General features: G+C 35.5%; 37 protein-coding genes, 2 tRNA genes and 3 pseudogenes. 20 read left to right on the plus strand and 22 right to left on the minus strand.

Translation table 11 applies throughout. The features are described 5' to 3' along the window. Positions 1-223: 223 nt before the first annotated feature. Positions 224-1,573: a DNA repair protein RadA gene (gene radA, locus BOQ62_RS06120; protein ID WP_129037971.1), complete on the minus strand. Its 1,350-nt coding sequence runs from the start codon at positions 1,571-1,573 to the stop codon at positions 224-226. A gap of 139 nt (positions 1,574-1,712) precedes the next feature. On the opposite strand from radA, the gene BOQ62_RS06125 reads away from it, so the two are divergent. Next, a complete protein-coding gene (locus BOQ62_RS06125) occupies positions 1,713-2,282 on the plus strand; it encodes a YceI family protein (protein ID WP_129037973.1) in 570 nt (189 codons plus the stop codon). 98 nt (positions 2,283-2,380) lie between these two features. Here BOQ62_RS06125 and BOQ62_RS06130 read toward each other — a convergent pair whose 3' ends face one another. The 7 genes from BOQ62_RS06130 to BOQ62_RS06165 all read right to left on the minus strand — a co-directional run bounded on the left by BOQ62_RS06130 (position 2,381) and on the right by BOQ62_RS06165 (position 8,825). Next, the gene (locus BOQ62_RS06130) at positions 2,381-4,081 is read right to left on the minus strand and encodes a bifunctional alpha/beta hydrolase/class I SAM-dependent methyltransferase (RefSeq protein ID WP_129037975.1); all 1,701 of its coding nucleotides are present in this window, start codon (positions 4,079-4,081) and stop codon (positions 2,381-2,383) included. Positions 4,082-4,084: 3 nt separating this feature from the next. Further along, the gene (locus BOQ62_RS06135) at positions 4,085-4,876 is read right to left on the minus strand and encodes a dual specificity protein phosphatase family protein (RefSeq protein ID WP_129037977.1); all 792 of its coding nucleotides are present in this window, start codon (positions 4,874-4,876) and stop codon (positions 4,085-4,087) included. 268 nt (positions 4,877-5,144) lie between these two features. Next, positions 5,145-5,384 (minus strand): hypothetical protein, encoded by a 240-nt coding sequence (locus BOQ62_RS06145; protein ID WP_129037981.1) that lies wholly within the window; start codon positions 5,382-5,384, stop codon positions 5,145-5,147. Then, positions 5,366-6,121, minus strand: a complete 756-nt coding sequence (locus tag BOQ62_RS06150; RefSeq protein WP_129037983.1) for an SDR family NAD(P)-dependent oxidoreductase — start codon at positions 6,119-6,121, stop codon at positions 5,366-5,368. The genes BOQ62_RS06145 and BOQ62_RS06150 overlap by 19 nt, the downstream gene beginning before the upstream one ends. A 527-nt stretch (positions 6,122-6,648) precedes the next feature. Continuing rightward, positions 6,649-7,425 (minus strand): patatin-like phospholipase family protein, encoded by a 777-nt coding sequence (locus BOQ62_RS06155; RefSeq protein ID WP_228413766.1) that lies wholly within the window; start codon positions 7,423-7,425, stop codon positions 6,649-6,651. Between the two features lie 7 nt (positions 7,426-7,432). Next, complete coding sequence (locus BOQ62_RS06160) at positions 7,433-8,233, minus strand: phosphatidate cytidylyltransferase (protein ID WP_129037985.1); 801 nt, start codon at positions 8,231-8,233, stop codon at positions 7,433-7,435. Then, a complete protein-coding gene (locus BOQ62_RS06165) occupies positions 8,223-8,825 on the minus strand; it encodes a CDP-alcohol phosphatidyltransferase family protein (RefSeq protein ID WP_129037987.1) in 603 nt (200 codons plus the stop codon). Before BOQ62_RS06165 ends, BOQ62_RS06160 begins: the two co-directional genes overlap by 11 nt. 153 nt (positions 8,826-8,978) lie before the next feature. On the opposite strand from BOQ62_RS06165, the gene BOQ62_RS06170 reads away from it, so the two are divergent. Both BOQ62_RS06170 and yidC read left to right on the plus strand, forming a co-directional pair. Beyond that, complete coding sequence (locus BOQ62_RS06170; protein ID WP_129037989.1) at positions 8,979-10,586, plus strand: CTP synthase; 1,608 nt, start codon at positions 8,979-8,981, stop codon at positions 10,584-10,586. 178 nt (positions 10,587-10,764) lie between these two features. Further along, complete coding sequence (gene yidC / locus BOQ62_RS06175; RefSeq protein ID WP_129037991.1) at positions 10,765-12,564, plus strand: membrane protein insertase YidC; 1,800 nt, start codon at positions 10,765-10,767, stop codon at positions 12,562-12,564. Positions 12,565-12,694: 130 nt separating this feature from the next. Here the strand turns inward: yidC and BOQ62_RS06180 are convergent, their stop codons facing one another. Beyond that, positions 12,695-13,279 carry a ribonuclease HII gene (locus tag BOQ62_RS06180; protein WP_129037993.1) on the minus strand — a complete coding sequence of 195 codons (585 nt, stop codon included), beginning with the start codon at positions 13,277-13,279 and terminating at the stop codon, positions 12,695-12,697. 424 nt (positions 13,280-13,703) lie between these two features. On the opposite strand from BOQ62_RS06180, the gene BOQ62_RS06185 reads away from it, so the two are divergent. The 6 genes from BOQ62_RS06185 (at position 13,704) to argS (ending at position 25,484) form a co-directional block, all read left to right on the plus strand. Further along, positions 13,704-16,652: a SusC/RagA family TonB-linked outer membrane protein gene (locus BOQ62_RS06185; RefSeq protein WP_129037995.1), complete on the plus strand. Its 2,949-nt coding sequence runs from the start codon at positions 13,704-13,706 to the stop codon at positions 16,650-16,652. 13 nt (positions 16,653-16,665) lie between these two features. Beyond that, the gene (locus BOQ62_RS06190) at positions 16,666-18,264 is read left to right on the plus strand and encodes a SusD/RagB family nutrient-binding outer membrane lipoprotein (RefSeq protein WP_129037997.1); all 1,599 of its coding nucleotides are present in this window, start codon (positions 16,666-16,668) and stop codon (positions 18,262-18,264) included. Positions 18,265-18,670: 406 nt separating this feature from the next. Next, positions 18,671-21,628 (plus strand): SusC/RagA family TonB-linked outer membrane protein, encoded by a 2,958-nt coding sequence (locus tag BOQ62_RS06195; protein WP_129037999.1) that lies wholly within the window; start codon positions 18,671-18,673, stop codon positions 21,626-21,628. A 3-nt stretch (positions 21,629-21,631) separates the two neighbouring features. Next, positions 21,632-23,092 carry a SusD/RagB family nutrient-binding outer membrane lipoprotein gene (locus BOQ62_RS06200; RefSeq protein WP_129038001.1) on the plus strand — a complete coding sequence of 487 codons (1,461 nt, stop codon included), beginning with the start codon at positions 21,632-21,634 and terminating at the stop codon, positions 23,090-23,092. Between the two features lie 57 nt (positions 23,093-23,149). Then, on the plus strand, positions 23,150-23,596 hold the full coding sequence (locus BOQ62_RS06205) for a lipocalin family protein (RefSeq protein ID WP_129038003.1): 447 nt from the start codon (positions 23,150-23,152) through the stop codon (positions 23,594-23,596). Positions 23,597-23,726: 130 nt separating this feature from the next. Then, entirely contained in the window at positions 23,727-25,484 is a 1,758-nt protein-coding gene (argS, locus tag BOQ62_RS06210) for an arginine--tRNA ligase (protein WP_129038005.1), read from the plus strand. Between the two features lie 109 nt (positions 25,485-25,593). On the opposite strand, the gene BOQ62_RS06215 is transcribed toward argS, so the two are convergent. The 5 genes and pseudogenes from BOQ62_RS06215 to ccoN form a co-directional block, all read right to left on the minus strand. After that, positions 25,594-26,535 carry a YihY/virulence factor BrkB family protein gene (locus tag BOQ62_RS06215; RefSeq protein ID WP_129038006.1) on the minus strand — a complete coding sequence of 314 codons (942 nt, stop codon included), beginning with the start codon at positions 26,533-26,535 and terminating at the stop codon, positions 25,594-25,596. Position 26,536: 1 nt separating this feature from the next. Continuing rightward, positions 26,537-28,864 carry a BamA/TamA family outer membrane protein gene (locus tag BOQ62_RS06220; RefSeq protein WP_129038008.1) on the minus strand — a complete coding sequence of 776 codons (2,328 nt, stop codon included), beginning with the start codon at positions 28,862-28,864 and terminating at the stop codon, positions 26,537-26,539. After that, positions 28,864-33,890 (minus strand): annotated as a pseudogene (locus BOQ62_RS06225) (translocation/assembly module TamB domain-containing protein). The gene BOQ62_RS06220 and the pseudogene BOQ62_RS06225 overlap by 1 nt, the downstream one beginning before the upstream one ends. A gap of 287 nt (positions 33,891-34,177) precedes the next feature. Further along, positions 34,178-35,064 (minus strand): annotated as a pseudogene (locus BOQ62_RS06230) (cbb3-type cytochrome c oxidase N-terminal domain-containing protein). A 19-nt stretch (positions 35,065-35,083) separates the two neighbouring features. After that, entirely contained in the window at positions 35,084-37,363 is a 2,280-nt protein-coding gene (gene ccoN, locus BOQ62_RS06235; protein WP_129038010.1) for a cytochrome-c oxidase, cbb3-type subunit I, read from the minus strand. Between the two features lie 184 nt (positions 37,364-37,547). Between ccoN and BOQ62_RS06240 the strand changes: the two genes are divergently transcribed. The 4 genes from BOQ62_RS06240 (at position 37,548) to BOQ62_RS06255 (ending at position 41,036) form a co-directional block, all read left to right on the plus strand. After that, positions 37,548-37,841, plus strand: a complete 294-nt coding sequence (locus BOQ62_RS06240; RefSeq protein WP_121489057.1) for a helix-turn-helix domain-containing protein — start codon at positions 37,548-37,550, stop codon at positions 37,839-37,841. A 310-nt stretch (positions 37,842-38,151) separates the two neighbouring features. Then, positions 38,152-39,570 (plus strand): amino acid permease, encoded by a 1,419-nt coding sequence (locus tag BOQ62_RS06245; protein WP_129038012.1) that lies wholly within the window; start codon positions 38,152-38,154, stop codon positions 39,568-39,570. Between the two features lie 293 nt (positions 39,571-39,863). Further along, positions 39,864-40,496 (plus strand): HdeD family acid-resistance protein, encoded by a 633-nt coding sequence (locus BOQ62_RS06250; protein WP_129038014.1) that lies wholly within the window; start codon positions 39,864-39,866, stop codon positions 40,494-40,496. Between the two features lie 120 nt (positions 40,497-40,616). Further along, positions 40,617-41,036: a DUF4279 domain-containing protein gene (locus BOQ62_RS06255; protein ID WP_129038016.1), complete on the plus strand. Its 420-nt coding sequence runs from the start codon at positions 40,617-40,619 to the stop codon at positions 41,034-41,036. A gap of 214 nt (positions 41,037-41,250) precedes the next feature. Here the strand turns inward: BOQ62_RS06255 and BOQ62_RS06260 are convergent. After that, positions 41,251-41,321: transfer RNA gene (locus BOQ62_RS06260), tRNA-Gln, on the minus strand. A gap of 167 nt (positions 41,322-41,488) precedes the next feature. Next, positions 41,489-41,559, minus strand: a tRNA-Gln gene (locus BOQ62_RS06265). A gap of 99 nt (positions 41,560-41,658) precedes the next feature. Between BOQ62_RS06265 and BOQ62_RS06270 the strand changes: the two are divergent. The 4 genes and pseudogenes from BOQ62_RS06270 to BOQ62_RS06285 all read left to right on the plus strand — a co-directional run bounded on the left by BOQ62_RS06270 (position 41,659) and on the right by BOQ62_RS06285 (position 45,256). Continuing rightward, positions 41,659-42,679: pseudogene (locus BOQ62_RS06270) on the plus strand (AMP-binding protein). A 7-nt stretch (positions 42,680-42,686) separates the two neighbouring features. Continuing rightward, positions 42,687-43,079, plus strand: coding sequence for an alternative ribosome rescue aminoacyl-tRNA hydrolase ArfB (arfB, locus tag BOQ62_RS06275; RefSeq protein WP_129038018.1), 393 nt, complete (start codon positions 42,687-42,689; stop codon positions 43,077-43,079). A gap of 361 nt (positions 43,080-43,440) precedes the next feature. Next, positions 43,441-43,821 (plus strand): GreA/GreB family elongation factor, encoded by a 381-nt coding sequence (locus BOQ62_RS06280; protein WP_129038020.1) that lies wholly within the window; start codon positions 43,441-43,443, stop codon positions 43,819-43,821. Between the two features lie 463 nt (positions 43,822-44,284). Next, positions 44,285-45,256 (plus strand): deoxyhypusine synthase family protein, encoded by a 972-nt coding sequence (locus BOQ62_RS06285; protein ID WP_034673009.1) that lies wholly within the window; start codon positions 44,285-44,287, stop codon positions 45,254-45,256. Between the two features lie 476 nt (positions 45,257-45,732). Here BOQ62_RS06285 and BOQ62_RS22400 read toward each other — a convergent pair whose 3' ends face one another. Next, positions 45,733-45,879 (minus strand): hypothetical protein, encoded by a 147-nt coding sequence (locus tag BOQ62_RS22400; protein ID WP_164976697.1) that lies wholly within the window; start codon positions 45,877-45,879, stop codon positions 45,733-45,735. Positions 45,880-45,952: 73 nt separating this feature from the next. Here BOQ62_RS22400 and BOQ62_RS06290 point away from each other — a divergent pair, with 73 nt between their 5' ends. Then, complete coding sequence (locus tag BOQ62_RS06290; protein ID WP_110008117.1) at positions 45,953-46,249, plus strand: MGMT family protein; 297 nt, start codon at positions 45,953-45,955, stop codon at positions 46,247-46,249. A 295-nt stretch (positions 46,250-46,544) separates the two neighbouring features. Here BOQ62_RS06290 and BOQ62_RS06295 read toward each other — a convergent pair whose 3' ends face one another. After that, positions 46,545-46,937, minus strand: coding sequence for a helix-turn-helix transcriptional regulator (locus tag BOQ62_RS06295; protein ID WP_129038022.1), 393 nt, complete (start codon positions 46,935-46,937; stop codon positions 46,545-46,547). Between the two features lie 423 nt (positions 46,938-47,360). Then, entirely contained in the window at positions 47,361-49,256 is a 1,896-nt protein-coding gene (htpG, locus tag BOQ62_RS06300) for a molecular chaperone HtpG (RefSeq protein WP_129038024.1), read from the minus strand. A 154-nt stretch (positions 49,257-49,410) separates the two neighbouring features. On the opposite strand from htpG, the gene BOQ62_RS06305 reads away from it, so the two are divergent. Together BOQ62_RS06305 and BOQ62_RS06310 are read left to right on the plus strand one after the other, a co-directional pair. Then, positions 49,411-52,311, plus strand: a complete 2,901-nt coding sequence (locus BOQ62_RS06305; protein WP_129038026.1) for a prolyl oligopeptidase family serine peptidase — start codon at positions 49,411-49,413, stop codon at positions 52,309-52,311. A gap of 137 nt (positions 52,312-52,448) precedes the next feature. Next, positions 52,449-53,882, plus strand: a complete 1,434-nt coding sequence (locus BOQ62_RS06310; RefSeq protein ID WP_129038028.1) for a hypothetical protein — start codon at positions 52,449-52,451, stop codon at positions 53,880-53,882. A gap of 314 nt (positions 53,883-54,196) precedes the next feature. Here the strand turns inward: BOQ62_RS06310 and recA are convergent, their stop codons facing one another. The 3 genes from recA to BOQ62_RS06325 all read right to left on the minus strand — a co-directional run bounded on the left by recA (position 54,197) and on the right by BOQ62_RS06325 (position 57,594). Continuing rightward, the gene (recA, locus tag BOQ62_RS06315; RefSeq protein WP_047419990.1) at positions 54,197-55,198 is read right to left on the minus strand and encodes a recombinase RecA; all 1,002 of its coding nucleotides are present in this window, start codon (positions 55,196-55,198) and stop codon (positions 54,197-54,199) included. 331 nt (positions 55,199-55,529) lie between these two features. Continuing rightward, positions 55,530-56,714, minus strand: a complete 1,185-nt coding sequence (locus BOQ62_RS06320) for an oxygenase MpaB family protein (RefSeq protein WP_129038030.1) — start codon at positions 56,712-56,714, stop codon at positions 55,530-55,532. Positions 56,715-56,793: 79 nt separating this feature from the next. Then, entirely contained in the window at positions 56,794-57,594 is an 801-nt protein-coding gene (locus BOQ62_RS06325; protein ID WP_129038032.1) for a response regulator transcription factor, read from the minus strand. Positions 57,595-57,671 lie beyond the last annotated feature (77 nt).

The following is a 57,671-nucleotide window of genomic DNA, read 5'->3' on the forward strand; positions in this document are numbered from 1 at the left end:
ATCCGACTTTGACGTACAGCTGCAAAAATTGACCATTCACAATCCTACCAATATTGAATTCGCTTTGCTAGTGAATTTTCTGTCTACACATCAATTGACTATTGACTGCGAAGCAAAATTGACCATTCACAATCTTACCAATATTGAATTCTCTTCGCTTGTGAATTTTCTGCCCACAGATCAATTGACTATTGACTTGCGAAGCAAAATTGACCATTCACAATTAAAAAAGCCTCTCGTGAAAATCCTCAATTTTACTCACTTCTTCAATCTTAATTCCAAATTTTCTCTTCGGAATTTTGTTTAGATTGGAAACAAATATTTTTTCATATCCAAGTTTCTCGGCTTCGGTAATTCTTTGTTCAATCTGTGCTACAGGACGAATTTCTCCACTCAGACCAATTTCTCCGGCAAAACAGTAATGTTCTGAGATCGCAATATCCTCATTCGATGAAAGTACAGAAGCTATGACTGCCAGATCAAGTGCAGGATCATCAGTCTTTATTCCTCCGGTAATATTCAGGAAAACGTCTTTAGCACCCAGCTGAAAACCCGCTCTTTTTTCAAGAACAGCCAAAAGCATATTTAACCTTTTGGAATCAAATCCTGTGCAGCTTCTTTGAGGAGTACCATACACAGCCGTACTTACCAATGCCTGAATCTCCAATAGCATAGGCCGGTTTCCTTCCAGAGTTACTGCTACAGAGTTACCGGAAAGTTCTTCAAATTTTTTGGTAATCAGAATTTCAGAAGGATTTTTGATTTCTTTTAATCCTTGAGAAATCATTTCGTAGATACCAATCTCGGAAGTAGATCCGAAACGGTTTTTATTCGCTCTCAATAATCTGAAAAGATGATTTCTGTCTCCGTCGAAATTCAGAACCACATCCACCATATGCTCCAATACTTTTGGTCCGGCAATCTGCCCGTCTTTCGTGATGTGTCCAACCAGGAATACAGGGGTGTTGTTTTCTTTGGCAAATTTGATGATCTCATTGGAGCATTCCCGAATTTGAGATACTGTTCCGGGAGAACTTTCGATCAGTTGAGACTGCAGCGTTTGAATGGAGTCAATGATCATAAAATCCGGTTCCAGTTTCTTTGCTTCATGAAGGATTTTCTCCAATGAAGTTTCTGTAAAAAGGAAGCAGTTTGGATTTAAAATATCCGTCAGTCTGTCTGCTCTCATTTTAATTTGAGATGCACTTTCTTCCCCGGAAACATAGAAGACTTTCTTTTTCATTTTCAAAGCAAGCTGAAGGAGCAGAGTAGATTTTCCTATTCCGGGTTCACCACCAATCAATGTAACGGAACCTAAAACGATTCCGCCTCCTAAAACACGATTCAATTCTTCGGAAGGAGTTTTTATTCTTGGTTCCTCACTTGTTTCCACTTCAACGATATTGATCACATGTTGCTTGGTTTTTGAGAAAGGAGGAGTTTTATGAGAAGGTTTTTCAACCACCTCTTCTACTAAAGTATTCCATTGTCCGCAGTTTTTACATTGTCCCAGCCATTGAGGATATTGAGTTCCGCAGTTTTGACAGAAATATGCTGTTTTCAGTTTTGCCATACTGCGAAGTTATAAAAAAAGCATTTTTCTTTCGAGGTCTCAATGGATTTAATATTAAAAACTAATCCGTCAATGGTAGAGATATCTTTCATATCTTAGCTTCGTTCAATTTAAAATAGTAATGTAAAATATAATTACAATGAAAAAAGTATTTTTATCTTTCGTATTTGTGCTTTTAAGTGTTGTTGCGTTTGCACAGGGTACCTGGGAAGCAGACCACATGCATTCTTCTGTCAATTTTAATATTAAGCACATGGGAATTAGCTTTGTACAGGGAAGATTTGATAAATTTGACGGAAGAGTTGCCACTAGTGGTGCTAGTCTGGATAAGGCTGATTTAAGTTTCTCGGTAAGTGTTGCTACTGTTAATACCGGAGTAAGCGTAAGAGACAGGCATCTTGTAAGTGAAGATTTTTTTGATGTGGAGAAATATCCTACCATTGAATTTAAAAGTTCTTCCGTTACAAAAGATAAGAACAATAATTATATTGTTAAAGGGAAACTGACGATGAGAGGAGTTGAGAAAGAGATTACGGCTCCGGTTACCTTTGGTGGAATTACAAAGAACAAGGATGGAAAAGAAATCATGGGAATTCAGACAAAGTTTACCGTAAATCGTCTGGATTATGGAATCAAGTATGACCCAACAGCAGCTGGTATCGCGAAAGATGTTGAAGTAACAGCTTACTTTGAACTGGTAAAGCAATAATATTTCAAAATATAAAAAACAAAAAAGGTTTTCCATTTGATCGGAAAACCTTTTTTATTGGTAAAAGCTGATGAAAAAGTCTGATTAAAATTTAAAAACTAGTTGGAAACATTCACTTTTCCAGAAGAAACCGTAAAAATTCCAAAGTCATCAATCAACATATTTTCTTTTTGAATAGTATTAAAAGCCATTATTCTGTCCAACTCCTTCTGAGATCGTCTTCTCATAATCCAGTCTTTATTTTGATGATTATTCAGAACATAGGCGATCATTTTTAATTGAGGATGCCACGGCTGCCCCGTGTAAACGATGTAGGCATTCTTTTCCGAAATAGAATTCACTCCCTGAATCGCTTTACCCGCCATTTCGTTATCTCCGAAAAGTTCAAGGATTCCGGAGATAATGGTGATATTGGGTTCAAAATTCAGTTTTTTATAGGTTTGTGGATCAAAACAGTCAAAATTAGTAAACCTGATATTCTGATAATTCTTTTCTTTTATGACCTTTTCTCCAATCTCAATATTGGACTTTACAAATTCGTTGATCACGATTTCCGCATCCGGATATTTTTCTTTGATATTGAATAAATAATTTCCCGTTCCGCCGGCAATATCGAGTATTTTAACAGATCTGCCCTGTTTTTTTAGAGTCTGTATATTGTGTTCTAAAAGCTGAAGTAAATGTTGTTTTCTGATACGGATTCCTCTCCAGCCAATAGCGTTGAGGTAATTTTTATCCATCATTTTTCCAAAACCAAATTTCCCTTTTGGCTGATTCTGATAAACATAATCCAGTGAAGCCCCGGAATCAAAACCATATTTCAAACCAATGGCCATTCCGTTGCTTATTTTTCCAATCTTTCCTAAGGATAATTTTTGCATTTTGAAATTCAGGTTATTCCCGACATTATTTTGCAGATCTTCATATTCTTTTACAGAAAAACGATCAGGAGAAAGAGAAGCTTGTTTTGTCGGTCTGTTGAAACATTTTTCAGCAAAAACCGCAATTTTATCGTACACTTTTTCCTTTCCGGTATCGAATAAAATCCCATGGAAAAAGTCAGGAAGAACCTCATAATGTTTCAAATCTGTATCCAGCTTTTCATAGAATGTTTTCTGCTCCTTATTGAAAACTACATGATCTTTTTCTGCAGCAAGAATTAAAGTTGGTGTATCTATTGCTTCAGCATCTTCTACCAGGCGTTTTCCCGCTTTTGCCAGATCAATAAGAAGTTCTGCATCAATAGATCTTGAGATCAGCGGATCTGTGTCATAGGCTTTTTGTTGTTCGGGATCATGAGTCAGCATTTTGGATTTTACATAACTTTTAATGATCAGTCCTTTCTTAAGCTTTGTACCCAATGTAATCATTTCATTGGCGAGAGGAACGATGAGGTTGATTTTAAATGCTGGAGCCAGAAGAGCCATTCCTGCAATAGAAGGAGCGAAATCGTGTGCCCAGGCAGAAGCAACCACTCCGCCAATACTGTTGGCAACCACAAACATATCCGGAACATTCACATTATATTGAGAATGGATAAATTTAGAGAATGCATCAAGATCTCTTACATAATCCATAAATATGGATGAGGTTTGAGTTTTTGTATGACCGTGTCCACGAAGGTCAAATGCAAAGATGTTGTATTTTGAAAACTGGGGAGACTGGGCAATATCATTCAATCTTTCAGAATGCTCATGGCCGCGGTGGATCATGATGATGGTTTTCTGATGGGATTGGTAGTTCCATTCACGATAAAAAATTTCACTGTTGTCAAAACTTTTAAAATGTCCACTGTTCATAATTTAAAATTTTTTCAGAAAATCCTTCAGGTAAGTATGAATCACAGCATGCTTATTGTGGGTTTTCATCATGGTTATTGCTTCTGTAAGAGGTAAAGATAAAATATTTTTGATTACTAAAATCCCGATCACCGAACTTCTGGTGAATCCCATAGTGCAATGGATCAGAATCTTTCCATCAGGCGGAAGCTGTTGATAATGTTGTGTGATCTCAGAAACCAGTTTTTGTGTTTCCTGAATATCAAATGTTCCGATGTCCAGAAATGGGACAGAATAATAATTCACTGTATCTTTTATAATGGTGAGTTCTTCCATTTCAGCTGATAGATCATAAACAATGGTTGTTTTGTCAACCCGGAAATCTTTCAGACTTTCACGATCAGGTCTTGATGAAATGTATAATCTGGGAATAATTTCCACAGGAGTTCTGTTTTTTTTGAGAAACGTCCAAAATAGCTGATACAGGAGCAGGTATGGGAGATAGAAAATCTTTTTAAACCATGGAATATTTCCTGCTTTACTTTTTAAAAAGAAAATACTGTTTTTCTGATAATGATAGCCAATTAGAAGAATCATAAAACTTGGCCAAAGTAAAACTAATCCTACTTTTCCAAAGAATTGATCAACAAGAATTGCTATTAAGATGACGATCCAGCCCGATAAAAAATAGATGTTGGCTACATGAAAATTTCTGTATATAAAATCCTTTTTTCTATAAGGAAAGATGATAAAACTAAGATAGGCAAGAAGACTTCCGGTGATAATATCAATGAAATGATGTTGGTAAGTCGTCAAAGTAGAAATTCCCAGCAGGATAAGCCAAAGCTTTATTAACGTTCTACCTTTTTTAAATTCCTGAAAACCGACCAGAAGATAAAAGCATAAGCAATATGAAGCGACGGAGCCTGATTAAAAGGAGAATCAAATGCTTTTAGAAACTGAAAAGAATATCCCAAAATAGAGCTGTTGACCTCGGGTTTTGGCAGAGAAAATTTTAAGGGAAATAATAAGAAACAAATCCCTGCAATAACTGTTACAAAAAGCATTCTTTGGGTTAAAACTTTCAGCTGTTCTTTATTCTGACAGAAAAAAATACCAGACAGAAAAAGATTCCGCTGGTCATATAAGGAATAATGCTCCACGAAATAAAGGGAATATATTTTTCAAAATCAAAAACAAAAGACGGAACTTCTGTCAGTTTTGAAACATACCATGCTGCAAAATTATAAACCATCATAAATACAATGGCACAAAGCGTCAGGGCGTACAGCTTCTGTTGTATGGTCAGTCGTTTTTCATCCATTTGGCCTTTCTGAACATGATGATATTTAATAATGAAGAGGGAAGGAGTGATAATGATTGCATCATCCACTTCATTTTTACGGGAAAAATAATGAGTTTTTTCTGTTTTTCAATGGCTTCAGTGATAATATGTACTGCAGTATCTATATTCGTAAGAAAAGGTTTTTTGCTTAAGTTATTTTGGTTAAGCTGTCTTAATTTCTCAGTGTCAATATATCCTGGAGCAACTGTAGTGACAGAAATTCCAAACGGTTTCAATGCACGACGATAAGCATCCGAAATCTGAATAACAGAACGTTTTGTCTTCGTATACAAACTGGAGTTTTCATATTCCAGTATTCCGGAAACAGACGCAATTACAGCAATGCTTCCTTTTTGCTGGTTCTTCATTACTTTTCTCGCAGCTTCAAAACAGTTTACGGTTCCCAGAATGTTCGTTTGAAGCATTTCCTCGGCTTCTTCATAGGTAATTCTTCCTGCTACATCTTCTGCATAGCTTCCGGCACAGTTGATGAAAATGTCAAGTCCGTTTTTATCCACAAGAAAAGACTGCAATGTGGATAACATGGCGTTTATATCACAAACATCCGTTTGAAAGGCTCTTAAATCTTTAGAATTATTTTCAGTGATTTTGGTAAGATCTCTTCCGCAGATTCCTACATGATATCCTTTAGAAAGATAATGTTTGGCCAATGCATAGCCAATACCCGAAGTTCCGCCTGCGATAAAAACGTTCATAAGTGTCTGCTGGTTTTCATTTTATGTAAAAATAGATTTTAAAAGTGAGAAATTAGACTAACGTTAAAACTTTAATGTCAACTATTTATCAGAGTAAGATATTCAATAGGAATGGGCTTTAGCCCATTTATAAAAATGAAATATTTCCATTGGCTTTAGCCGAAATTTAAAAGTATGTGTTAAAAACCACCCCATCAAAAATTCTTTGAATTTTCGCCACCCCTCCGGAGGAGGGGAATTCTCACGTCTTCAGTTGAGGTATTTGTTATCTGTTTTTAAACTTTTTATTGTTTGATTAAACCCATACTGCCATTGTATTTCCATGTCTTTTACAAATTGCTGGTAATTTTTCGGGAATGAAAAATTGACCTCAAATTTTTTCCAGTCAATTCCTTTTTTCAAATAATGTCCTTCCAGTTCTTGTTTTATATTGATGGTGTCAATCTGGAAGCCGGATAAAAGTTGGTTGGTTTCTGCAAGTCTTGCATTTCCGCTGAATCCAAGGACAGAACGGACAAGTGCTTCTTCTACCGGATTATAAGACTGTTTTTTTCGGTGATAATTTCCTGTGCCAGATATTGGCTTATTTCTACAGGAACAAGATCTATAGCACCACCTGCAAAATATTTTCCCTGAATAAATGCAGGCTCTACATAAAACATATCGGAAATAGAAGCGCGTGTGCTCTCAAGTAGAGAAAAATCTGTGATGACTTTAGGAGATTCTTCAACGGCACTGTTTTTTAAACTCTCAGAATCAGCAATGATTTTTTCAGGATTGATTTTCTTTGCCGTTTCAGGATCTGTGAAAATTGTTTTTTGATATAATTTTCTTTCATTTCTTTTCTGTCCACATTCGTTTGGAGTAAAAAGAAGTTCAGAACCAATATTTATGGTAGGAATTTCTTTTGAAAACTGAACGTTTTTGATAAATGGAAAACATTGGGATAGGTCTTGAGGCATTTCAACAAGATACCGGTTGAAAACATCCTCAATGAAAGGCGCTTTTCTTTTATCCAGCATTTTTTTCAACGAGAAAAATCCTATTTCTGAAAGTTTTTTTTGCCGTGTTAATAGGGTGCCTGAAACAAATTGAAAATATTCTTCAGACTGTAAATATTCCTTTCGGGAAAGATGATCAGGAAAAGCGTTAATGATTGTAGCGGCAAATGATCCGCCACAGGAGGCAATCAGAATGTCTGGTTTGAGATCGAGTTCTTCCAGAGCGGCAAACATTCCTAGATAAATCATCAGTCTTGTTCCGCCACCTGAGAAAATAACTGCTCTTTTAAATTTTTCAGTCATTGCCTTACTATTTTATCAGAAGAGGGAATATCCAGAAGAATAGAGGAGCGTTGAATATCAGACTATCCATTCTGTCGAGAAGACCACCATGTCCTGGAAGAAGAGTTCCAGTATCTTTTACGCCGGTTTTCCTTTTTAAATATGATATGAAAATATCTCCAAAAAATCCTGAAATTCCCAGAACCAGTCCTAAAATACTGTTGGTTAAAATATCAGTTTTAAGTAGAAAGTATCCTAAAATATTACTTAACACAATGGTAAGAAAAACACCACCGATGAGACCTTCCAATGTTTTATTTGGACTGATTTGAGGAGTTATTTTATGTTTTCCGAAAAATTTTCCCATCAGATATTGAAATACATCGTTTAGTTCCGTCACAACAACAATGAAAATAATGGCACTCAATCCATCAACGTTATCCCTTATCCATAATAGATGTGGAAAAGCAAAAAAGCAGATTAATAAAGCAATGGTAGTTCCATACATATGTTTTTTGGATGTGTTCCGCAGTATAAAACGGGATAAAATAAGGACTGATAAAAGAAAACTGTATAAAAAGTAGACTTCAGTATTCAAGAAATAAAGCAGGAAAAACTGTAAAACTCCTATAAAAATCGAAGGAGCAACAGGAGATTCATAGATTTTAAACATCCTTGAAAATTCAAAAAAGCACTGATAGCTTATCCACGAAATAAAAACGGTCATGGCAATAGGATGTGAGATCCCCAGCGCAAAAACAATAATGATGTAAATCCATGTTTTTACCCTTAGAGGAACATCTGCAAATTTATTTTCTTCAGGCTTCATTCAGAGATTTCTTAAGTCGGATATACGTGCTGATCAGGAGTAAAGCAATGATAATTCCAAAAATATATTGAGAAACACCGGAAATATTTACTTCGAAGAACATTAACAAACCATACAGTCCAAGGATAAGGGCACGGTCACTTTTTCCCATCGGGCCATCATAACGACGTTCTTTTCCTACTATTTTTCCTATTAGTCCAGTAAATTCATTAATAATGCTCAGTACGATGAAGATTACAATAAGATATAAACCCTCTGGTTGAAATTTAAGAAGAGGGAAAAATATAATCACATCGGAAACAATATCACCCACTTCATTCAAAACTTCTCCGAGTTTACTGGTCTGATTGAATTTTCTTGCCATCATTCCATCCAAAGCATTTAAAGCCATTCTCAGAAGCAATCCTATTGGAAGACTTAGGAAGAACCATTTCGAAATATCTGCATTCCAGAATAAGATCCCAATCACTACAGATAACAAGATAGAACTGATGGTAATCTGATTGGCTGTAATATTATTTCTGTGGAAAAATAATAAAACAGGCGTGAGGAGCTGCTGGAATTTTGGTTTTAGTTTGTATACGGAAATCATGATGGCTATTGCTTTGTTTCATTTGCTTATATCAAATATAGATAAAAATTTTTATCAGGTTTTATGATTGTTTGAAGGATGTTTTATCATTTTCAAAATGTAAAAGATTGCTTTGTATCTCTTTTTCCCATAACTTTGCACAAACCTAATCTAATGAGTAAAAAGAATACAAAGTACATCTTTGTGACAGGAGGTGTAACTTCATCTTTGGGAAAAGGAATCGTGTCTGCTTCTCTGGGACTATTGCTAAAATCACGCGGTTTTAACGTAACGATCCAAAAACTAGATCCTTATATCAATATCGACCCGGGAACTTTGAATCCTTATGAGCACGGAGAGTGCTATGTAACTGAAGATGGTGCGGAGACGGATCTGGATTTAGGCCACTATGAGCGTTATCTTGATGCTCCTACATCCCAAAACAACAACGTTACTACAGGAAAAATCTACCAGACTGTAATCGAAAAAGAAAGAAAAGGAGATTTCCTTGGAAAAACAGTTCAGGTAATTCCTCATATTACTAACGAAATTAAACGTAGAATTAAAATGCTTTCCAAGCAGAACTACGATATCATTATTACTGAGATCGGAGGAACTGTCGGAGATATTGAATCTCTACCTTACATTGAAACTGTTCGTCAGTTAAAATGGGAGTTAGGAGAGAAAAATTCTATGGTAATTCACCTTACTTTACTGCCTTATCTGGCTTCAAGTGGAGAATTAAAAACAAAACCATCTCAGCATTCTGTTCGTCAATTGATGGAAAGCGGAATTATGGCAGATGTTTTAGTGTGCAGAACAGAACACAAAATTCCTAAAGATCAGAGAGCAAAACTAGCTCAGTTCTGTAACGTTGCTTTAGAAAATGTTATTGAATGTAAAGATCTTGAAACCATCTATGAAGTTCCAATGTATCTTCAGAAGCAGAATTTCGATGATGTAGTATTGAAAGAGCTGGATCTGAAAAGTGATAAAGATGCTGATCTTAAAGACTGGAAGAGTTTCCTTAAGAAATTCCAGAATCCTAAGAAAACTGTTGAAATTGCATTGGTAGGAAAATATGTTTCTCTTCAGGATTCTTATATTTCTATTGCTGAAGCATTCAAACATGCAGGAGCTGATCTTGAAACGGAAGTAAAAGTAAGATGGGTATACAGTGGAGATATTACAGAAGAAAATATCAAAGATACACTGAAAGGTGTGAATGGTATCCTTGTAGCTCCAGGTTTCGGAGACAGAGGAATTGAAGGAAAAGTTCTTACTGCAAAATATGCAAGAGAAAATAAAATTCCAATGTTAGGAATCTGTTTAGGAATGCAGATCATGACGATTGAATTTGCAAGAAATGTTTTAGGACATACCAAAGCAAACTCTATGGAATTTGATACGGCTACTCCGGATCCTGTAATTTCCTTAATGGAAGAACAGAAAAATGTAGTAGATAAAGGAGGTACAATGCGTCTTGGAGCATGGAAATGTACCTTGAAAAACGGATCTAAATTAAACGATATCTACGGAACCAAAAATATTTCTGAAAGACACCGTCACCGTTATGAATTCAATAGTGATTATCTTCAGGAGTTTGAGAAAAATGGTTTCCTTGCTACAGGTACTAACCCTGAAACAGGTTTGGTAGAAGCGCTTGAGCTTCCGGATCACCCATTCTATGTGGGAGTTCAGTATCACCCGGAATATAAGAGTACGGTAGCTACACCGCACCCTCTGTTCAGAGCTTTCATCAAGGCTTGCGAAAAGAAATAAGGTAAATTTTTATCATAAACGTCTACACATAAACTCAAGCTGATTATTCTCAGCTTGAGTTTATTATATAGTAACAACGTAAAGCATAGAGTTTTGATAAAAAAACAGTATTTTTGTCAGCTCAAATTACGTACGCAGGTACGTATATTTTAAATTTAAAATTTTAATATAAAATAAAATGCAACAAAACAACGGAATCGATAAGAAACAAATGATTAGTTTCGCGGTTTTATGCCTGGTTCTCTTCGGTTTTATGTTCTACTTTCAGAACAAACAAATGAAAGAAGAGGAGTTAAAAGCTCAGCAGCAGAAAACGGAACAGGTAAAAAATGCCGTAAAACAAACTCAGGCAAACAATATCAATCCAAATGTAACTCCTAATGCAATCCAGACAGCAAGTCTTGGGAATAATGAATTGAAACTTGAGTTTTCAAGCTTAGGAGGGCAGGTTTCTAAAGTAGAGCTTTTAAAATATAAAGCCTACAACCACAAAACAGACAATGCTGATCAGCCACTTTATCTGATCAATAAAAATAACTCAAACTACGGTTTTCAGTTTAAAGACAAAACAGGAAAGGTTGTTAATACTAAAGATTTAGTTTTCTCTCCTACTGTTAACGGTAATGCAGTAACCTTAACTGCAGATTACAATGGTGCTGTTATTCAGTTTATTTACACGCTGCTTCCTAAATATACTCTTGATTTTAAAGTAAGAACTCAGGGGCTTTCTAAAATTACTTCAGACAATAAAGCTGATTTCATCTGGGATTATAATGTGAGAAACTTAGAAAAGGGTAGAGCTCAGGAGCAGTCTCACTCAGAATTTTCTTATGCTTTCAATAATTATAAAGACTATGATTATGATGGAAGAACTACAATGGATGAAGAAAAAGAAACCCTTAACTGGATTGGGGTGAAGCAGCAGTTTTTCTCTTCAGTAATTGAAGCTAAAAACGGATTTACCCAAAGTAAAGGAAACCAGGAAACTGTTGAAGAAGGAGAGTATTTGAAGAAACTCAACTACGAAGGTTTTGTTCAAATGACGGGAAGTGAGCTGAACCAGGACTTCACTTGGTATTTTATGCCATTAGATTTACCATTGCTTAAATCTTATGATAAAAACTTTGATGAGATTCTTCCTTTAGGTTGGTCTTTCATTGGAGCAATGAACCGTTATTTCTTCATGTGGTTATATGGTATTATTGCTGCGTGGGGATTATCAGCAGGTTGGGTGATTTTTGTAATGACGATCATTGTAAAACTTATCCTTTCACCAATTATGTATAAGCAGCATAAATTGAGTGCAATGATGAAAGTAATCCGTCCGGAAATTGATGAAGCAAATGCTAAGTTTAAGGATGCAGATCCAATGAAGAAGCAGCAGGCTACAATGGAGATCTATAGAAAAGCCGGTGTGAATCAGATGGCCGGATGTTTACCTGCATTGGTTCAGATTCCGATTTTCTATGCTTTATTCCGTTTCTTTCCGAACTTTATTGATCTTAGAGGGCAAGGGTTCTGGTTTGCAAAGGATTTGACGGCATATGATGATTTGATCAAGCTTCCGTTCAAAGTTCCTTTCCTTGGAGATCACTTGAGTATTTTTGCATTAGCTTGTACCGTGGTTATTTTGATTTATACCGTAATGACTTCAGGGAATATGCAGCAGCCTCAGCAGGAAGGAATGCCAAATATGAAAGTATTAATGTATATCTTCCCGATTACATTCTTATTCTTCCTTAACACTTCGGCTTCAGGTCTTTCGTGGTATTATTTTGTATCGAATGCGATTAACATTTTAATCATCCTTGTTATTAAATATGTGATTCTGGATGAAAAGAAAATCCACGCTCAGATTCAGTCTAATAAGGAAAAGCCAAAAGCAGAGGGTAAGTTCCAGAAGAGAATGAGAGAGATGATGGAGAAGGCTCAGGAGCAGCAAAAAACTCAGGAGCAGCAAAGAAATAAAAAGAAATAATTCTTAAATTATAACATAAAAAGAGAAGCAGTTTTTAAATTGCTTCTCTTTTTTATTTGGGGTTTTATTTAGAATGATTTTAAATTTTTGTTCGGTGTGTGTGAATTTAATAATTGAAAATCAGTTGTTTTTAGTCATATTTTAATCTAAATGATTGTCGGTGATGAGGAGTAGGGCCAAACTTAATAAGGGCTTCCTGATGCTTTTTCGTAGCATAACCAAAATTAGTGTCCCAACCATATTCAGGATGTTCTTCATGAAGTTGAATCATTAATCTGTCCCGGTAGTTTTTGGCAAGAATTGAGGCTGCTGCAATAGATAATACTTTAGAATCTCCTTTAATAATGCATTGATGCGGAATGTAGTTGTAGGGATGGAATTTATTACCATCCACCAAAATAAGTTCCGGTGTTATGGTTAGTTTATCCAGAGCGCGATGCATGGCATGAATACTTGCATTGAGGATATTATGTTCATCAATAAAGGAAGGAGGAAGCTCTGCTATAGCATAGTTTTTTACATTATCTTTGATGTAACTGTCTAGTTCCATCCGCGTTTTGAATGTTAATTTTTTTGAATCATTAACCAGATTCTGTTTAAAATCATCATCTAAAATTACTGCTGCTGCCACAACTGGCCCGCTTAAACACCCTCTTCCTACTTCATCACACCCGGCTTCGATATAAAAGTTTGACCAGTTTTTTATTAACTCCATATTTATCTAAAATGATAGTTGCAAAATTAAAAAAACAAATATAATTAATTCATTATCTGGCTGGATGATTTTTCTAATGTAAAAGGATATGATAAGAATATTTTTTGTAGATGATTTGTAAATATTTGAGATTGAAGTTTTTTATTAAAAGTAGGTGTTTTTTTGATAATTATACTGTTATTTTTGATTGTTGGTGTTTTTTTATATTTTTTTGATAGAAGAATAATTATGTGCTAATTTGTAATATTGTATCATTTTGGTGTTTTTTTTTGAATTTGAATGATGTTTACTTCTTTGATTTTGTTGTTTCCGTGGTTGTTTTGTAAGATTTATACGTAAATTGTTAATTGGTTTTTTTATTGTAATTTTTTGAATAATGTAGTCTGATTTCATTGTGAATGCTCAACAAAAAGAGTCAGACACAATGAAAACAAAGACTATTGAAGAAGTTGTAGTTACGGGTGCCTTAGGTATTAAGAAAAAAGCTGATGCTGTTACCAATGCACAGCAAGTAGTAGGTACTAAGGAATTAAACCAAGCCTCTGCTCCAAATGCTGTTCAGGCTCTAACTGGTAAAGTATCTGGATTGCAGATTACACAAACTGATAATAGTGTAGGAGCATCAAGTAGAATTGTAATTAGAGGAAATAAATCAATCTCAGGAGGAAATGAGGCTCTGGTTGTAATTGATAATGTTATTTCTTCTGCTTCTGTTTTAGCTCAGCTACCACCTGAAGTTATTGAAAATGTAAACGTAATCAAAGGTCTTCAAGGTGCTGCGCTTTATGGGCAACAAGGTGTGAATGGAGTTATTATTGTGACTACTAAGAAAGGAGCTAAGAGCGAGAAAATGCAATTTACTCTTACTTCTTCAATTCAGATGAGTCAAGCTTTTAAATTTCCAATAATACAAAAGCAATACGGTAAAGGGTATCCGCATGAACCTGCTTTTAGTGCTGGGGACCCCAATTATAATGGAACTACTTACGTTCCTTTTGAAAACATGTCCTGGGGACCTGCTTACAATGATCCAACTATTGGTGGACAAATGGTTCCATCGGGATTACCACAGGCTGATGGAAGTTTTATCTATGAAAAATATGCTCCAATAAACAATCATTTCTCTAAATTTTTCAAAAACGGAGTAATTTTTCAGAATGGACTTACAGTTAATTCCGGCGGAAGTGATTCTTATGCAATGTTATCAATTAACAGGCTAGAAAATGACTTTGTTGTTGAAGGTGATCAGTTAAGACAAAATAGTTTCTTAGTAAAAGCTGGAAAAAAGCTTGATAAGCTAAGAATTGATGGAACTATCAACTATATTAGTAAAATTACTAATCAATCTAGGTCAGATTTGTATAATGACATCCTTCAGATGCCTTCAATGAATGATATTAGAAAATACAGAAATTCTGGTGTTGAAGGCGGCCTTTCTGCTTTTACTAAGAATCCATATTATCAGCTTGAGCATACAAGACAAAATACGGTTAATGATTATTTATCCGGAATTTTAGCTTTACAATATGACTTCAATAAAAATATTAATTTAACATATACTGGAAACTTATATTTAAATAACTCCAGATCTGATAATCACGATGATGGTTTCAAGGCTACTCAGGTTTACTCAGGAAGTGGACTTGTATTAGACGGAGGTACATTACAAGATTATACCGGGAATTCTAATTTTGATTCATACTATATCAACCGTACTGTTAGTACAAGAAGTTACTATGGTGACTTAATGTTAAACTTTAATTATGACCTTACGGATAATATTAATATGAAGTTGAACATTGGTAATAACATTCAGGATAGCTATAGAACTGCCAGATCAATGGGAGGTACAAACTTGGTGGTTCCGGGATGGTATGATATCAGAAACGTAACTAATCTTATCCAGCCAGGAAACTCAACAGGAGCTTCTGCATTGGATAACATCCTTTTTGAGAATACTACAACAAGACAGAGAACTATTGCTGGATTTGCCAACTTAGATTTATCATACAAAGATTATTTATTCTTGAACTCTACTTTCAGAATTGAAGAAAGTTCAGTATTGTCTACTTATTATAATGGTCAGGTTCATAATAAATCATATCCTTATTACTCTGTAGGTCTTTCATTTATACCTACAAAGGCTTTTGAAGCTTTGAAAGGTAATAATATCATCAATTATATTAAAATTGCACCAGGATATACTAAGGTTGGGAATACATCAGCTATTTTACCTTATGAAACATCTAATGTAGGTATTGCTCCTTCTGGTTATCCTTTCCCTAATCTACCTGGATATGGAGTTGATGCAACACAGACTAATAGAACAATTAAGCCTGAATTTATTTCTACATATGACTTGAATGTTCAGTTAGGTTTCTTAAATGATCGTATTACATTAGAAGGTTCAATTTATCAATCAGATACTAAAGATTTGATTACTAATGCGAACGTTTCAAATGCTTCAGGTATAAGCAACTTGAAAGATAATTTTGGTAAGACCAGAATGAGAGGATTTGAAATTGACTTAGGACTTACTCCATTTAAATCTCAAAACTTTACTTGGAATGTAAGAGCCTCTTTTGCTAAATCAAGATCTACAGTAATTGACTTACCTAACGGATTAGATGAAGTTGCTCTTGCAGTGCCTTATCAAACTGTTGGAATTGGAGTCTTTGCAATTAAAGGGTCTGATCTGCAGGTTATCAAAGCAACAACTTTCCAGAGAGATGACCAGGGAAGAATTATTGTAGGAGCTGATGGAGTTCCATTACAAAATACTAAATTGAGCAGTATGGGAAGAGTAACTCCGGATTATACGCTTGGTTTTAATACTTCTCTTAAATTTAAAGGATTTACGCTTTCTGCAACGATGGATTACCGTAAGGGGGGTAAATTTGCTTCACTTGGTAAAAGTATCTTAACATTCGCAGGAGCTAGCGAAGAAACGGCTGGTTTTGACAGAAGTAAAGGATATGTGATCCCTAATTCTGTTCAATTGGTAGGCGGGCAGTATGTTCAGAACAGTACTCCTGTAGGAGGAACAGCAGATTATGATGGAGTAGCTGGTTATTTCAGTTCACAGTCTTTACAAAGATTGGGTGAGCCAATGGTGCTAGATGCAACTGCGTTCAAAGTAAGAGAAATTGCTTTATCTTATGATGTTCCGAAATCTGTATTGTCATCCACTTTTGTAAATGGTATTACTGTAGGTTTGTTTGCTAGAAATCCGTTCTTTGTGTATTCAAAAGAAAACAGAAATTATGCTGATCCTGAAACGTCTTATACAAGTGGTAACGGAGCAGGTATTGCCTTTGCAGGACAATATCCTTCTCAAAGATCTTTCGGAATTAACTTAAAAGCGACATTCTAAAATTTAAAAAATTATGAAAAATATAAAATTAACAACGGCAGTTTTATCTCTAACAATGTTGTTTGCTTCTGTGTCATGTGACAAATATCTTGATATCAATGAAGATCCTAATAATATTTCAATTGACAAAGTTACTCCTAACGAATTGCTTCCTGTTGGTATTACATCTACTTATGAGAAGCAATCTCAGACATTAAACAGGTTTGCTAGTGTAGTTATGAACTCGACTGCGGGGAATTCATTAGTATATGGTGCTCCATTTATTGACGATTATAAGCCTAACGTTTCCAATACATTTTATAACGATGTTTGGGATAGTCTTTTCAGAGGTATAGCTAACTTTGAAAAAGTGATTACTTACAATGATCCTACTAATAAATACGTTCAGCATAAAGCTATTGCTAAGATTATGAAGGCAAATTATATACAGATATTAACAGATTTGTATGGTGATATGCCCTATTCTGAAGCTTTTAAAGGACAAGATAATTTGACACCTAAGTATGATAAAGGAGAAAATATTTATAAGGCGTCTATAACGGATATTGATAATGCTATCAAAACATTAGAAACAGGTCTAGGAGATACCCCAACTAATGATATTGTTTTTAGAGGTGACACCGATAAATGGATTTCTTTTGCTAATACATTAAAATTAAGATATTTGTTAAGAATGTCCAATGTAACAGGTGATATGGCTGCATTTAGAGATCAAGAATTGGCTAAGTTGAGTGGGGCTGATTTCATTGATGAAGATGTTTTAGAAAATCCTGGATATTCTGCAGCTAATGATGCACAGCAAAATCCATTCACTAACTTCTATGTGTATGTGAGCTCTGGAACCAGAGCTGTTAACTATTCTATTAATGTTGCTTCTGAACATATAGCACTTGTTTTAAATGGTAATTCAGCAGGAGATACCAGGCCAGTATATCAAAAATTCAATGGAATTGTAGATGGAAGAAGTTCAAGAATGTTTACTTTTATAGGTGGTAAGGTTTCGGGTATCAGACAAGGAAACTTACCAGGGCAACCGGGAGTACCAGCGGCTATTTCCAGATTTAATTATGGTATTACAATTGGTAAAGATTCTCCTAAAAAATTGCCAAATGGTTCAGATGATACTGCAGATTATGTAGCTAAAGCATCAGCTAAGTCTGGTTGTATTATGAGTAGAGCGGAATCTAAATTTTTACAAGCAGAAGCTGCTTTAAGATATCCAAGCTTGTTCTCAAATGCTTCAGGTAACTTTACAACAGCGGTTACTGCGTCGTATGATTTCTTCGGGGCTACTGGATCTGCTGCTTATCTTACAGCAATTCAAAGTGTTGCTGGTCTAGGGTGGACAGGAACAGATGCTAATAAATTAGAGGCGATTATGACTCAGAAATGGATTGCTTTAACAGGTGTTAACCCAGAACAATCTTTCTTTGATTATACTAGAACAGGGTTCCCTGTAACGCCATTAGCGACAATTGCTTCAAATCCAAAACCTAATAGATTAATTTATCCTCTTTCTGAGTATATTGGTAATGCTAGTAACGTACCTGCTATTAGTAATGCAGATGTATTTAGTAAAAATCAGTATACCCCATTCTGGGCAAGAAATTAATTTTTGTAATTTCAAATTTCAATATATTTTACCGCCTTCGGGCGGTTTTTTTTGTTTAATAGATTCAATATTTCTTCAAATATGGAAATATGCTTTGCATAGGATTAATTTTGTTTTTTTGCGATTTTTGTATTTATAGTTTTTAATAGATTGATATTCAGTTTGTTTATAGTAATAATAGAATTTAAAATATAGATTATATCAATTTAATTGATTGTTATTATTTCTTAAAAAAAATAAGTTTTAGATGAGGTGTTTTTGTTAAATATCTTGTTTTTAACTTATTTTAATAATTTATTGATTGCTTTTATTTTAAAATATTGAATAAGTTGTAATTTTTGTATATTTTTCTTTGTGGTATTAAGAAAGTTTTACAAATTTGTAAAGTCATAAAAATTAATTTGATATGAAGAAACTAACAGCAAGTCTTCTTGTTTTAGTAATGTCTTCCTCAATTGCTGTTGCCAATGCTCAGCAAAAGAATGATACTATTAAAACAAAAGAAATTGAGGGGGTGGTTGTAACCGCACTCGGGATTAAAAGAGAGAAAAAATCTCTTGGTTATGCTTCTGAAGAAGTTAAGGCTGCAGAATTAACCGGTGGAACTACCAATACCGGTAACGTAGCATCTCTTCTTTCAGGTAAGGTGGCCGGACTACAGGTAAATACAAACAACAACTTTGGCGGATCTGCGAACCTTTTGATCAGAGGATATAAATCTCTGTCGGGAGGGTCTCCACTTATTGTAATTGATGGTTCACCGGTTAACAATAATACTGTAACCGGATCTGTATTCGATTATGGTAATTTCCTTTCAGATATCAATCAGGAGGATATTGAATCTGTAAACGTACTGAAAGGTGCTGCTGCTTCTGCATTGTATGGTGAAAGAGGAAGTGATGGGGTAATCTTGATTGTAACGAAAAGCGGAAGAGGAAATAATGACGGAAGCTGGGGGATTACTCTAAATTCAGGAATCACTGCTGGATTTATTGATAAATCTACTTTCCCTACTTATCAGACAAAATATGGAGCAGGATACGGTGGCCAGGCGTGGAACGAAGATCCTGGACCTGGAGGCTACAATTATGCTAACTTTGTAGATGATGCATCTTACGGACCTGCATTTAATCCTAATCAATTAGTGTATCAATGGGATTCATTTGATCCCTCTTCTCCAAACTATGGAAAAGCTACACCTTGGGTTGCTGCGAAAAACGGTCCTATTAAATTTTTTGATACGCCAGTCACCTATATTAATACAATCACCATTGAAAAAGGAAATAAAACTTCAAATCTTTCCTTATCATATTCCAATATGCTTTCCAATGGTTTAATGCCTAATTCAGAGCTTAGAAAAAATACGATTTCAGCGAAGTTTAATCATGATTTTACAGATAAACTACATGCCTCTGTCTTCACTACTTTAACTTTACAAGGTACAAGAGGACGTAATGAAACAGGTTATTCTGATAATATTGTTTCTGGTTTCAGACAGTGGTGGCAGACCAACGTAGATGTATTGGCATTAAGAAATGCTTATGCTAACAATGGAAACAGTAATTTTTCATGGAACAGATCTACAGCTGCTGATGGAACTCCTCAATATTGGAATAACCCTTATTTCCAAAGATATCAGAACTATCAGTCTGATGACAGAACCAGAATATTCAGCTATGCTCAGTTGAAATATGATGTTTCCAAGAACTTCGGAATTACCGGAAAATTATCTTATGATGATTTACAGATGGTTGTAGAAGAGAGATTAATGAATGGATCTCTTCCTCAGGCATTTGGTGCTTCTCAGCTTAACGTAAGTTCCGGATATGCGAGAACCAATGTGAAAAATACCGAAATCAACTTCGATTTATTTGCTAATTATAAATTTGATATCACTCCTGACTTGAATGTGAGTGGTATTGCAGGGGGGAACGTTAGACGAAACCTTATTGACAATATTTTTATGAGCACAGAAGGAGGTTTATCAAAACCAGGCCTGTTTGCAATATCCAATTCAGTAAGAACAATACTTCCTCCTGATGAAAACTATGCAAAATGGGTAACTTCGAGTTTGTATGCTACAGCGTCTTTTGGGTATAAGAACTTCTTATTTGTGGATGGTACTTATCGTGTAGACCAGTCTTCCAACTTACCAAAAGGAAATAACAGCTATGGATATCCTTCTGTTACCGGTGCAGTTATTTTATCAGAATTTGTAAAACAGCCATGGTTAAGCTTCTGGAAAGTTAGAGCAAATTATGCTGAAGTAGGGTCTTCAACTAATAACTATAGATTGGTAAATACATTCAAAGCAAGAGGTGAAGGTTTATTTGATCAGCCTTACTTCCTTGCAAATCCAAACTTAAAGCCTCAGAGATCTAAAGAAACTGAATTCGGTATGGAAGCTCAGTTCTTCAAAAATAGATTAGGTTTTGATATTGCAATCTATAAAACAAGAACATTTGACCAGATTATTAACTTACCGGTTTCTTCTTCAACGGGATATAGAACATTCCTTGTAAACGCAGGACAGATTGATAATAAAGGGATCGAAGTACAGTTAAACGGTACACCATTTAAATCGGATAATTTTACTTGGGATGTGAACGTAAACTGGTCTAAAAATGAAAATAAAGTTATCAAGTTAAATGGTGATTCTCAGAATTACCTAATAGCAAGCTACCAGGGAGGAGTATCTCTTAATGCACGTGTAGGAGAGTCTTTCGGAGCTTTGGTAGGATCAGATTATGTATATAACGAAAATGGAGATAAAGTAATCGATCCGGCTACAGGTCGTTATCTTAGAAATAATAACCAGGTTATCGGAAATATCACACCAGATTGGGTAGGAGGTATCAGAAACAGCTTCCGTTATAAAGATTTTACAGTGAGTTTCCTTATTGATGTGAAAAAAGGAGGTGATGTATTCTCTACCGATATGTATTATGGTTTAGCAACTGGTCTTTACGCAGAAACTGCTGATTACAGAGAAAGTGGTCTTGTGCATCCGGGAGTTAATCCAAATGGAAACGTAAATACTACGCCTACCATTAGTCCTGGATCTTTTGGTAACGTTGACGGATATAGAAGAATGCCGAATAAGAGATTTATTTATGACGCATCGTATGTAAAACTGAGAGAAGCAAGTATAGGATATAATCTTCCTAAATCAATCCTTGCTAATACATCTATTCGTGAGGCGAAGATTTCAATTGTAGGGAGAAACCTTTGGATTATCCACAAAAACTTACCTTATGCAGATCCGGAAGCGGGTACAGGGAATGGTTTAGGGGCTAAAGGTAATTCCATCGGAGTGTTGCCTACTACTCGTGATATTGGAATAGATTTAACTTTAAAATTCTAGAAAATGAAAAAATTATTTTTAATTATAGGTTTAGCTTCATTAACGTTAACATTTACATCGTGTGAAAGAGATATCACTTCACTGAATGAAGATCCTAAACACCCAACCGAAGTTCCTTCAGGAGTACTTTTTGCCAGCGCTGAGCATGCCCTTCTTGATCAGTTATTGTCTGCCAATGTAAACCGTAACATTACAAGGTTTTTTACACAGCAATGGTCAGAAACTACCTATACGGATGAGACCAATTATGATATGGTGACAAGACCAATTCCAAGAAATCACTATAATCGTATGATGGCATCTGCATCTGCTACAATTAATTCGCCAGGAGTATTATCTGCATTAAGAGATGCGAGAAGATTCCTGGAAAGTGAAAGTGTAGATCCTATTACTAAGAACAATAATATTGCAATGATTGAATTAGTAAATGTTTATGCATGGGCTAATTTAGTTGATACATATGGCGATATTCCTTATTTCGGAGCATTGAAGGCTACGGCTGAAAATCCCGGAAGTGCGGAAATTCCTTATGATGATGCCAAAACAGTATATCTCGATCTTATTAAGAGAATTGATGCTGCCATTGCCATGATTAATACTTCTGGTAGTGGATATGACAAGGATTTGATCTATAAAGGAGACATGACGAAGTGGAAGAAAATGGGTAATTCCCTGAAGTTCAGAATGGCTGTTACCTTAGCAGATTCTGACCCTGCTTTAGCTAAAAGTTATGCAGAGGCTGCTTACACTGCGGGATTATTTACAGACAAAATGGATAATTTCGGATTGCAGACTTTCCCATCAGGATTATTGTCAAACCCTGTTTATCAGGATGTAATTCAGTCAGGAAGAAATGACTTTGTTCCTTCTGATATTCTTGTGGATTTCATGAATACTACATCTGACCCAAGAAGAGCAACGTGGTTTACGCAGGTAGCTGGTGCTTATGTTGGTGGAGTTTATGGAGACCAGAACATTTTCAAAGATTACTCTCACTTTACAAACGTAATTTCTGGAGAAAATGCACAAGGCTTTTTATTAGATTATTCTGAAATTCAGTTTTTAAGAACTGAAGCTGCTGCAAGAGGTTTCAGTGTTGGTGATACTGCTGCTAATTTATATCAATCTGCAATTAAAGCATCAATGACTGAGTATGGTATTACTGAAGCTACTGCAAATACTTTTATAGCTGCTAATCCATATAATGCTGCTAACTGGAAAAAATCTGTGGGTGAGCAAGCTTGGATAGCAATGTTCAATAAAGGATTCCAGGCATGGAATTTTGCAAGAAGACTGGATTTTCCTGTTTTCCAAAATCCTGGAGGTTCTGTTGTAGAATCAGTACCTGTAAGAATGCGTTATTCCGATCAGGAGTATCTTCTTAATGCTAAAAATGTGAATGCAGCAGCTTCAAAAATTGGAGGTGATAAAGTATCTACAAAAATATTTTGGGATAAATTTTAAATTAAATAATAATTCTTCAAGTCTATTTGTAGGCTTGAAGAATATAAAAACTTTTATATGAGACTTTTTATAGGAATTCTTCTTTTAATGAGTATTGCATCATGTTCTAGTGATGATGACCGTACAGTTGTAAATGAAAATGTAAGTATTAATGGTACATGGAAACCGTATAAATACGAATTTAAGGGTAGAGAAATCATGCTGAGTGATTGTGAGAAAAAAGGAATAATATTTATTAACCCGGATTTCTCAGGATCATATGAAAGATATGATGCTTCTTCTTCCGGAAACTGTAATCTGTTTGATTCTTTTGGGGGAAAATGGACTTTTGATAAAATGTATCAGACGCTAACTCTTACTTATGTGGAGGCAGGGGTTTCTAAAACTTTGAAAAAAGAAATTGATTCCTATTCCAATACGGAACTCCGAATTAATGACAGCAGTAAAAACCTGGATACTACTCCTGGCAATGATGAGGCAGTCCTAGTTTTCAGAAAAGAATAAAATTTCTCATTTACCTATAAAAACCGCCATTTGGCGGTTTTTTATTTCCGTATATTTGTAACTCAGATTTTAAGCTGAAACAAATTGTAAAAATGTTTCAGCTATAAGCATTAAAAAGAGAATTAGAAAAATGAATATTAAAGATATTATAGAACAAAAACTTTCGGACGTCATTTTAAATGTATATCAGTTAAAAGACATCAAGCTGGAAGTTCAGGAAAATAAAACAGAATTTGAGGGCGATTTTACCATTGTCACTTTTCCATTGGTGAAACAACTTAAAAAAAATCCTGAGAGTATCGGAGTTGAACTAGGTGAAGCTTTGACAGAAACCGATCTTTTTGAAAGTTTTAACGTAGTAAAAGGTTTCCTTAATGTAAAGGTAAAAAACCAATTGTTTGTAGATAACTTCAGATCTGTAACGAAAAATTTCTCTACTATAGAAAAGAAAAATGCTACAGTAATGGTAGAATATTCTTCACCGAATACCAATAAACCATTGCACTTAGGGCACATCAGAAATAATTTATTAGGATTCTCGGTAGCTCAGATTTTAAAAGAAGCCGGATATGACGTGATCAAAACTCAGATCATCAATGACAGAGGTATTCATATTTGTAAATCTATGCTGGCTTGGGAGAAATTCGGGAATGGAGCAACTCCTGAAACAACCAATACCAAAGGAGATAAATTTGTTGGAAACTACTACGTAGAATTTGACAAAAATTATAAAAAAGAAATTGCAGAACTGGTAGAGCAAGGAGTAGGAGAAGAGCAGGCTAAAAAAGACGCTCCGGTTATGAAAGAAGCTCAGAAAATGCTTTTGGATTGGGAAAATGGTGATGAAACAGTAAGAGCACTTTGGGAAGAAATGAACTCATGGGTTTATAAAGGATTCAATGAAACCTATAAAAGATTAGGTGTTGATTTTGACCAGGTTCAATATGAAAGCAATACCTATATTTTAGGAAAAGATCTTATTCAGGCTGGATTAGACAAAGGTGTTCTGTATCAGAAAGAAGATGGTTCTGTTTGGTGTGACCTTACAGATGAAGGGCTTGATCAGAAACTTTTATTACGTTCAGACGGAACATCCGTTTATATGACTCAGGATCTTGGAACAGCAGTGGAGCGTTTTAAGCAGGATAATATCCAGAAACTGATCTATACGGTAGGAAACGAACAGGATTATCACTTCCAGGTTTTATTTAAGATTCTTAAAAAACTAGGATATGAATGGGCTGATCAATTATTCCATCTTTCTTACGGAATGGTAGAGCTCCCTGAGGGTAAAATGAAATCCCGTGAAGGAACTGTAGTAGACGCAGATGACCTGATGCAGGAAATGTATGAAACAGCAAAATCTAAAGCTCAGGAATTAGGAAAATTAGAAAGCCTTTCAGAAGAAGATAAAGAAGCATCTTATGAAACAGTAGGACTGGGAGCATTGAAATATTTTATGCTTAAAGTAGACCCTAAGAAAAAAATGCTTTTCAATCCTGCAGAAAGTATTGATTTCAACGGAAATACAGGACCGTTTATTCAATATACATATGCTCGTATTCAGTCATTATTGTCTAAAGCAGGTACTTTACAGTCAGAAACTGCTGATATTGAATTAAATCAATCTGAAAAAGAATTGATTATGCAGCTAACTAACTTTAAAACTACAGTAGCGAAGTCAGCGGAAAGTTTAAGCCCTGCTTTAGTAGCAAACTATGTATATGACCTGGTGAAGGCATACAACTCTTTCTACCAGAATAACCCAATTCTGAATCAGGAAGACGAAAATGTAAAACAATTCCGTTTGAATATTTCAGATATCACAGCAAAAACGATCAAAAAATCGTTAGAATTGCTGGGAATCGGAACCGTAAACAGAATGTAACAATAAGAAAGCCTCCTGAATTTTTCAGGAGGCTTTTTTATATCAATAATCTTGTATCAGAAATATCCCGAATCTCAAAATCTCGCAACCCGAACCCCGCAACCCAAATCTACGCTTTATCATTACTTTCCCCCTGCATCTGCTTCAGACTATCTGCATACAGTTTAGCAGGAGTCCATCGTGCATGTTTGGAAAGAACTACTTTATATCCTTTTTTGTAGGTATATACTTTCGTAAATTCTGCGCCGAAAAATATCAGCATACAGGAATAATTAATCCACATCATAATCAGAATAACGGTTCCCGCAGCGCCAAAGGCTGAGGTAGGTTTTACCTGATTAAAATAAAGACTTAATAAAAATTTTCCCAATGTAAATAAAACAGTAGTTAGAAAAGCGCCTTTCCATACCGGTTTCCAGCTGACCAAAACATCAGGCAGCACTTTAAACATTAAAGCAAATAACAGCATAACAAGTCCAAAGCCTACAGCAAAATTTACTGTTTCTACCAGCATATAGGTTTCAAAACCAAAATATTGAGTGATAATGGTATTAAACAGGCTGATTAAGGAAGACAAAATCATGGTGATCATCAGAAGAAATCCCAGAATAAGAATCATTCCCAAAGAATTGGCTCTGTCTAATAAGAACTTGACCAGTGCTTTTTTAGGAGCAGCTTCTACTTCCCAAAGAGTATTTAACGTATGTTGTAACTGAAAGAAAAGAGTAGTAGAACCGAAAACTAATGATCCGACTCCTACAGCCTTCATAAAAATATTCTTTTTATCAATAAGAGCACCAGCCAGCATGCCTTCAATACTTTTCGCTACATCTGGTCCCATAATGCCGCTGATCTGTGTGCTGATCTGCCCACGGATAGCTTCTTCTCCAAAGAAATTTCCCAGTACCCAGATAATAATGATCAATAATCCAGGGATAGAAAAGATGGCATAATACGCAAGACTTGCTGAATCTTTTGATGCAGAAGAATTGTTCCATTCCGTAAACGTATCTTTTAGAACTTCCCAGAAAAATTTAACAGTATTGATCATATTAAAATGGATATCCGATGGCAATATTTAAAACAAGATTATCTTTTCTCCAGTTTGAGTCTCCGAAATTGATCTTATCAAAGGCCCATCTGTCTCCTTTCTGATAGTAAGGAACTCTCAGTGGCATGGCAAGATCCAGTCTTAGAATCAGGATAGAAAAATCCAGTCTCAGACCTACTCCGGCTCCCACCGCAATTTCATTTAAAAAGTCTTTCGAAAACTTAGCGCCCGGTCTTTTATCATCGTCGTGAAGCAGCCAGATATTTCCGGCATCTACAAACACGGCTGCATTTAAAAATTTATAAAGATTGGCGCGGTATTCAGCATTTAATTCAAGTTTAATATCTCCGGACTGGTCAAAATAAGTACCAGGCTCCAGAGTTCTTGGGTCAAAACTTCCAGGCCCTAATGTTCTCGCACGGAATGCTCTGATACTGTTACTCCCTCCAGAGAAAAACTGCTTGGAGAAAGGTATATACTCTGAGTTTCCGTAGGGATAGGCAATTCCTCCAATGAATCTAGTTGCCAGTGAAGACTTTTCAGTGAACTTATGATAGAATCTGAAATCATTTTCAATCTTTACATACTGACTGAAAGGAATCCCAAATATTTTCTTTTCCTTATCTTTTTTTACATCTGCACCTGTTGCCAGTCCTGTTATATTTCCTGCAAGATCAAGCGTTCCTTTATAATAAACGGTATTGGTCTTTGGAAGCATCGTGTTGGTATATGTGAAGGAATAAGTAGGACCGAAAATTAACTGTCTTTGGACAATTCTTTGCATAGCAGGATTTTCGGCTGATATTTTATTGTATTCATCAGTAACATTCGCAGGAGAAACCAATGTAATGTCAATCACCTTCAGCTCATGTTCTTTTCTGGCATTTTCTTTCCACAGATATCCGAATGATCCGGTGAAGTTATTTAAAGTATAATATTTTGTTCTGTTTTGGAATTCATATCCCAGTGTGATATTCGTTCTCGGAACAAACTCACTGGAAGAATGAAAACGGAAAGGAGCCACAATTCTTGGGATAGAAAGTTGTGCATTCGCTCCCGCACGGAAAATATTATTGGCATCCTGTGCACCTCCCATCTGGAAATCAAAAGCTCCGAAGATCGCTGCTTTGAATTGTTCTGCACCTCTGAAGAAATTTCGGTGGGTCCAGTTCAGGTTCAGCTCACTCCCTGCGTAGTTTGCGGAGTTTGTTCTTCCTAATGCTTCCAGACGAAGGGACTGGATTTGTCTCGGAGTTAATAAATAGTAGGCATCAAATTTATGGCTTAATGAATCTGAAACCACAAACTCATTTTTTACAAACTTGAAAACGCCCAAACTGATCAAACGGTTCAACGTAAGATTATGATTGGAACGGTTATAAAGATCTCCTTTTTTAAAGTATAATGCTCTGTCAAAAATTTTCGGTTTGAATTTGTGCTGCGGATCAATAACATAAATATCATCGAAAGCATATTTTGAAAGAGAATCTTTATTCATCGGAATGCTGTATTTTCCGTCTTTTACATCCTGAATGTTGTAATTGGGAAATACAATAACATTATTAATGCTAAATTGCTGCGTTGCTAAATCCGGAGTATTGTCTTTCAGTTTTACGTTAAGCTCAACCTTATGATTTTTACTCACTGTACTGTCTGCCTGTACAATAATATTATCAGGATGGAAATAATAAAAACCTCTTTCCTTTAAGCCATTATCTATTCTTTCTCTTTCCGCTTTAATGACATCCAGATCAAATGGTTTTCCGTTTTTAAGAAATGTTCTCTTTGTTAAACCCTGAATTTCCTGATTCACCAATGTAGAATCCTTCTGGAATTTTACACCATCAATCAGATATCTTGAACCAGGTCTTACCGTATAAATGACCTGAGCTTTTTTATTTTTTGAAACCGTATCATAAGAAGCTCTTGCATTGAAATAGCCTTTGTTTTCAGAATAATTGACAATAATGTCTTTATTGAACTCACGGTCTACATCACCTAATAATACAGGCTTTTCACCTACTTTATATTTAAGCCAGTAATTAAAACCTTTATCTTTTTTCGGTTCTTTGGCGATATTATAAAAATATAGCTTAGGACGCATTCCCAAAAATGTAGAATTGGGTTTTGGGGTAAGATTTTCTTCCAGTGCGGCCTGAAGATCTTTTTTTTCTTTTTTGGAAATCGTATCGTTTTCAATCTTTACTTTGGCTCCTGTGTACAGCATTTGCCCTTCTTTCAAAAACCTTGTATTGCTGCACGAGACTACTGTGGATGCCATTCCGGAAACCAACAGGTACTTACAATATATATGGAACTTATTACTCATTATTTAAATTCTACCACCTGGTTATTTTGATTCTTTTTTTGTTTTTTCTCCTTAGACTTTTGGAAGATCTCACGGAATTTATCATAATCCAATGTAATAATGAACCCGACTCCGGTTTCTATGATCTGCCCCTGAAGAGCCACTTGATATTCATCCTTACGATAAGCACGCAGCATATATCTTCCGTCTTTGGAAAGGCTGTAATCTACGGAAACATTTCCCGCAATATTGGTCATATTTTCATTCTGACGAGCCTGGCCTTCCAGTCCGAAATTACTTCCTACGGTTACTTTCAGACGATCATTCAATAGTTTTTTACTGATGTCTACATTCAGATCGGTTCTGGTATTTTTCTGTCCGCTGGAATAATCTTCTGAAGAATCAAGACCAAAATTAAGATCTACTCCTTTAATCAGACCTGCCGCAAGATTGTTCAGCTGCTGGGAAAGAATTTTACTCACACTCTGTCTTGCCATAGTCTCTGCAGACATTCCTGCTCCGCTTTCAAATGGATTTTCTCCGATAAAACGGTTCAGAAGCAATAATGCGAATACCTGCTTATTCAGTTCAGATTCCTGTGTTCTGATCTGGGCAAGTTTCTGATCAATAATATCTTTTACATTCGTAGATACAGAATTATTTTTTTCATCCGTCGTAATATCGAAAGTAAGCTGAGGCTTCAATAATTCCCCTTTCATTTTTAATAAAGCATTGAAAGGAACTCTCTGCTTAAACTGATTCAATGTTGAAGCACTTTCGCCACTGATCTGCTGTTCTACAAGATCAATAGGCGGAGCTTCTGTTTTATATACGGCAGTAATATTCATTTGAGCCATCGTAGGTTCACCCGTCCATGTGATCGTGCTGCCTTTTTGAATATCAAATTTACGTTTAAGTAAGCTCACAGAAAGATCATAACTTCCCTTTTCCACTTCATAAACGCCTACTAATGTCATTTTTCCGGAAGGGTCAATTCCACCTGTCAGTTCAGCTTCTCCCTGAAGTTTTACAAAATCACCATTTACTTTATCAATAATAATAGAGAGTTTAGCTTCTTTGCTTACTTCGATATTCACACTTACATCCATTCCTTTAATACGGCTTTTGGAATCGAGAGAATCTGTTTTGATCGTTTTATTTAAAACCACCTGATCCTGATCCACAAATTCTACAATTCCGTCTCTTTCCTGTAAAGATGGGGAAGACTGAGGAAGTACAAAGGTAAAGTCCGTGTTGTCTGCTACATTTAATCTTCCATCTACTTTTGGGAGATCCAGGTTTCCGCGGATATGAAGTCCGGCATCAATGGCCAAAACACCATACATCATTGCATCATTTGATTTTTCTGAATTGACAACTTTGAAATCTTTAGCATTCACATCCAGATTAAAGGCGAAATCTCTGTAAGTTTGGGTAAGAACCTGTCCGTTCACAACAAGCGCATTTCCGTCCTTATCTTTAATTTTGAATTTATCAAACTCAATTCCACGGCTGGTAAAGTCTATTTCATCACTCAGATGTCGGAAGTCACTTCCTGTTTTTGCTATTTCTAAGCCGGCATCATTGAATTTTACTTTTCCTAAAATATTAGGTTGGGTAGTGGTTCCTGTAATTTTTAAATTTCCTGAAAGATATCCTTCCGTATTGGTAATGGCATTCATAGAGAACCCTTGAATACTCTTCATCTGCAGTTGGTTGATCGCCATATTCAGATCAAAAGTACTTGAAGAAGTATTATAATCACCTAGAATTTTCACATCATTATTATTTCCGGAAAGGGCAATATCTGCATTTAAAACCTTCGGTGAAGTATTGTTTACTTTTACAGCAAGATTTCCGACAGGACTTCCATAGACCATTAAGTCGGAAATATTCAGGTCGGAAGTGAATGTCATATTTTTAGTAACATCCCGAAGTTGTGCCGTTCCGTTGATGGTTCCTCTTGCCAGAACAGTATCTTTTTTAATCAATTCTGTAATGGTTTCGATTTTAAAATCTTTCAACGAAATGTTCAAAGGACTGCTCGGACTGCTGCTTTCAGACTGCACTGCAATTTGGCTGTTTCCATTGGATAGGATGAAGTTATCCGCCAGAATTCCCTTATTGCTGATCTGGATTTTGTTGTTCTCAGCAACGTTCCAATCTGTGTAGTTGAGCTTTAACCCGTTCGGATTTAAAGATATTTCGGTAATATCGTTCAGTGATTTTGCATTTCCTGCAATCAGGAACTGGGTAGCATCTTTCTCGTCTTTTGTGGTGACATTGTATCGTATCGTATTGTCTGCTACATCTCCGTCAATATTGATTTTGTTTAAAGAAAAACTTGAACTTTTCAGAGCTGCAACATTCAGGCTGTACTGCAATGCCTGATTTTCATTGGTAACTTTTAAAGCTCCTTTTTCAATAGTATTTTCACCATATAATAATCGTGGAATCTGCCCGTCAATTTCAATTTTCTGAGAATCTGCATCATAATTTCCCACAAGATTGATGGTTTCAAAATCTTTCAGATCCGGAACAAATTTTCTGATCAGATCATCATTTTTAATTTTAGCCGTAAAGGTAAAATGCTGTCCCGGATCAATTTTCTGTTTGTTATCCGGTTTTTGAAACTGATAATACTGATTCACGGTTTTCGTTAAAGCACCAAAAATCTGGGTAAGTTTATATTTTCCTTTCAGTTCTATATCTGCGATCTGCGAATTGAAAATAATCTGTGTAGAATCTGTTGTAGAGGAAGCTTTCAGATTAACTTCCTGTACCGGATAAACCTCTTTCGTATCTGAGAATGCAAAATCTTTAAGATTTAGATATCCATTTAGGTTGTTAGGATCTAAGCTGGTGAAATCTCCATCAATTTTTCCGGCAATAATCATCGGTTTTTCATAGAAGCCAAGTTTGTTGACATCCAGTTTGATGACTTCTCCATTCACTTTTACGGTAGGATTTTTTTCATCATATACTCCCGAAGCGGTCAGCTGTAAACTGGCATTCGGATCTTTTGAATCCAAAATGACATGATATGCCCCTTTATTGATCTTTCCGGTAAGGTTCATGTTTTGATAACGATATCCTTTGTAAACTGCGGAAGCAACATGTCCTTTTAAGTTGGCATTGGCATTTTTAAAATCAAAGCTTTCTCCTTTTGCAGCAATTTGTGCGGTAATGGGACCAATATCTTTATTCTGAATAATTTTTCCAACCTGTATTCCCTGAAGATTGGCCTTTACATCATACAATTCATGATTTTTTTTGCGCATGTCTACCTGTGCGATGATGGCGGCATTCCCTAAAGTAGAGTAGAGGTTAAGATCTGTATTCACTACTTTGGTTGTTCCTTTTGCATTTCCTTTGATGCTGAAATGGGAAGGAAGCGAAATATTGGAAGGAATTGTATTTTTAGGAACAAGATTAAATATCGTTTGGGCATTGGAAGAAAATTCCCCGATTCTCAGATCATAATATAACTGATCTGGATTCATTGCATTTTTGATCTTTCCGGAAGCCATTACCCTCAGCTGATCAAGCCCTGAAACTTTGAGATCCTTAATTAAAAGATCGTTTACGCTTCCTTTTACATTCGCATTCACATTAAGAATTGCGTTCGGGTATTTGTTGAACGGAACCGTGTTTTTTAAAGTCGGAACCAGATTCAGAATATCAGAAAATCCTACTTTTGAATCTTTGATATTGGCTGAAATCTTTACAGCACCTAAGTTTGAACTAAGTTGATCAATGGAATTATAGTTTAAAATAACCTCATCACGCAATATCGTTTTTGGTGTTTGAAGATAAAGATCTTTCAGGTACGCTTCTTTTTCTGCGTAAACAAAATCAGTATTGAATTTCTGGATATCCAGTCCTCTGCCTTCTTTAATTTCTGCCGTATTCACTGTACCGGCAAAAGTATTGTTCTCCATTTTGAAGCTTCTTACCTCCACATTCATTTTTGAAAAATTAAGGTGGTTGAAGTCCATTCCCTGTTTCGTTGGAGCAATAGCGGTATTGTTATAATTGACTTTTACATCATTTAAAACAAGTTTCCCTAAGAGAAGTTTCATGGCTTTATCCTGATCAGTTGCTTTGGAAACTTCAGGCTCTTTTGTTGTTTTTGGATTGGCATTCTGAGCAGGAAGATAAAGATTAGTATTGATATCTGCTCCGGAAAGGAATACATTCGAAACATTGTAAGCATTGTTTTCCAGATCCAGTTTATTAACCTTTGTGCTCAGCTCTTTGAAGATAACTTTTGCAAATGTTTTGGTATTTTCATCACCGTAATCAATATCAAAATGAGTAAGCTTGATTCCTCTCAGCCCAATATTCATCGGTTTCTTTTCGTTGAGAGAATCTACTTTTTTCTCTACCTTTTTGCAACTTCTTCTACAAGTCCCTGCTTTAACTTTAATTTTAATCCGTCAAGATTGATGTCATTGACGGCATAATTGTTTTTGCTGAGATCAAAAGTTTTTACTCTGGTATCAAAAGACTTAAAGTAGAGTTGAATATCATTCTTCGACTGTTGGTCATTAAACGTTACCCCAACATCTTTTAAATTAATTTTATCTAAAGAAATAATAAAAGGCTTGGAAGGACTTTCTTCTTTGTCGGTGGAAGCGAAAGCGTCAATAATATAATCAAAATTGAATTTGCCATCCGGTTTCCGTACTACATTAGCACGGGCACCTTCCATATTGACAGAAGTAATGTCAGCTGTAGAATTAAGCAGCTTCAGCATATGCAGTCCTACATCTAGCTTTTTAACGGCCAGAAGAGTATCTACATCCTGTCCTTTGAGATAGAGATTTTCCATGACAAGGCTGTTGGGAAATCCAATATAAACTCTTTCAAGGCTTACAGGAGTTTTAATTTTCTTCTCCAGATAAACAATAAGCTTGTCTTTGATGAAGTTCTGGACGGCAGGAAGCCTTAAGCTTAGGATCAACAGGGTAAGAAGAACCAATATCGAAATAAAGATTATTGCAATACGCCTTAAGAGTTTTGTGATGTTGATTTTCAGTTTCAAATGCGAGGTGGTTTCTAACAAAGATAATAATACTATTTTATTTGGTCTTTGTTGTGGTACCCTTTTGCGAATGCAAAAATCCTGCCTTGGCTGTCTTTTTATGGAATTTCTAGTTTGTAGTTGTCAAGTGAATAGTTGAGTAAGACAGCCAAAGTAAGGATTGTTATTTGTAAAAAACGCCCCCTTTTATCATTTTTTAATGTTGAAAAGGTTAGTTAGCAAAAATGAAATTCAAATGTTAGTAGTTGTGAAGGGGGCGTGGCATGGTTTATATGATAGATAATAATTTAGTTATTTCCGTTTTCCCATTTCACTTCTTCTCCCTGAGGAGCAGCACCGCCTTGGGCCGTAGTGATAGGAGCAGTTTCCTGGTTGATGTGATAGATATAAGCGGCAATTTTTCAGCATCTCTTCCGGTAATGGTTCCTTCCTTGATGAAAGGTCTCATGGTTGGATTGTTTGGAGAACCGTTTTCAAGCATCCAGAATACATTTTTAAATAAGCTTTTTTCTTTAATATTAATCCAGTGGGTATCGGTAAGGTTAGGCCCTATGCCTCCTTTTCCAGCATCTCCGTGGCAGGTAACACAGTTTGTTTTAAATAGTTCCTGTCCTTCTGCTATATTATCAGCACTGTATTTTGCAGATTCCAGATTGATCTGAGGTGCTGTTTTCTCATACTCCGCGATAGAAGCCAGCATCGTTTTTGTTTCTTTGGTATACTCTGCCTCCGGATGGGCATAATCTGTGAAAGAAAAGGCAAACAAATAAACTGCACAGAAGATACATCCGAACCAGAACAGACCGATCCACCATTTTGGAAGCGAGTTGTCAAGCTCTGTAATTCCGTCAAAACCATGGTCGATAAGAATATCTTTTTCTTCCGTAGCGGTTTGTTTTTTGAAAGCAGAATTCCATAATTTCTGGTAATACGGAATTTTTTTCTCTTCCAGATATTGTTTTTTCTCTTCCTCGGATAATTTGCTGAAGCTTTGATTTTCTACCAGATCTCCGATAGAGTTCATGATCAGCAGCAGGATCGTAGCGATTAATATCAGCGCCCAGAAAAAAGGAGAAGAAAAATATCCTGAATCACTGGCGAACATTTCAAAGGCCATGATCGTTAAACCTATCGTTGCTGCGATATATATTGAAATGGGGGTTCTCGTTTTCATTGCAGTTTAATTTTAAATGTTACTCTACACTTGCAGTTTGTACCTGTGTTGTTTTAATGTCCGTACCTAATCTTTGCAGATAAGCAATCATGGCTACAATCTCTCTTTGTTCAAGAGGTACATAAGCAGATCCTTTGGCTGTTTTTTCTTTAACCATCTGATCTTTTACATCTGTTGCTTCTGCATAAATTCTTTGTACGATTGCTTTTGACTGGTTATCCGCCCATTGGTTGGCAGAATCAATCTGAGCTTTTGTATAAGGGACATCAAAGGCATTTTTCATCAGTTTCATTTTGTCCACCATTTGGGTTTTGTCCAGTTTATTGGTAATTAACCATGGAAAACGAGGCATGATAGAACCTGCAGAAGTGATTCTTGGGTTATACATATGTTTAAAGTGCCATGAATCCGGGTTTCTTCCTCCTTCTCTATGTAGATCCGGTCCTGTTCTTTTGGATCCCCATAAGAAAGGTCTGTCGTAAACAAATTCTCCCGCTTTGGAATACTGTCCGTTTTTTCCTTCAAATCTTACCACCTCATCCCGGAAAGGTCTTATCATCTGAGAGTGGCAGGAGTTACAGCCTTCACGGATATACAAATCTCTACCTTCAAGTTCCAATGGAGTATACGGTTTTACCGCTGAAATGGTCGGAACACTTTGCTTCAGGGACAGGGTAGGAACAATTTCCACCAATCCACCAATTGCTATGGTAATGAAAGCTAATACAGAAAGGAGAGTAGGAGTTCTTTCCAACCAAAGGTGTACGCCTTCGCCTTCTTTTCTTGTAGTCCCGATATTGGCTAATGCTGGAGCCTCCGCAGGAACGTTTTTCTGGAATGAACCAGCTTTAATTGTTTTGATAACATTGATGACCATTAAAATCGCTCCTGATAAATACAGTACTCCACCTAAGAATCTCATTTTAAAGTATGGAATAATTGCAGTGACCGTATCCAGCCAGTTTTTCCACAATAAGGTTCCGTCCGGATTAAATTGCTTCCACATTAATCCCTGTGTGAATCCTGAAATATACATAGGTACGGCATAAAAGATAATTCCTAATGTTCCCAGCCAGAAGTGCCAGTTGGCCAGTTTTTTAGACCAAAGGGACGTTCTCCACATAATCGGAACCAGATAATATACCACTCCGAATGCCATGAAACCATTCCATCCAAGAGCTCCCAAGTGTACGTGGCCAATCACCCAGTCGGTATAGTGACCAATTTTATTTAATGATTTTGTAGCTAATAAAGGTCCTTCGAAAGTAGCCATACCATAGCATGTAACAGCCACTACAAAGAATTTAAGAATTGGATTTTCTCTTACTTTATCCCATGCTCCTCTTAAAGTAAGAAGACCATTTAACATACCTCCCCATGATGGTGCAATAAGCATGATAGAGAAACCTGTTCCCACTGCCTGAGCCCATGCCGGTAAAGCGGTATACTGTAGGTGGTGAGGGCCGGCCCAAAGGTATACAAAGATCAGCGACCAGAAGTGAATAATGGATAGTTTGTATGAGAATACCGGTCGCTGAGCTGCTTTAGGCATAAAATAATACATCAGACCTAATACTGGAGTAGTTAATACAAATGCTACCGCATTGTGTCCATACCACCATTGTACTAATGCATCTTTTACCCCTGCATATACAGAATAGGATTTCCAGCTGGTGAAAGATAACGGAACTTCCAGGTTGTTGAAGATGTGAAGCATTGCTACCGCAATCCAGGTGGCTATATAAAACCAAATGGCTACATATAAATGTCTCACTCTTCTTTTGGCAATCGTTCCGAACATATTAATTCCGAAAATAATCCATGAGAATGCAATTAAGATATCAATAGGCCACTCATGTTCGGCATATTCTTTAGACGTATTGATTCCCATTAGGAATGTAATCACTACAGTTACAATCATAAACTGCCAGGACCAGAAGTGAATCCATGAAAGGGTATCACTGTACAATCTGGTTTTAAGAAGCCTCTGCATACTGTAGTAAGCACCACAGAAAAAGGAATTACAGACGAAAGCAAAAATAACGGCACTTGTATGAAGCATTCTGATTCTTCCGAAGCCCATGGCTCCCTGAGTGTTGATCAGTCCCTGAATATTACCCGAAGCTAAGCTTTTAATCGTTGTATCATCCGTACCGAATAAAAATTCAGGCAATTCAGGATAAAAAAGCATCAATGCAGCTGTAAGCCCCAGCAGAAATCCTACAAGTCCGAATGCGACAGTCGCATAGAGGAATGCTCTGACAATATTATTGTCATAATTAAATTTTTGCGTCTCCATAAATTCCAATAGTGTTTACCGAATTGATATTTTCTCTGAAAAAAGTTCTATTTTTAAGTCTTTTTTATGTCGAAAATAAATATCATGTAACGTGTATAATGTTTTGCCAAAGGTATTTATTAACTTTGTTGGAGGCTAATAGCTAATCTTCTAAAATATACCGAAAACTACTAAAACAAAAACGATGAAAGTATGTGGACAAAATATCAGGAAAATACGTAGGAGCAGAGATCTTACGCAGGAATACATGGCTTTTGAAATGGGAATTTCCCAAAAAGCATATTCCGATATTGAGAATTCCAAGGTAAAGATCAACCTGGAGATACTGACTAAAATATCTGACATTTTAGACATCAAACCATCCGACATCTGTAGTATTTCTCACAAGTGTGGAAATGATGAATATGAAGATAAATATCAAAGTCTCTTGGAATACATGAAAAAGAATAATATTTCAGTTCCGAAAGAATTTTTGTAGGCTTTAGCTTCCGGCTTTTGCATTCAGTTTAAATAATTATAAAAGTGATCTCTTTCAATAACGAAGGAGATCACTTTTTTCAAATACGTTTGTGATGAATGGCAAATAATTTCATATCAAAACTTTAAAATTTAATCTTTATTTCACTTGTCAAGGTTGTTTTGGTAAATGTATTTTGAACTTTATCAGAAATAGAGTAAAAATAAAAGGGGTGTGCACTCCGGGATGAAGTCGAATTCTCAATTTACCCCATGGAATGTGAATTTCTCTGAAAAGTTTTTATATATTTAGCGACCGAATAATTCATTCAATGAGCAACGAAAATAAAACAGGACAAAACGAGACTTTAGTTAGAGGATTAACAAACCGACATATACAATTAATTGCCCTTGGAGGTGCCATAGGAACAGGGTTATTTCTGGGAATTGGACCGGCTGCAGTACTGGCAGGACCATCTGTAATCTTAGGCTATGCTTTAGCAGGAATTATCGCCTTTTTTATTATGCGTCAGCTGGGTGAAATGGTAGTTCAGGAACCTGTTTCGGGAAGTTTTAGTTACTTTGCCTACAAATATTGGGGAAATTTCCCGGGTTTTGCTTCCGGATGGAACTACTGGATTCTCTATATTCTGGTAAGTATGGCGGAGCTTACAGCAATTGGACATTATATTCACTTCTGGTGGCCGGAAATACCACTCTGGGTTTCCAGTTTATTCTTTTTTATAGTCATCAATGCACTTAACCTTGCTTCTGTGAAAGTTTACGGAGAAACAGAATTCTGGTTTTCCATCATCAAAGTTGTGGCTATTATTGCAATGATTATTTTCGGAGTCTATCTTTTAATAAGCGGTACAGGAGGAGAAAAAGCGACTATCACCAATCTTTGGAATGACGGCGGATTTTTCCCGAAAGGATTATTTAATAAAACAGAAAACGGATATTCAGGGTTATTTGCAGCCATGGCGATGATTATGTTCTCCTTTGGAGGTCTGGAACTGATCGGGATTACAGCTGCAGAAGCTAAAAATCCGGAAAAAACAATTCCACAGGCTACCAATCAGGTGATCTATAGAATTCTTATTTTCTATGTAGGAGCTTTGGTGATCTTATTCTCATTAAGCCCTTGGAGAGATATTACAGAAGGATCCAGCCCGTTTGTAATGGTATTTCAAAATCTGAATGGTCTTGAATTCAGTCTTTTTGGTAAAGTGATTCAGTTCAATACATTGATTGCTAATGTTCTTAACCTGATTGTTTTAACTGCTGCTTTGTCGGTATACAACAGTAGTGTTTACAGTAACAGCAGAATGCTTTTCGGATTGGCTCAGCAGGGTAATGCTCCGAAATTTTTGAAAAAACTGAACAAAAATTCAGTTCCTACTAACGCAATCATTATTTCTTCATGTTTTGCAGGAATCTGTATTATCATTAATAAATTAGTGCCGGAAAAAGCTTTTGAATACCTAATGGCTTTGGTGGTATCTACGTTGATTATCAATTGGCTGATGATATGTTACACTCATTTAAAGTTTAAAAAATCAATCAATGCAGAAGGAGTTCAATCAAAATTCCCTTCTATATTTTATCCAATATCTAATTATATCTGTATTGCATTTTTGGTTCTGATTTTAGGACTGATGAGTATTACAGGGATGGAAATTCAGGTGATTCTGATTCCGATATGGATTGGCTTTCTTTTCGTGATGTACAAATTATACAAACCGAAATAAGAATATAAAACAGATCTAAATATGTTTTAAAAAGGTGAAAATCAAATGATTTTCACCTTTTTGTTTCCAGTAAACCAGAATAGAAAATATAATCACCAGTATTTATTTTGCTCATCTTATTATTTCTTTTTTGCAAAAACAATTTATAAAATAGAACGCTTTCCCCGTTTATTTTTCATACATTAGTAAGAGGTTATATTTCAAATTCAGGTGAAATTTATAATCTGTTTGAAATACCTGCGGATAAGCCGAAAACCGTTACAAAAAAGTAGGCAGGACCAAAAAACACACCTATGGCCAATTTATTTCAAACTCTTACCAATACTGTAAAACACTGGTACATTCCATTAATCTTCGGAATTATTTTCCTTATCTGTGGTTTCTACGTATTCAGTGTGCCACTTGCAACGTATGTTACACTCTCTATTTTTTTCAGTGTTTCATTCTTATTTTCAGGAATTACCGAAATCTTCTTTTCCTTACAAAACAGTAAATCCTTACAGGGATGGGGCTGGTTTCTGGTAAGCGGATTATTAACAACCGCAATAGGAGTATATCTTATTGCAAATCCTCAAATTTCAATGACCGTACTTCCGTTTGTGATTGGATTTACTTTATTATTTCGTTCCTTTCAATTATTAGGCTTTGCATTTGACCTGAAAAGCATGAAAATAATGAGCTGGGGAAATGTAGCTCTTGCCAGTGTAGGAGGAATTATATTTTCTCTGTTACTGATATTCAATCCTGTGTTTACAGGATTTTCATTAGTTACTCTTACAGGTGTTTCATTTATTTTCATGGGAATAGCTTCTATTATGCTTGCTCTGGATTTAAGAAAAATAAAAAAGATTCCAGGGAAAGTAAGCCAGGAATTAAGAGACAGAATCAAATCTATTCAGGAAGAGATTGATGATCTTAAAAAATAAATAAATAATAATTTTTATTCACTTGCAGAATATTATTTTAATACAAACCTCACAGGTTTTTAAAACCTGTGAGGTTTATTGAACCAACCAATGTTTAATACAAAACAAACTTATTAGTTTATGGTGAAAAATGATTTGAATTTACGCTTTAATATATGGGATTATGAAGATATAAATGATTCGGAAATAACAGAATCTTTAAACTTGATACCCTATAAGATTTATAGTAAAGGAAAGCAAATAAATCCAAACTCTTCAAAACTATCAAAAAGAAATGGGTGGATATACGGCCCATCCTATGGAAATGAAGAAAGTTTTGAGGAGCAAATGAATAAAATTTTAGATATTCTAGAACCTAAAATTCCTATTCTAAAGGAGTATGCAAAAAAATATTATTGTGAATTTTCTTGTGCGCTGTTCCTGAATAATAGAGAAGAAAGTGCTCCTTGGATCCATTTTGATAAAAGATATAATGCTTTTATAAGAGAAGTAGATGCTGAATTTGATTTTGACATCTATTGCCCTTCTTTAGAAGAATAGATATAGCTCCTACTTTTGGTAGGAGCTTTTTAATTATCTTAATAGGTAGCTTTAAGAATATTGGGGTTTTATTTAAATAAAGGAGAGAAATAAAAATAAACCTCACAGGTTTCAAAAACCTGTGAGGTTTATGAATCGATTAAATATGAATAAGTAAGAGTGGCTGAGTGGGATGTTTGAAAAAATAAAAAACCATCCTTAAAAGGATGGTTTGTAGACCCACAGGGATTCGAACCCCGACTGACGGTACCAAAAACCGGAGTGCTACCGTTACACTATAGGTCTGTTTTACTTTGGTGATGCAAATTTATATATTTTTTTCTTATTTACAAATATCTTCCTTGAAAATTCTTGCTTTTTTAAAGGAAGAAAAGGCAGATTGAAAATTTTTCTATATAAAAAATCTGCCCCATCCCAAAAAACAAAAACCACCCTTAAAAAAGAGTGGTTTGTAGACCCACAGGGATTCGAACCCCGAATGACGGTACCAAAAACCGGAGTGTTACCGTTACACTATAGGTCTGTTTTATTTTGGTGGTGCAAATTTACAGCTTTTTTCTTTACATACAAGAACTTTTTGAAATTTTTTTTAAATTTACTGTAGAATTTATTCACGGAAAATATGCTGATAGACTTCAATAATCTCAATATTAATCAATTATCGTTCAATACCGAATTTGAAAAGAAAGTGAAAAATTTTCTGGAAGAATGGTTTTCACAAAAAAATGGGTAAATGTTCAGACATCGGGCTCTACAGGAGTTCCGAAAATTTTTGAAATTGAAAAAAGAAAATGATCAATTCTGCAGTCATGACCTGTAATTTTTTAGGATTAAAAGAAGGCGATACGGCATTACTTTGTTTGCCGGTAGAATATATCTCAGGTAAAATGATGATTGTACGTTCTATAGAAAGGAAATTAAAATTAAAAATTGCCGATCCTTCTTTAAAACCCGTTGAAAACCTGGAAGAAGAAATAGACTTTTGTGCCATGACACCACTTCAGGTAGAAAACTCACTGGAAAAACTTCACCTGATCAAAAATCTGATCATTGGAGGTGCTGCAGTCTCAGAAAGTCTGAAAAATAAAATTTTGCAGATAAATCTTAGTAACTCCAACCGAATTTTTGAAACGTATGGGATGTCTGAAACACTTTCCCATATCGGTTTAAAACAATTGATGCCGGGACAGGAGGATTATTTCACCGTTTTTGAGAATGTAACCATCTCTTTGGATGGTAGAGGGTGTCTTAAGATTTTTGCACCCAATGTGAATGCTGAAGAATTGCAGACTAATGATTTAGCTGATATCAGGAATGAAAAACAGTTTAAATTCCTCGGAAGAATTGATAATGTGATCAACTCTGGAGGTGCAAAAATTTTTCCTGAAACACTTGAAGCATTAGTAAAAAAAGAAATCTCGAACGAAGCCGTATTTATGGGGTTGCCAGATGAAACTTTAGGACAGAAATTGATACTAATTATTGAAGGAAATGAGTCGGATGAGGTAATAAAGAAAATTTCGGAAATAACGTTTGAGAAGAATTTTCACAAGCCAAAAGAAATTATTTTCATCCATGAAATTCCAAGAACACCTAATGGAAAAGTAAACAGAATGGAACTCTATAAAAATATAAATCTCTAGCCTAAAAATGAAAGACTTTTCAAAAGAACTCAGTTTTAAAACTTCCCGCAGCAGTGGAGCGGGCGGACAAAACGTTAATAAGGTAGAGACTGCTGTTACTGTACTTTGGAAAGTAGAGGCCTCAGAATCCTTCAATGATGATGAAAAAGTATTGATTCAGGATAAATTGAAAAACAGAATCAACGCAGATGGTTTTTTATTTCTCACCGTTTCTGAAAGCAGAACCCAGCTGATGAATAAAAATAAAGCTATTGAAAAAATAATAGAAATAGTCAACAAAGCACTAATTGTTCCCAAAAAGAGAACCGCAACGAAACCATCAAAAGGACAGAAGCAAAAAAGATTGGATAACAAGAAAAAGCTTTCAGACAAAAAAGAAAACAGACGTTTTAAGTTTTAATTCTTCATTAAAAAAGAATGACAAAGCATTTCTTTACGTACATCCTATGCATTCCGTTTTTAAGTCCTATCTTTGTTAGAATTAATAATAACTGATAATGATAATGACAGCAACAATCTTTTTATCTGCACAACACCGCCGTTCGGGATTGCTGATGTCTTTACTTTATCGTCATACAGATTCTTTTCTGAAAAGTTCTAAGGACTTCATCATATAGTCCCTGTCAGGATCCAAGACAGGGAATCACTTCCGATTTATTTATTACTTTTTGCAGTTTTCCATAGAAGAAGGCTGTTCTATACCTGGATTCTACATTGGATTACTGGGGAATAACTGCACTTTAATTTTTAAAAACGAAAAAATGTCCAATCATATTATTGTAACCACCGGAATTTATGATGCTATAAAAGATACACTCAGAAGAAAAAAAGTGAGCATCGGAGAAGAAAAAAGACTTACCGAAGAACTCAGAAAGGCAAAACAGGTGCTGAGAAGAGATCTTCCTGCGGATATTGTTACGGTAGACAGAAAGGTGACGTTAAAAGATCATACCTTAAACTTTGAACACGAATATATTTTTGTGCCTTCTACCAAAGCAAAGCTTAAGAAGAATAAACATTCCATCCTGTCGGATATTGCTCTTGCGGTAGTAGGATACAAAGTAGGAGATATCATAGACTGGCCTTTCAGAGAAGGAGAAAGGAAAATTGAGATTTTGAAAGTGGAAGCCTGGGAAGGATAAAGCTTTGTTAAAAATATTAAGTTGAATTACAATGAAAGCGTGGCTCGTATAGGCTACGCTTTTTTGTTAGTTTAAAGGGTTAATTTTAATGTTGGAAAACGCAAGGGTGCAAAATTATTTTAATACTATGTGTTGTAAGATGCAAGGATTTTATCTTCGATAAAATTTTATACTGTACAATTTATTTTTTGTCAGATGCTTATTTTTCGGATAATATAAAATCTGTGCAATCTGTGCGAAAATAATACTTTCCCTTGTTGAAAATCTTACATTGAGCGAAGTCGAAATGTTCTTGAGCCTTAAAATATTTACAAAGCTTTAAAATCCTTTGCGCCCCTGCGTTTTCCAACAATTTATACCTTCTCCATTTAACAAATGATAAAAAATACTCCTCTATCACACTTTCTTCAAGTGCTTTGGCTGCATTCCGTTTTTAAGTTTTATCTTTGCAAAAATTTTAAAAATGAGCAAACCGATAACAGAGTTCATAGAAAAGTATTACCTGCACTTCAACGCAGCTGCATTGGTGGATGCTTCTAAAGGATATGTTGCACATCTTAAAGATGGCGGAAAAATGATGATTACTTTGGCAGGAGCAATGTCTACTGCTGAATTAGGAAAGATTCTTGCTGAAATGATCCGTCAGGGAAAAGTAGATTTTATCTCTTGTACAGGGGCTAACCTTGAAGAAGATTTAATGAACCTTGTAGCACACTCTCACTATGAAAGAGTTCCTCATTATAGAGATTTAACAGCTCAGGATGAGTGGGATCTTTTAGAAAGAGGTCTGAACAGAGTTACAGATACTTGTATCCCTGAAGAAGAAGCTTTCAGAAGATTACAAAAACATATCGTAGAGATCTGGAAAGATGCAGAAGCTAAAGGAGAAAGATATTTCCCACACGAATTCATGTACAAAATGATCCTTTCAGGAGTATTGGAGCAATACTATGAAATTCCTAGAGAAAACTCTTGGATGATTGCTGCAGCAGAAGCAAACTTGCCAATTGTAGTACCGGGATGGGAAGATTCTACAATGGGTAACATCTTCGCTTCTTACTGTATCAAAGGAGAGCTTAAAGCGACTACAATGAAATCCGGTATTGAATATATGACTTACCTTGCTGACTGGTATACTAAAAATTCAGGAGGAAAAGGAGTTGGATTCTTCCAGATTGGTGGAGGTATCGCAGGAGATTTCCCTATCTGTGTAGTGCCAATGTTATATCAGGACATGGAAATGCATGACATTCCTTTCTGGTCTTATTTCTGCCAGATTTCTGACTCTACAACATCTTACGGTTCATATTCAGGAGCAGTTCCAAATGAGAAAATCACTTGGGGTAAACTTGATATCACTACACCGAAATTTATCGTTGAAAGTGATGCAACAATCTGTGCACCATTGATGTTCTCTTATATCTTAGAAAACTAAGAACGAAATTCTCACAAGAGATTACAATATCAGCGCTTCAATTCATTTGAAGCGCTTTTTTTATTTTATGATTGAAAAATAGATGTGTTTTGGAAACTAAAAACAATTTAAACCATTAAGATTATTTAATTTGTAAAGAGTATTAAGAAAAATAGCTAAAGCCATTTTATTTAACAGCATGTTTTATTTTTCATCAAAGATGAAACTTAATTAGTCTTACAATTATTTTTCTTAATGGTTAAAAAAATGGTATATAGTATTCCCACAGATGACACGAATTACACAGATTTTTACTATCTGCGTAATTTGTAAAATCAGAATGATATTAATAAAATTTGACTGTGTACAATTTTGTCAAAGATAAAATCCTTGCGCTTTACAATATATAGTATTAAAATAATTTTGCGTCTTTGCGTTTCCCCAAAAATACATATAAACATTTGTGAAAATTTGTGCAATCCGCGGAAAAATAAAAATCAATCCAACGAATTCACCAGTACAAAATAACGATACGCCAAGATTCCCTTTTCGACCTTAGTAAGGTGATTAGGATCTTTATTACTCAGCTTTGGAAGGACCTTTTTATTAACCGCATTCAACAGCCTGAAAAATGATTTTTTCATATCTTTATCTTTTAATGAAACATTCCCGAGCTCAGATGAGTTCAAAAATGATGCAAAAACATAGAAAACAGATATGGACGAGATTTTCAAACAACAGGTATATGAAGTAGCAAGACTTATTCCCAAAGGAAGAGTGTCTACTTATGGTGCCATAGCAAAGGCTGTTGGCTATCCTAATCATTCCAGACATGTAGGGAAAGCTATGGGTGGCTGTCCAAAAGATGTTCCTGCCCACCGTGTGATTTCAAGTTCGGGAGTACTGTCTGTTCCGGAATTTCAACCTAAGCTGGAAGCAGAAGGAATCATTGTGGAAAATCTTAGAATAAAAAATTTCAAAAAACTGTTCTGGGATCCGTTAGAGGAATTGTAAATTTTAAAGAATTTAAATCAAAGAATTTTTTAACGTAAAGCTTTCATTTGTTTTCTTTAATATTCTAAGGGAGCAAAGGGTGGAATCCATGAAATTGATTCTCTTTAAGCGAACGTATTACTATCACAAAGCTTCATCAGCGACAAAGTCGCACCTCTTCGCCTTCTGAAATAAAGCATAGGAAAATTAATCCTTTGCGTCAAAAAAATCACCCATCAACACTACAAAGCAAAAAAAAATGTCACTACATAATTTAATAGAAGTGACATCAATATTTTTAAGTGTTCAAACTGTATTATTTTCTTCCTCTCGGGAGACCTTTTAGTTCTTCTTTCAGCTTTTCGTTCTCCTCTTTTAATAGAGCAATATAGTTTTGAAGGTTTTCAATAATAGCTCCAGGGATATTATCATAATTGTTCTGGTTAGTAATTACTCCCGCAGAAGAAGATCTGTCATTAAATACAGGATGGTCATTATTAACAACTACTGTAGGTTCCTCTTCTTCATAAATGTCCTCAAACGGTACATCCAGAAAACGGGCAAGCTTGTCCCATTCATCTCTTACGATCCTTACATCACCGCTTTCTTTTCTGCTGTAATTAGATACATCTGTTGCGATAAAATCAGCTACCTGCTGTTGAGTATAACCTTTTTGCTTTCTGATGACGCGTAATTTTTCTTTTTGCATGACCTACATTTTATACAAAAATGGCAAAAAAGCAGAAGCTATACAATAAAAAGCAGAAAAAAAGATATGATAAAGAATAAGATTAAAGATAAAATGAAACTAGACTAAAAAATACAAATATTATCTGATGAAATTATTGAAAATTTTCTTCGTACTAGCCCTTTATTTAATGATAATTTCTGATTGATCAAAGATTAGTGGTAAGAGGAAGAGATTTAAACCTTATAGGTTTCTAAAACCTATAAGGTTTGGACTGTAATATTCAGATGATTTTAATTAGCTATTGATTATAAAATGCAAAGTTGCAAAGAATTTTATCCATTATAGAAGTTTTAAGTCGCAAGATTTATGTCAAAAAAATAGTGCCTTTCAACCCTTTTTAAACAAAAAAAGACTGCTTCAAATGAAACAGTCTTTCGTATATTATTTTTCAAGCTGCTTATAGCTTCTCTGTATAAAATCTGTCAGGTCTTTTCCTTTCAGTAAGTTTTGCGAAAGCTTGGCAAGATCCAGAGCATATTTGATCAAACTTTCTTTCTCTTCCGTATTCTCAGTATTTAAAATCTGATTGGAAAGCTCACTATTCGAGTTCACAACAAGATTATACATCTCAGGAAAACCTCCCATTCCAAACATTCCACCTCCGCCTGTTGCCTGCATTTCCTTCATTCTTCTCATAAATTCTGGCTGGGTAATGGTGAACGGAGCATCATTGCTGTCAAGGTCTTCAAGCTGAACCGTAAATTTAGAATCCTGAATAGCTTCTTCTACATTCTTTTTCAAAGATTCTTTTTCCGTTTCATTCAATTTTGAAATGACTGGCTCGTCTTTTTTGATCAGGTTGTTTACATGATCCGCATCTACTCTTGCAAACGAAATATTTTCTTTAGAAGTTTCCAGTTTCTGAATTACGTGTGAAATAATAGGGGAATCCAATAACAGAACTTCATAGCCTTTATCTCTTGCAGATTGAATATAGCTGTGTTGTTCATCCGCATTGGTAGCATACAATACAACTAACTTGTTATCTTTATCAGTCTGCATTGGTTTGATTTTCTCTACCAATTCATCCCAAAGGAAATATTTACTGTCTGTGGTAGGATATAATGTGAATTTGTCTGCTTTTTCAGCAAATTTTTCTTCGGTAACAATTCCGTATTCTATAACTACTTTGATGTCGTTCCATTTTTGCTCATAATCTTCACGGTTTTCATTGATTAAAGAAGCCATTTTGTCGGCTACTTTTTTCGTGATGTAAGAGGAGATTTTCTTTACAGCACCGTCTGCCTGAAGATAAGAACGGGAAACATTCAACGGAATATCAGGAGAATCAATTACTCCTCTCAGAAGCATAAGGAAGTCCGGAACGATTCCTTTTACTTCATCTGTTACGAATACCTGGTTTTGATATAATTGAATTTTATCCTTGTCAATATTTAAATTGTTGCTCAGTTTCGGGAAGAATAAAATTCCGGTAAGGTTGAAAGGATAATCAACATTCAGGTGAATATTGAATAATGGCTCTTCAAACTGCATCGGATAAAGCTCGTGGTAGAACTTCATATAATCCTCATTAGTCAGTTCGCTTGGCGCAATTGTCCATGCCGGAACCGGATTATTGATGATATTGTCTACTTCCTCTGTTTCAGCCACAGCATCTTCAGGAGCATCTTCCGGTAAAGGAAGCGTATGTGTTTTTGTTCCGAACTTAATCGGAACAGGCATGAATTTGTTATACTTTAATAACAGTTCACGGATTTTTCCTTCTTCTAAAAATTCTACAGAATCTTCAGCAATATGAAGGATGATTTCCGTTCCTCTATCCGTTTTGTCAGTAGTTTCTTCAAGAGTGAATTCCGGACTTCCGTCGCAGATCCAACGTACTGCCGGTTCATCTTTATAAGACTTTGTAAGAATTTCTACTTTTTCCGCCACCATAAATGCAGAATAGAATCCAAGACCAAAATGTCCGATAATCCCTGAATCTTTAGCAGAATCTTTATATTTTTCCAGGAACTCTTCAGCCCCTGAGAAAGCAACCTGATTGATGTATTTCTCCACTTCTTCACCCGTCATACCAATCCCTTGGTCGATGATACGTAAAGTTTTTTGGTCTTTGTCAATTTTTACTTCAAGTTTTGGATTTCCATATTCAACTTTTGCTTCGCCGATGCTAGTTAAATGTTTTAATTTTAAGGTTGCGTCAGTAGCATTGGAAATCAATTCTCTTAAGAATATTTCGTGGTCACTGTAAAGAAATTTTTTAATAAGCGGGAAAATGTTTTCCACAGATACATTAATATTTCCTTTAGTTGTCATATTTTATAATTTTTAATTTTCAAATATTTCTCAAAAAAAATACCATCCGCAGGAATGTGACAGATTGACATTTTCTCGATTTATTATGAAACAGGTATATCATGTGGATTTTTCAAAGAAATACCTTACTTTTAATTCTTAAAATTCTTTAAAAATGAAGTTGAAATGTACAGTTTTTATTCTGCTCATCATGACATGTTTTGTGTATGCGCAGAAAAAGCCTTTAGATCATTCTGTTTATGACAGTTGGCAGAATATCGGCTCGAGAAAAATCTCAAATGATGGAAAATGGATTGCCTATTCTGTGGATGCTCAGGAAGGAAATCCTAACCTTTTTTTATATTCGGTTAAAAATAAAACCTCAAAGAAATTTGCAAGGGCCACAAAAGTGAATTTTACGAATGATTCAAGATTTGCTGTTTTTCAAATCCGCCCACAGTATAAAGATATAAAGGCGGTAAAAGATAAAAAACTTAAACAAAATAAATTAACCAAAGATAGTCTTGCTATCGTTGATTTTTTGAATGATAAAACAGAGAAAATCCCCAATGTAAAAGGATTTAAAACACCTGAAAAAGCAGGGTCTTACGTTGCTTATCTTCTGGAAAATACAAAAGATAAATCTTCAGATGATAGTTCTGGTAAAGATGACGGCGATGAAAATAAAGATGAAGAGAAAAATGCAAAGCCATTACAATTGGTGGTACGAAATCTTTTGGATGGAAAAAGTACGACATATGATAATGTTGTGCGCTATGAGTTCAGTAAAAATGGGAAACAGCTTGTTTTTGTGACTAAAAAGCCTGAAGAAAAAAGCAGCAAAGATAAAAAGGAAAAGAAAGATTCATTAGATAATAAATCTGAGGATAAAAAAGTTACCGATAAATCAAAACCAAAGAAATATACCCTTCAAACGGTCCAGATAGTGGATCTGCAAAAAGGAACTGTGAATAAAATTTCTGAAATGGAAGGTGATTTTTCACAATTATCTTTTGATGAAGATGGAAATCAATTGGCTTATGTAGGAACTTCTTCTGCACAGAATGATCTGGTGAAATTGTATCAGTTGTACTACTTTAATTTTAAAGGAAACAAAAAAGAAATTCTTACCAATGAAAATGCCCAGATGAAAAAGAACTGGGTAATTTCTGAAAACCGTTTACCTATTTTCAGTAAAAATGGGAAACAGCTTTATTTTGGTGTTGCTCCAAAACCTATTGCAAAAGATACGGCAATGATTGCAAATGATCATGCTGTTTTAGATATCTGGAGCTACAGAGATGATTATCTGCAAACGGTACAGTTAAAAGAATTGAAAAATGATCTAAAGAAATCCTATGCAGCAGTAATGCAAACGGAAAAACCGGACTTTTTTAGAAATATCGATGGAGAAGATCTGGATACTTTACGATTGGTTAACGAAGGAAATGCGGAATTTGCAATGGGTATTACAAGTTTTAACAACCGTATTTCTTCGCAATGGGAAGGCTCAACAAAGAAAACATATTTCCTGATTGATAATAAAACAGGAGAGCGAACAGAAGTTATTAAAAATCTGGATGGCGCTGTTGCCATATCTCCGCTTGGAAACTTTTTGGTGATTTTTGACAGAGAAAAAGGGAAATGGCTGAGCTATAATGTAAAAACAAAACAAACCCTTCCGTTGAGTACAGGCTTACCTGTCTCTTTCGTTGACGAGGAATTTGATATGCCGGATTTCCCGAATTCTTACGGGATTGCATCCTGGACGGATAAAGATGAGTCTGTGATTATCAGAGATCGTTATGATCTTTGGGAGTTTTTCCTGAATGGTTCAAAAAAGCCGAGAAATATCACCAATGGATTCGGACGTAAGAATAAAATAACATTTGATACGTACGATTTAGATAAAGATATTAAAAGCGTAAACAGAAAATCGGCTATTTATTTATCAGCATTTGATAATACTACCAAAGCGAATGGAATTTTCAAAACATCCATTCAATCCAATTCTGATCCTGTAAAAATTCAGATGGAAAATGTCTGGGGATACAGAACTCTTCAAAAAGCAAAAAATGCTGAGGAATATATTTTAGTAAAAGAATCATATGCAGATTCTCCCAATATTTTTGCAACATCAGATTTCTCAGAACAACAAAAGCTGAGCAATACCAATCCGCAGCAAAGCCAATATAACTGGGGATCTAGCGAACTGGTAAACTGGACAACACCAAAAGGGCACACTTCTACAGGAGTTTTATACAAGCCGGAAGATTTTAATCCGAACAAAAAATATCCTATGATTGTCTATTTCTATGAAAAGCTTTCGGATAACTTAAACCGTTATGTGGCACCTGCTCCTACACCTTCAAGATTGAATATCTCTTATTTTGTAAGCAATGGATATCTGGTTTTTACCCCTGATATCTCTTATACAGATGGTTTCCCGGGAGAATCGGCGATGGAATACATCAACTCCGGAGTTGAAAAGCTAAAGCAGAATTCCTGGGTTGATGATACTAAAATAGGAATTCAGGGACAAAGCTGGGGCGGTTATCAGGTAGCGTATCTTATTGCACATACCAATATGTATGCAGCGGCATGGAGTGGTGCGCCTGTTGTTAATATGACTTCTGCCTACGGAGGAATCCGATGGTCTTCAGGAATGAACAGACAATTTCAGTATGAAAAATCTCAGAGCAGACTAGGAAAGAATCTATGGGAAGCTCCGGATCTTTATATTAAAAACTCACCTCTTTTTACCATTAATCAGGTGAAAACTCCGGTAGTCATTATGAGTAACGACAAAGATGGGGCTGTGCCGTGGTATCAGGGAATCGAAATGTTTACCGCATTACGACGCTTAGGGAAGCCAGTATGGCTTCTGAACTATAATGGGGATGATCACAACCTTATGAAACGTCAGAACAGAAAAGATATTCAAATCCGAGAACAGCAGTTTTTTGATTATTATCTTAAAGGAGCTAAAGCTCCGGTATGGATGACAAAAGGTATCCCAGCTACCCAAAAAGGAAAAGATTGGGGATTTGAACTGACAGATGATAAACCCAACTAATAAAATTCCGGCGGAGCCAAAGGCTCCGCCGGAATTTTTTATTAAAAAATGAAGAATAAACTGACACAATGACATTTTTTTTATGTTGGGTCTGTTGATCGCTTTCATTATATTTACTGCCAATTATAAATAACAGTATGGGAATCTTTGATTTTTTTAAGAAAAAAAATAACAATCAGGAAAATGTGAGTACTCCGGTTCAGGAAATGGAAATGCCAGAGGAAAAAGTAGTACAGGAAGTGGTGGAAGAAGTTGTGGAAACAATACCGGAAATCCCATCACAGCAGGGAGAAGAGCCAAAAGTAAATGAAGAATTTGAAAAAATCAGAATTTATAATGATTATATCGTGTATTCTATAGCACTTCAGTTAAGAGGCGAGTATACCCCTATTTCCGCATTTGAAAAAGAAAATGGCGAGGTAGAAGGCTTTGCTTATATGGTAACTGAAGATGCCTATGCGCTTCCTCCACAACAGGCAATCGCACAAATGGAAGAAAAATTTGAAGCTGAACTTCAGGAAGGGAAAATCAAATCTTATATGATTCTGTATCATTCTCAGTTTGATCATAACGGAAATCATACACCTGCAATCCAGGAAGGGGATTTTAAAGGAATTTCTCTTGCGTATCATTTTGCAGGTGATGATAAAACAAAAACAGGTCTTCCTTATGTTTTCGAAAATCAGAATGTCACTTATAAAGGTTTTGCAGAGTTTTCTCACGAAGAGAATAATATAATTATGAACCATCAATTGGTGGATGGTAGAGATTATTTCCCAAATACTGAAGGAATTGCAGCTCCTGAAATGACAAATGAAGCAGGAATCATCATCAGGAAGTCCAACGTTCATAATCTTGTAAACACTTGGAGTGGGGTTTTTGGTCATCAGAATTTCCAAACTAAAGATTACGGTCAGTATCTGACAACTATTTTGATGCAGTCTACTGTTGCAGATCCTACGGGAGAAAGTAAAAGCAAAACAGAATTTGAAGATGTAAGATTTAAAACTATTGTAACAGATGAGCTGAGTACGATCATTCCGGAAGTAAAAACTGATTATACATTGGATTTTGAAACGAGATCAATCAGAGAATGGGAAAATGCACTGAATTTACAGGCGATTGTAGCAGGACCTGCCAGAGATACTTTTGGAGTTTGGTTCTTTGCAACAGATTATGCTGAAAATAGAAATACATACATGACGCAGCCTTATCTGAAGGTGAATGTCAGTGGAATCGTTCTGATCCTTGATGTTCATACCAATACTGATTTACCGGATGGCACCAAAATGAGTGATGATTTCACAACGTATGCACCAAGCCAGGATCTTCCTAATTATGCATGTTTTGACTTCATTGGCCAAATCATAGACTTTAAGGAAACAGCACTGCTTGATGATGGAAGTGTGAAAGGATATATCCTGAAACTGAAATTGATCACGAATGAAGAAAATGAAGACTTCTTCACTATTGATGCTTTTGTGAATAAAGAGAATATGAGAATAGAAACGCTTACGAAAGGAATGAAAGTAACAGGAGCTCTTCAGCTCCAAGGTAAGATTACAGAATAGTTTTTTAAAAAATAAAAAATTAAGAGGTTGTTCCACGGAATGACCTCTTTTTATTTTTGAGCTTTCATTTATTTAAATGCAAAGAAATAACAATTTGAAAGCTGATCCTAAGGAAGCAAGGATTTGCGACTTTGTTGCTGATGAAGTTTTGAGTAAATACATTCGCTTAATAAGAATCAATTTCATTGATTTCACCCTTTGCTCTCTTAAAAATATTACAGTATATAAATAAAAACTTTGCGTTAAAAAAACAGAACCATTTAAAAGCAAAAAAGGCAATCCTAAGACTGCCTTTTCTATATTTTTCTGAAAAACTATTTGTTTTTCATTTCTTCTTTGATCTTGTTTTCCAATTCTTCGGAAAGATCTGGATTGTCTTTTAACACATCTTTTACAGCATCACGTCCCTGACCCAATTTAGTCTCCTCGTAGCTGAACCAAGATCCGCTTTTCTTCACAATTCCCATATCTACAGCAGTGTCAAGGATTTCGCCTACTTTAGAAACTCCTTCTCCATACATGATATCAAATTCTGCCTGTTTGAAAGGAGGTGCTACTTTGTTTTTCACAATCTTCACTTTCACACGGCTACCGATAGCTTCGTCACCTTGTTTGATAGGTGCGCTTGCTTTTCTGATATCAATTCTTACAGATGCATAGAACTTAAGAGCATTACCTCCGGTAGTTGTTTCAGGGTTTCCGAACATGACACCGATTTTTTCTCTTAACTGGTTGATGAAAATTACTGTACATTTCGTTCTTGAAATAGTAGCAGTAAGCTTTCTTAATGCCTGAGACATCAATCTTGCATGAAGACCCATTTTAGAATCTCCCATTTCACCTTCAATCTCTGCTTTTGGAGTAAGAGCGGCAACAGAGTCAATCACAACAATGTCAATAGCTCCTGAACGGATCAAGTTATCGGCAATTTCCAATGCCTGCTCACCGTTGTCCGGCTGAGAAATGATCAGGTTTTCAAGATCAATTCCCAGTTTCGCAGCGTAAGTTCTGTCGAAAGCGTGTTCTGCATCAATAAATGCGGCAATACCACCTGCTTTTTGAGCCTCAGCAATGGCGTGAAGGGTTAATGTTGTTTTACCTGAAGATTCAGGACCATATATTTCAATGATTCTTCCTTTTGGATATCCACCAATACCTAAGGCAATATCTAATCCTAAAGAACCGGAAGGAATTACTTCAATAGTATTGTCTATAGATTCATCACCTAAAGTCATTACTGTTCCCTTTCCATATGTTTTATCTAGCTTGTCAAGCACTAAAGCGAGTGCTTTTTTCTTATCATCAATGTTACTCATCTCTATTAAAATAATTTCTCAAAAATACATAATTTAAATATCAAAAGCTAATATTATTTATCCTGTAAAGCTGTTTTTGGAGTTAAAAAATGATAAATTTTTATTACTGATCTTATTCATTACGAAGTACATGCAGAATGTGGTATTAGTACATGAAAAAATAGTAACTATTAGCTAAAAAGGATGCTGGAAGCTGGAAGAGGGAAGTTGTTGAAGCTCGGAAAATATTATGAATTTAATATTATTACTATTTTTAAATTTTTACTAAAAGAGATTTATTGTCCAATAGAAACTTCCTGCCTCCATCTTCCATCTTCGAGCTTTTTTAAACCTAATGAAAATTTGAATTTTTAGTGATGGCAAGATAATCTTCCAGTACTTTCATCTGGTCTTTGTTTCCTCTTTGTATTCTGGCTTCCCGACTGACAAACTGATCGTAAATTTTGTTGAAAAATATTTTTGATTTTGGAAACAGATTTCTGTAAGGAACTTCTGGAATCTGTAATCTTTTACAAACTTCATCATCCAAAAGAAACCAGGTGCAGCAGACGTGCAGATATTTTAAATTTTTTCTCTGAAATTCATATTTTAAAATAGGATTTTCCAGTGATTCATCCAATAAAGAATGAGCAAGGAGAATAGAATCTTTATCTGAAGGTGGTTGAACTGAAGTCCATAAATAAAAATATTCCGTTGCTTGTTTTTTATCATCAGGAAGAAGCTGCTCCGGAATTCCCAAAAGATAGCCTACATATTTCCAAAGGTGAAAAATTCCCTGCTCTTCTTCAATGGAAAAACGATTTCCTAATTTCTGAAGACTGTGAAGAAATACAAGACTGAATCCGATATACGTTGCCATCATATCCCACGAGTTGATTGGCTCTCCCCAGTTTTCAGAGTCCCAGTCTTTATAATGTTTTTTAATGGAAAGTCTTGCGTAAGAGTGAATCAAACGGGTTTTTATGGCAAATTCATACCCTTTTGCATGAACTTCCAGTGCATTATAACGAGTAGCATTCACCCAGAAGTCTAACGTTTCGGAAAGACGTTTCACAGCTCCTTTTTTCAATGCTTCTGTTACAATAAGGGGTTTGTTGAGGTAAGCATAATCATAACCACCAATCAGACAATAATCTCTCAGAGAGATCAAAGAGTCCAGGTTACTTCTCATGCAAAGTTCAGCACCGTTTTTAAGCAGATTATAATCCAGCCAGTCCGGAACTTTTTGGGTTTGGCTGAACAGTTTTTTTACACTTTCAGGAACGGAATCTGTTTCTGAAACTCCATTTCTAATGTAATTTTCAATTTCCCTTGATGCTTCATGGAATTTTTGGGTGAAATAAACGTCTTTTACCACCTCGTCACCGGTTTCATCCACATGATGAAAATAAGGTGCAAACTTTTCAAATTTTTCAAAGCTCACTTCGGCTCCGGAAAATTCAATAAGTTGTTTTCCGTTGCCGTTTTCCCAAAAATTCCTGAAATGGGGAGAATCTTTAAAACGGGGTTGTATCATGTTCATTCCTTTACCTATAAAAGTACAAGTTTTATGCTGAAGTTTTCCAGTGAGATTTATCAGGCTTATGATTTATTTTCTATAAATATCCCCATTCAAAGGTTTTTTTGATCAATTCAGAGCTGTTTTTGCAGTCGGATTTTCTTAAAATATTTTTCCTATGGGTCCGAACTGTTTCTTCCGAAATATTCAGCAGATCCGAAATCTCACATGTTGAATATCCTTTTGCAATGCAGTTAATGACTTCAACTTCTCTTTTGGTGAAAATGACGAATGTAGATTCGTTAGATTTATTACTTCCCATCCATTGCATCTGGTGAAAATCTTCCCGTCCGTTGATTCCGGAAACCAATACCACATAAGAATTCTGGTGTGTAATGTGTTCAATATTGGTATGGATATTAACTGCCTGCAAAAGTCTGCCGTCTTCATCTTTATAGGTATGTAAAGCCTGATGATGGAAGAGTTCATAATTACCTTTTGAAGTTCTCATCCTGAAACAGTAGCTTGTTTTCAGTTCCTGCTGGTAATCAAAACCGTCAATTTCTTTTATTTTTTCTATCGACATTCTTTCTGCTTCCATCACAAATTCCACGTCATCAGGATGGATGAGGTCTATAATTTCTTTCAGATGTACAGGATGTTTATGGAGACCATGTATTGCTAAAATATCTTCATCATGATTACAAATGATGGTGCTGTCTGCAAAATTGATGACATAATAATAGAATTTTCCAGGAGCAAAAATTTCTCCGATTATGTTTTCAATGGTGGGAACGGGCAGTATTCTGTTGTTATTCTGTAAAATTTCAGGATAGTCATTCCAGACCTTAATGAGGGGATGAGGTCTTTTTGCGTGAGTCAGGTGTTTTTTCTTCATTGGTTAATGTTTTCTTAAAAATAATAAAATTATGTTAAATAAAATCACCCTTTTGTGGTATTTCGTGTGGTAGGAAA

Origin of the sequence: Chryseobacterium sp. CH21 (assembly GCF_004119445.1) — a bacterium.
Taxonomy (GTDB): Bacteria; Bacteroidota; Bacteroidia; order Flavobacteriales; family Weeksellaceae; genus Chryseobacterium.

Excerpts from the sequence above, each read along its gene's own strand:
- radA (WP_129037971.1), bottom strand. The coding sequence starts at position 1,573 with ATGGCAAAACTGAAAACAGCATATTTCTGTCAAAACTGCGGAACTCAA.
- BOQ62_RS06215 (WP_129038006.1), bottom strand. The coding sequence starts at position 26,535 with ATGATCAATACTGTTAAATTTTTCTGGGAAGTTCTAAAAGATACGTTT.
- BOQ62_RS06290 (WP_110008117.1), top strand. The coding sequence starts at position 45,953 with ATGGACGAGATTTTCAAACAACAGGTATATGAAGTAGCAAGACTTATT.
- BOQ62_RS06255 (WP_129038016.1), top strand. The coding sequence starts at position 40,617 with ATGGTGAAAAATGATTTGAATTTACGCTTTAATATATGGGATTATGAA.
- BOQ62_RS06325 (WP_129038032.1), bottom strand. The coding sequence starts at position 57,594 with ATGAAGAAAAAACACCTGACTCACGCAAAAAGACCTCATCCCCTCATT.
- BOQ62_RS06240 (WP_121489057.1), top strand. The coding sequence starts at position 37,548 with ATGAAAGTATGTGGACAAAATATCAGGAAAATACGTAGGAGCAGAGAT.
- BOQ62_RS06125 (WP_129037973.1), top strand. The coding sequence starts at position 1,713 with ATGAAAAAAGTATTTTTATCTTTCGTATTTGTGCTTTTAAGTGTTGTT.
- BOQ62_RS06205 (WP_129038003.1), top strand. The coding sequence starts at position 23,150 with ATGAGACTTTTTATAGGAATTCTTCTTTTAATGAGTATTGCATCATGT.
- BOQ62_RS06320 (WP_129038030.1), bottom strand. The coding sequence starts at position 56,714 with ATGATACAACCCCGTTTTAAAGATTCTCCCCATTTCAGGAATTTTTGG.
- BOQ62_RS06310 (WP_129038028.1), top strand. The coding sequence starts at position 52,449 with ATGGGAATCTTTGATTTTTTTAAGAAAAAAAATAACAATCAGGAAAAT.
- BOQ62_RS06185 (WP_129037995.1), top strand. The coding sequence starts at position 13,704 with ATGAAAACAAAGACTATTGAAGAAGTTGTAGTTACGGGTGCCTTAGGT.
- BOQ62_RS06250 (WP_129038014.1), top strand. The coding sequence starts at position 39,864 with ATGGCCAATTTATTTCAAACTCTTACCAATACTGTAAAACACTGGTAC.
- BOQ62_RS06180 (WP_129037993.1), bottom strand. The coding sequence starts at position 13,279 with ATGGAGTTAATAAAAAACTGGTCAAACTTTTATATCGAAGCCGGGTGT.
- BOQ62_RS06130 (WP_129037975.1), bottom strand. The coding sequence starts at position 4,081 with ATGAACAGTGGACATTTTAAAAGTTTTGACAACAGTGAAATTTTTTAT.
- BOQ62_RS06295 (WP_129038022.1), bottom strand. The coding sequence starts at position 46,937 with ATGCAAAAAGAAAAATTACGCGTCATCAGAAAGCAAAAAGGTTATACT.
- BOQ62_RS06155 (WP_228413766.1), bottom strand. The coding sequence starts at position 7,425 with ATGACTGAAAAATTTAAAAGAGCAGTTATTTTCTCAGGTGGCGGAACA.
- BOQ62_RS06200 (WP_129038001.1), top strand. The coding sequence starts at position 21,632 with ATGAAAAAATTATTTTTAATTATAGGTTTAGCTTCATTAACGTTAACA.
- BOQ62_RS06305 (WP_129038026.1), top strand. The coding sequence starts at position 49,411 with ATGAAGTTGAAATGTACAGTTTTTATTCTGCTCATCATGACATGTTTT.
- BOQ62_RS06280 (WP_129038020.1), top strand. The coding sequence starts at position 43,441 with ATGTCCAATCATATTATTGTAACCACCGGAATTTATGATGCTATAAAA.
- BOQ62_RS06285 (WP_034673009.1), top strand. The coding sequence starts at position 44,285 with ATGAGCAAACCGATAACAGAGTTCATAGAAAAGTATTACCTGCACTTC.
- BOQ62_RS06245 (WP_129038012.1), top strand. The coding sequence starts at position 38,152 with ATGAGCAACGAAAATAAAACAGGACAAAACGAGACTTTAGTTAGAGGA.
- BOQ62_RS06220 (WP_129038008.1), bottom strand. The coding sequence starts at position 28,864 with ATGAGTAATAAGTTCCATATATATTGTAAGTACCTGTTGGTTTCCGGA.
- BOQ62_RS06190 (WP_129037997.1), top strand. The coding sequence starts at position 16,666 with ATGAAAAATATAAAATTAACAACGGCAGTTTTATCTCTAACAATGTTG.
- arfB (WP_129038018.1), top strand. The coding sequence starts at position 42,687 with ATGAAAGACTTTTCAAAAGAACTCAGTTTTAAAACTTCCCGCAGCAGT.
- BOQ62_RS06150 (WP_129037983.1), bottom strand. The coding sequence starts at position 6,121 with ATGAACGTTTTTATCGCAGGCGGAACTTCGGGTATTGGCTATGCATTG.
- htpG (WP_129038024.1), bottom strand. The coding sequence starts at position 49,256 with ATGACAACTAAAGGAAATATTAATGTATCTGTGGAAAACATTTTCCCG.
- BOQ62_RS06170 (WP_129037989.1), top strand. The coding sequence starts at position 8,979 with ATGAGTAAAAAGAATACAAAGTACATCTTTGTGACAGGAGGTGTAACT.
- BOQ62_RS06160 (WP_129037985.1), bottom strand. The coding sequence starts at position 8,233 with ATGAAGCCTGAAGAAAATAAATTTGCAGATGTTCCTCTAAGGGTAAAA.
- BOQ62_RS22400 (WP_164976697.1), bottom strand. The coding sequence starts at position 45,879 with ATGAAAAAATCATTTTTCAGGCTGTTGAATGCGGTTAATAAAAAGGTC.
- recA (WP_047419990.1), bottom strand. The coding sequence starts at position 55,198 with ATGAGTAACATTGATGATAAGAAAAAAGCACTCGCTTTAGTGCTTGAC.
- BOQ62_RS06145 (WP_129037981.1), bottom strand. The coding sequence starts at position 5,384 with ATGGATGAAAAACGACTGACCATACAACAGAAGCTGTACGCCCTGACG.
- yidC (WP_129037991.1), top strand. The coding sequence starts at position 10,765 with ATGCAACAAAACAACGGAATCGATAAGAAACAAATGATTAGTTTCGCG.
- ccoN (WP_129038010.1), bottom strand. The coding sequence starts at position 37,363 with ATGGAGACGCAAAAATTTAATTATGACAATAATATTGTCAGAGCATTC.
- BOQ62_RS06165 (WP_129037987.1), bottom strand. The coding sequence starts at position 8,825 with ATGATTTCCGTATACAAACTAAAACCAAAATTCCAGCAGCTCCTCACG.
- argS (WP_129038005.1), top strand. The coding sequence starts at position 23,727 with ATGAATATTAAAGATATTATAGAACAAAAACTTTCGGACGTCATTTTA.
- BOQ62_RS06195 (WP_129037999.1), top strand. The coding sequence starts at position 18,671 with ATGAAGAAACTAACAGCAAGTCTTCTTGTTTTAGTAATGTCTTCCTCA.